A 45,926-nucleotide genomic window follows, 5' to 3' on the forward strand; every position below is an offset into this window, starting at 1 on the left:
GCGCAGCATCTACGCCGCCTTCGGAAACAAGGAGGAGCTGTTCCGCAAGGCCGTCGACCGGTACCTGCAGGGCCCGGGAGCCTTCGTGGGCCCTGCTCTTGAGCTGCCCACCGCCCGGCAGGTGGCCGAGGCGATGCTGCACGGAGGCGTCAACGCCCACACCCTCCCCGGCTGCCCGCGCGGCTGCCTGCTGGTGCAGTCCGCGCTGGCCGCCGGCCCGGAAAGCGAACCGGTCCGGCGCGACCTGGCCGAACGCCGGGAGGCCGGAGTGGCCGCCCTGCGGAAACGGTTCGAACAGGCCCAGGCCGAGGGCGACCTGCCCCCCACCGCCGACCCGGAAACCCTCGCCCGCTACGTGAACACCGTCGGGCAGGGCCTCGCAGTGCAGGCCTCCGGCGGCGCCAGTCCAGAAGACATGCACCGCGTCGTCGACCAGGCCCTCAGCACCTGGCCGAGCGCCTGAACTTCGGTTCCGGCTGCCGGCGATGATGCGGCTGGAGGCCGACTCCGACGGGCTCCCGGCACGGATCGAGGAGCACTTCGGCTCGCGCGTGCTCGACAGCCTCGCCGAGGCCTCATGACGGCCCCGACGTACAGCGAGAACGAGAGCATGTTCCCCGCGTTCCTGTCATCTCCGGCTTCGACGCTGAAGCGGGTCCACGACTTCCAGAACGCGCACGGTAAGGAGGCAGGGCAGACGACAGCCCGTCTTCCGAGGCAACCACCCCTCGATGCGAACAGAGAGGCATCGCCCGTGAGCCGGCCGACGACCACAACCCCCTTGCCGAGCGACACGAAGGTACTGTCCATCGGCCTGCATCCCAGTGCGCCCGACTACAGCAGGATGCTCGACGGTTTCGACAACGAGGCGATACTCATCGCCCGGATAGAAGCCGGGATCGCGGCGCTGCGCGAGGCGGGGTTCGATGCTGTCCCCTGCCTGATCGACACCTCTCCGGACCGCGCCGAGGCAGCCGTCCGGGAGCTGCTCCAGGAGCATGCGTTCGCCCGGGATCCGGCTGTGCTTCAACACTTCGCCGGAGAACACCGTCGAGGCGTTGAGACGGTGGATCCAGACGTAGGCGTCCCTGCACTCGCCTCTGTACTTGATGGATCAACACCTCCTACTGGTGAGTCATCTGTTGAATGGGCCCATAGGGCACGCATCCTTCCGAATCGACGGACACGGACCACAGTTGACGAATCCGGCGCCCGCGCCACCGTCACCCTGGCCGCCCGCCGACATTCGCACTGGCTTCGGGCCAGGCCGCAGACAGCCCGCCGTTCATCCCTGTACTGCGGCGGAAGATACGGGTCCGCGTGCCCGTAGGCCGCCCTCCTGCCCGGCATGGCGCGGTCGTCGGGGACAAGACATCCCACGCAGACGAGCGTCAAGCCACCTGGACGATTACGGCGCCGCTGCCACGGAACCGCCGCCGTCCCGGAAGCGACCAGCTCACGCACATCGTCGGTGTATTGAGCCTGAGCACCCAGAATTACCGGTGGTCACCATCCGTTGGTGAGCACGTCGTCGAGGGCTGCCACGAACACGTCCGCGCTCGTGGTGGTCAGGCACAGCGGTGGTTTGATCTTCAGGACGCACATTCGGTCCGAGGTCGGTTGCGCGATCACGCCGAGTTCCCGCAGGCGGTCACAGATGGCGGCGGTCTCCTCCGTGGCGGGTTCCAGTGTGTGAGGGTCTCTGACCAGTTCCACGCCCAGGTACAGTCCAGTTCCATGGACAGCACCGATCAGCGGGTGTCTGTCCGCGAGTTCCTGCAGTCTTGACCGCAGGTAGGCACCCACGGCGCTGGCGTTTTCCTGCAGCCTTTCGTCGCGAAGCACGTCGAGCACGGTCAGGCCGACCACAGAGCTGACGGGGCTGCCACCGGCCGAGGAGAAGAAGTATCCCTGGGGACGGTATGCCTCGGCGATGTCGCGGCGTGTGATCACCGCACCGAGCGGATGTCCGTTCCCCATCGCCTTGGCGATCGTGACGATGTCCGGCACGACCCTCTGCTGCTCGAATCCCCAGAACCACGACCCGAGCCGTCCGAGGCCGACCTGGACCTCGTCCGCGATGCACAGACCGCCCGCGGCGCGGGTTGCGGCATAGACCTGCGCCAGGTAGCCGTCAGGAAGCTCGATGCCGCCGGCATTGCCGTAGTACGGCTCGCAGAGGAACGCCGCAGGCGGACGGCCGGACCGGGCCAGGTCGGTGATCACGGCAGCGGCCTCGGGGCCGTAGCGGTCGGCTTCCGGGCCCCGGTGCGTTCCGCGGTAGGAGTTCGGTGCCGAGACCGTGTGGACCCAGGCGGGGCGGGATTCGGCAGCTGCGGGGTTGTCCACGGTCGAGGTGGAGACGGCGTCGCTGGCGTAGGTCCACCCGTGGTATGCCTCGTCCATCGCGACGACGTCCTGTCGTCCGGTCGCGGCCCAGGCCAGCCGCAGTGCCAGGTCGACGGCTTCGGAGCCGCTGTTCACGAGGAATACGGTGTTCAGCTGGTCGGGCAGCGTCGCAGTCAGCTGTTCGGACAGCCGCACCACCGACTCGTAGTGGAACCGTGAGTTGGTGTTCAGGAGCTGCCACTGCTGGTGCACGGCCGAAGCGAGCCGGGGATGGCCATGTCCCAGGACGGTCACGTTGTTGACCATGTCGAGGTAGCCGCGGCCCTCCATGTCCACCAGGTAGTGCCGCCAGCCGCGCTCGATCCGTGGCGGTGCGGTGAAGTAGTGCTCCTGGACGGTGGCGTAGGACCGTTCGCGGCGCTCCAGCAGGGCCGGTGCGGGGTCATCTGCCGCCGGTCTGGCGGGAGCCGGTGTGATCAGCTCGGTGGGATCCGGAGAGAGTGCCAGCCAGCTGGCCGCCAGCTCAGGTGTCACGAAGCGCGGCGGCAGTCCCTCGGCCAGTCGTGACAGCTGGACGTGGATTCTGTGGCCGCTGTCGCCCGCAGCGACGGTTCCCATTGGCTGTCCGGCCCGGACCACTCCGGTGCAGTCCACGTCGATGCCGTCCAGGACGAGGCGCAGACCGTCGGATGTCAGGGTCAGGCCGTTTTCGGCGTGCCGGGTGACTGTGCCCGGCCATGGGGCCCGGACCTGTGTGGGTCCGGTGAGGTGAGCCTCGATTCCAAGCGCCAGCGTGGCCGCGACTCGGGTGGAGTCGACGGTTGTTCGGGTGAGGCGGTGCTCGCCGTGCCGTGTGAGTACCGCACCGTTGGCGACCAGAGCCTCGGCGGCCAGGGTGGACTCGGCGTCAGCGCCGAGCCACCGTCCTGAGTGCAGGGTGTCGGAGGTGACCGACAGGTCGAGCGTGCTCACCTTGCCCGCCAGTTCCGGGAAGAGGTGCCGTGCGCCGACCGGCAGACCGGTGGTCGGCTCCCGGCGGTCCCCGATGCCTTCGAGGGAGTGCTGGAAGTGAGCTGTCATCACCTCCGTCGGGACCGCCGTACTGGCTTCGAACATCGCCCATTCACCGTCCAGGGCTGCCGCCGTATAGGCGTTGCCGGGATCCATCAGAGCGTCGTACTGGCCGCATGCGACAAGAACGCAGCCACGTAGGACGATCAACGGCCACAGCACCTGTACTTCGGCGCCACTCAGCGGCCGGACGCCGTGGAAGGCCCGTACGGCGGGGAGGACCGAGGCGGGCGTGGCTCCGTGGTGGTGCAGGACCGAGGTACAGGTGACAGCCAGCTCGGCGACGGCCCAGCTGTGCATGAGGTCCCCGAAGTCGATCACACCCACCGGCATGGGGCGGCCGTCGGGTTCCGTCTCACACACCACGTTGTTGTCGGTGACGTCGCCGTGGATCACCTGAACGGGCAGTTCGGCCGCATACCGGTCGAGGAGTTCATGGGCCGCGTGAGCGGCCCGCAGCACCTGGTCGGCGCGTTTCCTGTCGGCCATGTGCGGCGCCAACGACGTCACGACCGCGCGGGCGTTGCGCAGGTCCCACAGCAGTGGCCGGCCCTCGGCGGGTGCCTCGAAGTTCTCCAGGCCGACGGTGATGCGTCCGGCGAGTTCACCCAGGCGCGCGACGACCCGTGGCGCCAGGTATCGGCTGTCCATGATCGGTTCGCCCGGGACGTAGTCGAGCAGTTGGCAGTCGAGTTCCTGGCCGTTCACGCTGATGCGTTGGATGAACTCTCCGTCGGCCCCACGGTGGGCACGGGGCAGGCGCAGATCCGGCACAACGCCGGCCAGCCGCTCGACGGCCTCGCACTGGGCTCGCAGGGTGGCGTTTTCGGACACCGGATTGAAGATCTTGAGTACGTATCCGTCCTGGCCGGGGCCTGTGTGCACCCGGAAGTTGCAGTCCTGGGCGCTGCCCAGTTCCTCCAGCGCGCCACTGACCCCGAATCGTTCCGCGAGGCAGAGGGCGGCCTGCTCCTTTCCGACCGGGATCATGGGCGTCACCTGCCAGTGCTCCGGACCAGTGCCGTCTGGGCTGGTACTCATTGCATGCTCCATTCGTCTTCGTCCGTCATCCGGCGTCGGGCCGGTCAGGCAGGCTCGGCGAGTGTGGTCAGGGAGAGGTGGCTCGCCCGCTCGCCGCCCGTGGTGAGGGTCTGGGTGCTGGGGCGGCCCGCTGCGGCAAGCCATGGGTTCTCGTCCGTACCGGGGTGCCACACGTAGTGGGGGAAGTCGCTGCAGCAGAGCTGCAGGCGCAGCCGGTGTCCCGGGCGCAGTCGGTAGCCGAGGTGTCCGAGGTCGATGGTCACCTGGTCGGGGAGTTCGCGGTCCTGTGAAGCGATCACGCTCTGGCCCCGTAGAAGCAGGCGCGCCTCGTTTGCGGGCGAGACGTCGTAGAGCTTGGCGAACAGGTGCATGCAGGGGGCTGTGGAGCGGGCCGTGAGCGTGACTCGGGCCGGGCCGGCCAGGTCGCACGGTGCCGTCGCGCGTTCACTGGTGAAGGTGAGAACGTCGGGGCGGGAGTGCACTCGGCTCTGGTCGGGCCATTCGCGCAGCGCGGAGAAGGGGTCGGCGATGACGCTCGGTACCAGATCGTCAGGGTCGTGGACCCAGCTCATGGTTTCGGGGAGTCTCTTCTGCTGCTCGCGGAGCGTGCCGCCGTCCGTGTCCAGGACCGCCCTGGTGGGCGAGGCCAGGTGGAGACGGAGTTCGCGGGTGCCGGGGGGCGGCCAGCTCTCGGCCGTCTGAGGGCCGATGTGCCCGAGGTTCCAGCGGACGCGCGGCAGTTGTTCAGCACTGTCCTCTTCCTTGAGGAAGATACGGAAGAACTCCAGCACGGGCTCGACATAGCGGGCGACGAGTCGGCTCAGCGCGGCGTCGTCGACACTGTGGTCGTTCTCGGGCGTGACCGGGGCCTGGGACAGGTGGTAATTCTCGTGGTCCACCGAATCGGCGAAGAGGTAGGTCAGCGGCCCCCAGGAGGAGTGGGCCGCCATGGCGCTGTAGTCGCGCATGGATTCAGTCTGGAGGTTGTCGAACCAGCCGACTCCGTGCAGCGTCGGCACCGGTCGCGCCTGCAGGGGGTGGCCCTGGGGGTAGAGATCGAGAGCCAACGGGTGCGGCACACAGGAGTCGAAGGCGGATGACCGCATTCCGGTGACGGCGAACTTCTCCTCCAAGGCGTCGATCAGCGGCCGGCGATCGTAGTCGATGGAGTGGGACACGATGTCGGGGCCGGCCCAGTAGTCGGCCAGGTATTCGGCCCCGTACAGCGTGACGATGCTCCGCGGTTCCCAGCGGGGCACGACAGCGGCGAGTTCCATCGAGGTGGCCCGGGGCACGATGGCGCGCAGTGCCGGGTGGCCGGTGGTGACTGCTGCCCACTGGGTGAAGCCGAAGTACGAGTCCCCGCACATGCCGACGCGACCATCGGACCACGGCTGGCGGGTGATCCAGTCGATCGTGTCGTAGCCGTCCTCCGCTTCGTGCTCGAAGGGGCGCGTCTCGCCCTGCGAGCGGAACTTGCCTCGGACGTCCTGGACGACGAGGGCGTAGCCGTGGCTGGTGAAGTGGGGGGCGAGTTGCGCCATGAGCATGTACCGGCTGTTCTTGTCGTACGGGAGTCGGAACAGCACGGCGGGGCAGGGCTCGGGAGAGGAGGGAATGTAGAGGTCCGTCGCGAGTTCGGCACCGTCCCGCATGGGAACCATGCGCTGTTCGGCCGATTCGTTCAGAGGGGCGGGGCCTATGTGTTCGTAGGCGGTGGGCATGGGGCCGGGTCCTTTCGACGGTAGGGGCCGAGGGGCGGTGTGCGTACGCGGTTCAGGCCGTCTTGCTGCCTGCGACAAGTTCGGTGCCGACACCGATTGGCCGCGGCGACACCGGAGTGAGCGCGTCCGAGTCGCGCCGGACTCGTCAGCGGCCGGCGAATGTGTCGGCCAGGCGTGCCCATCGGCTCGTGGTGCGCTGCTCAGGGCGGCTCTCCCGGCGGTCCGCCGCGCGGTAGAGCGCGTACATGGTCTGCACGCCGAGCCAGCGCAGCGGTTCCGGTTCCCAGCGCCGGATCCGCCTGTTCACCCAGGGAAGGCAGGTCAGTTCCGACTTCTCCCCGAGCACCAGATCCGCGAGTGTCCGGCCCGCCAGATTGGTGGTGGTCAGACCGCTGCCGACGTAGCCGCCGGCCATCGCGACACCGGTGTCGCGATCGTGATTGACGGTGGTGCACCAGTCGCGCGGCACAGCGAGTACTCCGCACCATGCGTGGTCGATCCGCACGCCGGCGGTGGCGGGGAACAGGGTGTGCAGGGTGGCGATCAGCGACTTCACGGTGGCGTCCGGGGTGCGCCCGCGGTCGTCCGTCCGTGAGCCGAAGCGGTAGGGGTTTCCACGCCCGCCGAGCGCGATGCGGCCGTCGGCGGTCCGCTGTGCGTACAGATATGCGTGGGCGCTGTCGCCGAGGACCTCGGCTCCGTGCCAGCCCACCTGGTCCATGACCGCGTCGGGCAGCGGCTCCGTCACGATCATGGAGGAGTTCATCGGAAGCCAGGTGCGGCGCTGCCCGGGCAGGCCCGCGCTGAAGCCTTCCAGGCACTGCACCACGTGCTCGGCGGTTACCGTGCCCCGGTCGGTGGTGACCTGATGGGGCGAGACCGCCGTCGCCGCGGTCTGCTCGTAGATGACGGTCCCCTGTGCCTCCACCACCCGGGCGAGCCCTCGTACGAGCTTGGCCGGCTGGACCCTGGCGCAGTGCGGGCTGTAGGCAGCCGAGAGGGCCGACGGCACGTTCATGCGGCGGCCGAGTTCGGCGGTCGTCAGCTCGTGGAAGTCTGACTCGCCGGCGCCCCACGACCGTTCGTACTCGACCTGCTGGCGCAGGCGGGCACGCTGTGCCTGCGAGCGGGCGATGAGCACCATTCCGTCCTTGACGATGTCGGCCTCGATGCGCTCCCTGGCCGCCACCGCGATCACCTCGTCCACGGCGCCGCGCAGGGCGGCGAGCAACTGGGTCACGCCTTCGCGGCCATGGGCGGCGGCGTAGCGTTCGCGGGGGCCGGCCAGCTCGGCCGACAGCCACCCGCCGTTGCGGCCCGAGGCACCGAACCCGGCGAACTCTCGCTCGATGACGACGATCCGCAGATCGGGCCGGGCCCGCGCCAGGTAGTAGGCGGTCCACAGTCCGGACAATCCGGCCCCGATGACGGCGACATCCGCCGTCACGTCCTTCGTCAGGGCGGCACGGTGTGCCGTCACGGGCTCGTCCTGGTACCAGAAGGAGACGTCCCCGTTGGGGATGTGTGATGCAGGAGGCACGGTGGCTGTTGTCCTCTTCGATCTCATGCTTTCCTCCAGGCAGGGCGGCGGACTGTGGCATGTCGGAGCGCAGGGCAGCGAGTTCGAGACGTGAGGGACGGTCGGAACACGGTGGGCTCCCAGCAGAGGATTTCGGTGCCGAAATCACTGCGGGCGGCCCGTCATCGGCTCCGCCCGTCTCCCCCGCGGCGCGGCCGGTTCGTGCGCAAGCGGCCCGTCGTAGGTGGGGTTCGGACGGTGGCAGCGTCCGAACCCGCGGCCTTGACGGACTTCACGAACCCGAGGAGCGCCAGGCGCGGAACGTCCGGGCTCGCTTTCGTTCAGGCCCCCATTATGTATGACTCAATATATATCCTACGTTATTTTTAACAAGGGGTCGTCCGAGGCCGGCTGCAGTACTACCGGGGATTCACCGGCGAGAAGATGAGCCGGCCCCGAGCAACCTCTCAGCCGGCGACGACGTAGAGCTTTCGCAGTGCGGTGCGAACCTCCCACTCGGCCCGCTCCCCCGCATGCAGGCGTACGACGACACCGGGGGTGAGCTCGACACTCTCCCCGGTGTCGAATCGCACGGTCGCCTCCCCGTCCAGCACGACGAAGATCTCGTCGGCCTCGACATCGCGGACCGTGCCGCCCGTCAGTGCCCACAGCCCGACCTCGATCCCCCTGAACTCGCCCAAGGTTCTCCCCCATGCCACCGGACATCCCGCGAGAACGACGGCCTCCTCCAGTGGCAACGAAGTGAGATCGGCCTCGTATGCGTCGACGCAACGGTCCATCAGGACAACATCCTTGGATTCAAGATCTGTCAGCTCTCGTCGATCACGAGATCTGTCGTCGGAACCGAACTGCAGAGCAGCACCGTTCCGTCACGGGGTTCCACAAGCGGGTCGACGAGATACGCCGTACGGCCATGGACGGTTGACGCACAGGTCCCGCACACTCCGGCACGGCAGTCGGCGCGCAGCGTCAGCCCCTGGGACTCCGCCAGGTCGAGGAGCGTTCCCGACGCGGGACTCCACTCGGCCATCGCCCCTGACGGCCGATAGGTCACCTGGAACGGACCCGCGTGCGGGGCCGGCCGCGGTGTGACGTCCACCGGCCTGGGTGAATAGAACGCGTCGTACCGGATCGAGGTCGCAGGCACACCCGCCGCCTGCACGATCTCCCTCATCTCGCGGACGAATGAAGCGGGTCCGCACAGGTGGACTTCCGTGGAGACTGCTTCCGCCAGGATGCTGGTGATGAACGCGCCGTCAGGACGTCCGCGGCGATGTTCCACCGCACCGTTCTCGGGCTGGGGCCGTGTCACGTGCAGGTGCAGGCGGGCGCGGCTCAACTGTGCGATGGCTGACTGGAGTTCGTCCCGGTGCGGAAGACTTTCGTAATCGCGGACGACGTGTACGAAGTCCACCGGGCGGTCGCTGCTCCCGGCCACCAGGGCGTGGGCCATGGCGAGCGCCGGAGTGATGCCGATGCCGGCCGTCAGGACCAGGAGCGGGCGGTCCTCGTCCGCGTCGATGACAGCATCCCCGAACGGGCCGGTGACCAGGACATGTTCACCCTGCTGCAGACGGGAGAGCCACGGTGACACCACGCCGCCGTCGCGATACTCCGCGGTGATGCGTGCGGGTCCGTCACCGGCGCGGCTGATCGTGTAGTTGCGCCATCCTGGAGCGTCCACCCCGAGGCGGTGTACTCGCAGATACTGACCGGGCCGCGCCGTCGCGAAAGCGGGGCTCGGATCCTCGAACTCGATGCTGGTGGCGGTAGCGGCAGCCCGGCTCACCGAGGTCACCCTGGCCATCCGTGGCGCTGAAGCGATCTCCGTCCGACTCATCTTCTGGCCCGCGTACGTGAGCGGGCGGCGTACACCGACGTGCACATGCTCGCCGACCTGGAGCAAGCCCGGCGTCGCGACCTGGGCATAGACCCCGCAGTAGCGGTGTCCGAAGTGGCCGGCGAGGATCCCGGGGACATTGACCTCGGTGCCTCCGGTGGCGGGGTCGACGGCCGTCGCCCTGCACCGCTCTATGGGCCGCAGCACATCGAGGTCGACCTCACCGATGCGCAGGCCCGCGCCCAGGAGACCGAACTCGGCCCACGGGGGCAGGCCGTCGACGTACAGGTTGGCTCTGAACCGCCGCGGATCGAGCGGGGTCTTCGCGACGCGCGCGATGTCGCGGACGGTGGCCAGGTTGATGATCGATATCGGGGCGTCGGCGAAGTCCCACAGATGGCTGCCGGAGGAGGCAAGGCGCGCGGTCCGGCCCGGGGTACCGAACCAGTGCTGGATGCGGGACACGACGAACTCGTCGTCGTCCAGGCGGCCGTCCTCCCGGAGTCGGAGCCGCAGTTCTTCGCCGTCCCGGGCCGTGAGAACGACCTCGGCGCCCTCCGTTCCGGTGTCCGCGACGATGCGGGCCGAGTAGCCTCCGAGATCCGGTCGGGTGTCCAGGGCGTGGAAGGCCTCGTAGCTCGTCCAGTTGCCGAAACTCTCCAGTGGGATCACATCGTTGGCCAGGCCGAGCAGACGGTCGAAGCGCAGGCCGTCCAAACCGAGAAACGCTTCGTCGAGTGCCTCGCCTCCCAGCCCCTTGACCGGATAGCGCCCGATGCCCGCCAGCCTTGCAATGGGTGCGGGGCCGCGCCCGGTCTCCTGGGATGAGCGAGGTTGTCCTTGAAACTGCACAGCCCTCATTCCTCGGATCCCAACACTGCAGACCGCGCATGGCCGGTGAGGTGGCCGTCGGCGTACAGCGCCTGAGTGCCGGAATGCCACAGGCAGTGCGGGAAGTCACCGTCGGCAATCTGCTCCATGAAGCGGTAGCGGCCGTGCTGGTCATACGGCGGGCGGAACAACACCGTGCGCCGGCGGTCCGAGGAGGTGGGGAGACAGACGTCGGCAGCCTGTGCGACGCCGTCCCGCATGGGCACCCGGTACTGCTCGGCCGCCCCGACAAGGGGGGCGGGGCCTATGCGTTCAGTGGCGATGGGCATCGGCGAAGGTCCTTGTCAGGCTGTGGCGTTGGAGGCGGCGCGGCGGCGCGGGATCCATCCGGGCCGGGGGACGGCGGACAGCAGGCGCTGCGTGTAGGGGTCCTCAGGGTGGTCGAGGATGCGGGCGGTCGGGCCCGCTTCGACGACGCTGCCGTGGTGCATGACGACGCACTCGTCGCTCACCTGGCGAACGACGCCCAGGTCGTGGGAGATGAACAGGTACGCCACCTGGGTCTCGGCGCGCAGGTCCGCGAGCAGGTTGATGATCTGGGCCTGGACGCTGACGTCGAGCGCGGCCACCGCCTCGTCGAGGATCAGCAGCCGGGGACGTAGCGCCAACGCGCGGGCGATGGCGGCGCGTTGGCGCTGGCCGCCGGAGAGCGCGCGGGGGCGGGCGGCGCCCTGACGCTCGTCCAGGCCGACCTGCCGCAGGAGTTCCCGGACGCGGTCGCCGTGGTGTGCGGTGTCGTCGGGGAAGTGGACGCGCAGGATCTCCTCGATGGCCGCGGCCACGGTCTGGTGCGGGTCGAGAGAGGTGTAGGGGTCTTGGAAGACCATCTGGACCTCGCGGGCCCGTGCCCTGCGGTCCCGTTGCCGGATGCGGCCTCCTGCCCGGGCCGTACCGTCGTACTCGACGAGGCCGGAGGTGGGTGTCTCCATGCCGGCGATCATCCGTGCGACGGTCGTCTTGCCGGACCCTGACTCCCCCACCACGGCCAGGGAGCCGCCTGCGGGCAGGGCGAACGACACGTCGTCCACGGCGACGAAGCCCTCTCCGCTCCCGGACCGGGGCGGAGGGAAGACCTTGCGCAGCTTTTCCACGCGCAGCAGCGGGGTCATACCGTCTCCGATCGTTGCGGGGCGTCGAACGTGATCCGGCCGCGCAGTTCCTCGGCCCGGTGGCAGGCCACCTGGTGGTCGTCCAGTACGCGCAGCTGCGGGCGTTCGGTGCGGCACCGGTCCTGGGCGAAGGGGCAGCGGTCGGCGAAGACGCACCCCGGGCCCGCTTCGAAGGCCGAGACCGGGCGCCCCGGGATCGCCCACAGGCGCTGGACGTCCACGGTGCTGGGGCGGGAGGCGAGCAGGCCCACGGTGTAGGGGTGGCGGGCCGTGTCGTGGAGGTCCTTCGCGCTCGCGCTCTCCACGACGGTTCCCGCGTACATGACGGCGATCCGGTCGGTGACCGCGGCGGCCAGGTCGAGGTCGTGGGTGATGAAGACCATGGCGAGGCCGCGCTCCACGCGCTGTTCGTGGAGGATGGCCATGACCTCTTCCTGGGTGGTGACGTCCAGGGCGGTGGTCGGCTCGTCGGCGATGATCAGACGGGGGCGGGCCAGCAGCGCGGAAGCGATCATGACGCGTTGTAGCAGGCCGCCGGAGAGCTGGTGGGGGTACTGGCCCATGCGGCGCGGTGCGTCGGCGATGCCCACCTCCCGCAGCAGGGCGACGGCCCGCTCGGCGGCCTCGGTACGGGGTACGGAGGCGGTGCTGCGCAGGCCTTCGGTGAGGAAGTCGCCGATGGTGCGCACCGGGTTGATGTGGGCGCGCGGATCCTGGTGGATCATCGCCACCTCGCGGGCGCGGTAGCGGCGCAGAGCGCGGCGGTCCATCCCGGTCACGGGCACCGCGTCGAAACGTACGTCGCCGTCCACCATGGACCCGGTGGGCAGCAGGCGCATCAGGGCGCGGGCCGTCATCGACTTGCCGGACCCGGACTCACCGACGAGTCCGAGTGCCTCGCCCGGCATCAGGGTCAGGTTGACGTCGTGCAGGACGCGGCGCAGGTGTCCGCGGACGGGGATGTCGAGGCGGAGGTGCGCGACTTCGACCAGGGGGTTGTTCATGCGTTGGCCTCCGCGCGGTCGGCGAGCCGTTCTCCGAGCAGGTTGAAGGCGACGACGGTGACGACGATGGCGAGGCCGGCGGCGAGCGCGGCCTGGGGCTGGCCGTTGAGCAGGGCCGTCTGGCCGTCGGCGATCATCAATCCCCAGTCCGTGGTGGGCGGTTGGACGCCCAGGCCGATGTACGAGATCGCGCCGAGTTCTACCAGTGCGGTCCCGAAGCTGATGACGGCCTGGGCACGGATGACCGGCAGCAGGTTCGGCAGGATGTGCCGGGTACAGATCCGCCAGGCGGACAGACCGGCCAGCTCGCAGGCCTCGACGTAGGGCAGATGGCGTTCCCGGTGCGCGACCGAGCGGACGATGCGGGTCAGGTACGGGGTGTACGCGATGGCCAGCGCGGTGACCGGCGCGGTCAGCCCGGAGCCGAACAGGGCCACGGCCAGGACAGCGAACAGCAGGCCGGGGAAGGCGAACAGCACGTCGGACAGCCGGGTCACCACCTGGTCGAACCAGCCGCCGTACCAGACGGACGCGATGGCCAGCGCGGTACCGGCGACCGTGGCGACGGTGACCACGAGGGCGGGCCCGAGCAGGCTCAGCCGTGCCCCGTACAGCAGGCGGGAGAGGATGTCGCGGCCGAGGGAGTCGGTGCCGAGCCAGTGCTGCGCCGAGGCGCCCTGACCCGCCGCGAGGACGTCGGTCTGGGCCGGGTCGTACGGCGCGAGCAGGGGTGCCGCCACCGCGACGCAGACCAGCAGGACGCAGATGGTCGTGGCCACGACAAGTACGAGGTCGGTCGAGCGCAGGCGGCGGGTGGCCCGGACCAGGGGTGCGGGGGCGGGCAGCCCGGTGAGCGCGGTCATGCCGTACCGCCTTTCGTGCGCAGGCGCGGGTCGAGGAGGAGGTGGAGGGCGTCGACGAGACCGGTGACGACGACGAAGACGGCGACCAGCAGCACGCTGATCGCGAGCACCACGTTGTAGTCCTTGGCGGACACGCTGCTGATGAGCAGGGAACCGAGTCCGTCCAGGCCGAAGGCCTGCTCGACGACGACCGCCCCGGCCAGCAGCCCGGCCACGGTGAGGCCCAGCACGGTCGTGATGGGGATCGACGCGTTGCGCAGGACGTGCCGGCGGAAGACCAGGCCCGGAGCGACGCCCCTGCCGCGTGCGGTCTCGACGTGTTCGCGCGACCCTTCGGTGCGGATGGAGGTGCGGGTGATCTGGGCGACCCAGGCGCTCCAGCCCAGGGCCAGCGCGACGGCGGGGAGGGTCAGGTGCCACACCCGGTCGCCGAGTCCGCCGGAGCCCGCTCCCGTCGCCGGGAACCAGCCCAGCTTCAGGGCGAAGACGCTCACCAGCAGGGAGGCGGCGACGAAGCCGGGGATGGCGACGCCGACCGCGGTCAGGGTGACCACATACGGGCTGAGCCGTCGGAAGGCTCCGCCGATGATGCCGAGGGTCACGCCCAGCACGGCGATGAGGAGAGCGGCGTACGCGATCAGCAGGAGTGTGGTGCCCAGGCGCGGTCCGATCAGGTCGGCGACGTCCGTGCGGTACGTGATGGAGGTGCCCAGCCGTCCTTGGGGCAGACCCGTCAGCCAGTGCCAGTAGCGGACCACGAGAGGGTCGTCCAGGCCGAGTTCGTGGCGTGCGGTGGCGAGCTGCGCGGGGGTGGCGTGGGTGCCCGCGAGCTGGACCGCCGGGTCGCCGGGGGCCGCGCCGAGGGCCGCGTACACCGCGAAGGAGGAGATCAGAAGGGTGGCGAGCGGGCCGACGAGCCGCTTCGCCGCGGCAGTGAGTCGGTATGCCGGGAACCTGCGGCGAACCGGTGGGGTGGCGGGGGGAGCAAGGGTCATGATGTCGTGCGATACGGCCGGGTGCCGGCTGCATCTCCTCCGTCCGTACCTGGCGGTGGATGGCGGGGTTCGTGGCGGCACGGTGGTCCGGGCCGCCACGCGGTGATCGGCTACTTCGCGGGCCCGATGAGGGCGAGAGACGGCTGGAACATGTAGGCGAACGAGGTCGTGGCGCCCGAGAATTTGTTGTTCAGGTAGGACACCTCGTTCAGCCCGACCAGGGAGGTGGTCAGGTTCTCCGCCTCGTACACCTTCTGCGCCTTCACGATCAGGTTCGCCCGTTCCTTGGCGTCGTCGCTCTGCTGGGCCTGGGCGAGAGCATCGGTGACGGTCGGGTCGTCGTAGCCGGTGTAGTTGTAGGCGGCGTCCGGCAGGAGGGTGAGGCCGAGCTGTTCCAGCGGGTCGGCGACCTGGTTGTAGCTGACGCTGAGCAGCAGGTCCACGTCCTTGCGCGCCGAGGGGTCGACGAAGATGGTGCCGTACTGGAGCGGCTGCAGGGCCTGGATCTGCACGGTCAGCCCGATGGCCTTGGCCTGCTGTTGGATGAGCTGGGCGAGCTGGGACTGGGTGGCGTCTCCCGCGAGGGTGACGAGCTTGACCGGCTTGCCGGGGGCGTCGGCCGAGTCGATGAGCTTCTTGGCCGCGTCGACGTCGTAGGCGTTGGACTTCTCGTACGCCCCGTAGGCGTCCTGGTAGACGCTGCGGGCGTCCGGGTCCCAGGTGCTCTTGGGAAGGTAGGTGTAGTTGGCCTCGCCGGCACCGTTGAAGACGACTTTGGCCAGGGCAGCGCGGTCGATGGAGGTGAACAGGGCCTTTCGGACCGCCTTGTCGGCCAGCGGGCCTCCCGAGCGGGCGGCGGCCAGGTTGACGTACTGGATCGACGGGCCGAAGTGCACCGTGCCCTTCGAGCTGGACTTCAGGCGGGGGATCGCGGCCGGGGGGACCTCGTAGGCGCCGTCGAGCTCGCCCGACACCAGGGCCTGTGTCAGAGCGGTGGAGTCCGTCAGGAACTTGAGCGTCGCCGTCTTGGCATGGGCCTTGTAGGCGGGGTTCCAATAGGCGTCGTTGCGCTCGAGCTCGATGCCGGAGCCCGCGTTCCACTGCTTCAGTTCGAAGGGGCCGCTGCACATCAGGCCGCCCTTGGCGGTGCCCAGGTTCTTGCCCGCCTTGACGGCGTACGCCTTCTCGACGATGCCGCCGACGGGGCTGGCGAGCTCCTTGGTGAACAGCTCGTCATAGGTCTTGAAGCGGACGGTGACCTGGTGGGTGCCAGTCGCCTTGATGGACTTCACCTTGGCGAACAGGAAGTGGGAGGGCGCCTGCGGGTCGAGGTTGCGGCCCAGGCTGTAGGCGACGTCCTCGGCGGTGAGCGGGTGGCCGTTCCAGAACTTCACGCCCTCGCGGATCGTGTAGACCACGGTCAGCTTGTCGGGCCGGGAGGTGGAGGTGGCGAGGTTCGGGCTGGTGGTGAAGTTCGGGTTGGTGCGGAAGAGCGGGTCGCACAGGTTGGACAGCACCAGGTCGACGCTGAAGTCGTACGCGTTCAGCGGGTCGAGCGATCCCGGTTCGCCGTGCGGCAGGCCCCAGGTGAGGTGGTCGATGTCGCCCGCGGCGGCCTTGGGCAGGGACGCGGTCAGAGACGGACTCGCGGCCGACCCGGTGGGCGACTCCGATGTGCCGGACGAACAGGCGGTGCCGACGGCGAGGACGAGCGCGGTCAGCGCGGCGGCGCTGCCGGCCCGTCGGTGTGCCGCCGCTCTGCGGGCCGCCGGAGCGGCGGTCGGGTGAGTGGTCATCTCGTGCTCCTGGGACGGGTCGTGACGAGCGGAGGGCGGCGGGTGGACCACTCGGTGGCCGCCTCGTAGCAGGCGGCGGCGCGCAGGATGTCCGCGTCACCGTGGTAGGGGCCGATGATCTGCAGCCCGACCGGCAGACCGTGCGAGTCGAATCCGCAGGGCACGGTGACGGCGGGCAGACCGGCGTGGCTCGGCGGTTCGGTCAGGCGGTGGAAGGCGAGACCCGGCTCGGCCACCGCCTGCCCGTCGACATGGGTCGGGCCGGCGGCGGGACCCGGGTGCGGGAACACGACGGACGGCATCGTCGGGGTGAGCAGGAGGTCGTAGCGCGAGAAGACGGCGGCGAAGCCCTCCGCGATCCGGGCGCGCGCGGAGGCCGAGTGCCGCAGGTGGTCGGCCGCCGTGAGGGTGCGTCCCTTCTCCGCGAGGCGGCTGATGATCGGGGGCGAGCCGGCCGGGTCCCAGCCCTGCTCGATCAGCTCGTCAAGAGCCACGGTGAACGCGGGTGTCCAGAAGTCCTGGAAGTACTGGACGGCGTCGGGCAGGTCGATGTCCACCGGCTCGACGTGGGCGCCCAGGTCCTCGGCGAACACCCGCAGTGCCTGTTCGAACCGGTCGCGTACGTCGGGGTCGACCGGGCCCTGCCCAAAGTCGGGGCTGTAGGCGACGCGCAGCCCGCGCACGCTCGCGTCGCGGAGAGCGTCGGTGAAGGGAACCAGCGGCGCCGGGAGGGCCATCGGCTCATGGGGATCGGGGCCGGCCGTGGCCTGGAGCATCAGTGCAGCATCCGCGACCGTACGGGTCAGCGGGCCACAGGCGGCGACCAGACCGTAGACGTCGGCCTCGCCGTGGATGGGGATCCGCCCGGTGGAGGCTTTGAGGCCTACCACCCCGCAGCACGAGGCGGGGACGCGGATGGAGCCGCCCCCGTCGCTCCCCCAGGCGAGCGGGGCGAGGCCGGACGCCACCGCGGCGGCCGCACCTCCACTGGAGCCGCCCGCGGTCCTGGTGGTGTCCCAGGGGTTGTTGGTGATGCCGGTCAGGGGGCTCTCGGTGACCCCGAGCATCCCGAACTCAGGAGTGCAGGTCTTGCCGACCAGGATCGCTCCGGCCGCCTTGAGACGGGACCACGCCAAGGTGTCGCGCTCGGGCACATGGTCCTTGAAGGCCACCGATCCATAGGTGGTGCGTACCCCGGCGGTGTCCGTGAGGTCCTTGACCGTGATCGGCACGCCGTGCAGCGGAGCGAGCTGTCCGGCCGGCGTGGCCGTCACTTGTCGTTCGGCCTCCCGTGCTGCGGCGAGAGCCTGCTCGGCGGTCACCGTCACGAAGGCGTTGACGAGGGGGTCGACCCGCTCGATCCGGGCCAGCACGGCTTCGACCGCTTCGACCGGTGACACTGCGCGTTCTCTGATGGCGCGGGCCAGCTCGGTGGCCGGCATGTCGCACAGCTGGTCGTCACTCATCGCGACACTCCTCGTCTTCGTTGTCTCCGTCGTCGCCAGGCACCCAGAGCACCCGCCACTGGGCGGTGAACCCGGGCCGTTTCCTGTTCTCGACCTCGATCACGCAGTCGAACAGGAGCAGGTAGTTGTCGCCGCGAGGCTCGGCCTCAAGGACCTCGAACGTCAGCCGCATGCGCTCACCGGCGCGCACCGGGGAGACGAAGCGCACACGGTCAAGCCCGTAGTTCCAGCCGGCGATCTCCCCGGGAGCGGGCCGCAGGACCCTGCTCATCAGATGGTCGAGGAGGCTGAGCAGATGGAAGCCCTCGACCAGTTGCTCGGGGTAGACGGACAGGTCGTATCCGTCCGGGTTCTCGTCGACGTAACTCGCCTCGTCGAACAGCGGCAGCTTGTTGGCGTCGACGGCGAACCAGTCGCCGGTGAACGAGCGGCCGGCGAGGGACGGGATCTCCGCGAACGTGACCGTCACGCCGTCCTGGGCCAGGGCGGTGTTGGGAGCGTTGATGTCAGGCATGGTGAGCCACCAGGAGGGAGTCGACGATCAGGACGCGGCCGGTGCCGTGCTCGACAAAGACGGGGTTGAGATCGCCCTCGGCGAGCAGGTCCGCGAAGTCGGCGGCCAGCAGGGAGAGCCGGTGCACCGCGTCTGCGAGGGGGCCCGTGTCGGTCTTGGGCTGGAGGTTGCGGTAGCCGTCCAGGACAGTGCCGAGGCGGGTGCGGGCGATGACCTGTCGGGCTTCGACCGGGTCGATGGGGGCCAGTGCGGACGCCGTGTCCCTGTGAAGTTCCACGAGCGTACCGCCGGTGCCGACGGTCGTGACGGCGCCGAAGACCGGGTCCGACACGAAGCCGATCATGGCCTCCGTGCTGTCGCCGACCTGCCGCTGTATCTCGAAGCCGTCGATGACAGCGTCGGGGCGGGCCGCACTCACTCGGTCCCGGATGCCGTCGACAGCGAGCCGCAGTGCGGCCTCGTCCTTGACGTCGAGGACTACCCCGCCGAGGTCGGAACGGTGCGCGACATCAACTGACGCGACCTTCACGACTACCGGATATCCGTGAGCCGAGGCCCATCGCACCGCGCCTTCGGCGTCGGGCACGACCGCCGATTCGACGCATGGGAGCCCGTACCGGGAGAGCAGGTTTCGCGAGAGGGCTGCGGTCAGGGGACCGCTGTGTCCCGCGATCTGCGCCCGCAGCTCGCGGATCGCCTCTCGGTGGGGACCGCCGGTTCTGTCGTCCTTCCGGTCGGTGGGCACGGGCCGCTGGTTGACGGCGAGCGAGCGCAGCGCGACGAGTCCGTTCCCGATGCCCCGCAAGAGGGGGACCGAGGGGCCGAGAAGGGCTTCGCAGGCCGGGTGGACGCTCACCGAGCTGCTGGAGGCGACGACCAGGGGCTTGGCCGGGCGCTGGTCCGCGACGGCGCGGACCGAGCGGTACTCGTCGGACTCGTACTCCACCTCGTCGTCGGTGAGCGTGGCCTGGCCGTCCAGGACGACCAGGACGGAGTCGACCTCCGGGTCGTCGAGCACCAGCCGGATCGACTGCTCGTAGCCCTCTTCGGTGAAGTGGATGCTTGCCCCGGAGTCGTAGGGGTTGTTCACGGTCGCGCCCGGCATGGCCTCCTCCAGCGCGCGGACGGTCGGCTCGGTGAAGGCGGGCGTGGTGACCGAGCGCGCCTCGGCGAGATCGGCGGCCAGGGCGGCCTGCCCGCCGGAGATGGTGATCACGCCGACCCTCGTGCCTGCCGCTGGCGGCAGGTCCGGCACTGTGAGGCACTGCAGTACGGACGCGAGCTCGTCGTAGTCCGCGACCAGGGGCACGTCGAGCCGCTCGAACAGCGCCTGGTAGGCCGCGTCACTGCCCACCAGGGCCCCGGTGTGGGCGGTCGTGGCGGCGGAGCCGACCGCGCTGCGGCCCACCTTGAGGACCACCACGGGCTTTCCGGCCTGGCGCATCCGCGTCACCCCGGCGACGAAGGAGGGCAGGTCCCTGATCGATTCGAGAACCACCCCGGCCGCGGCCGTCGCCGGATCGTCGGCCAGCCAGGACAGATAATCGGCGGTCGTGAGGCCGTACTCGCCCCCCGACGAGACGACCTTGGAGAACCGCACCCGTCCGCTGGACCGGGCCACGAAGATCGCGGCGGACCCGGACTGGGCGATGAGGGCCACGTTGCCGGGCTCGGCACCGGTGACATTGGCGGTGTCGATCCACAGCGGGATGCCGTCCGTGTGGTTGATGAATCCCATGCAGTTCGGCCCGTGCACGGCCATCTTGCTGGTGCGGGCGAAGTCGATGAACGCGCGGGTGGTGGAGGCGTCCAGGCCCACGGTCGGCACGAGTGCCGACCGGCATCCGGCCGCCTCCAGCTGACGCAGGGCGTCCATGACGGCCGGGGCGGGCAGGGAGACGACGGCGGCGTCGATACCGCCGGGCAGCCGGGCCACCCCCGGGACGGCTGCGAGGCCGTCGATACTCGCGGCCGTCGGGTGAACCACGTGGACATCGCCCGCGTAGTCCTGCCGCCGAAGATTTCGCAGCACGTGGTTGCCCGCGCTCAGCTTCCTGGCCGAGGCCCCGAGGACCGCGACGGAGGCCGGCCTCAGCAAAGCGCTCAGGCCGGGAGTGTGACGTGGTGGCTCTGTCATCCGGTGACTCCAGATTCGGATTCATGGGGTGCTTCGACAGCTCGCGAGGAGGCTTGGGGCGAGCGGCGAGGATGAGATGTGGGCCGGCTCGGCGGTGAGTGACCGTGGAGGACGCCGGTGGGTCGGCCGGTCGGCGGGTTGGCTCAGGACCGGGTGCTCTTGCGGGAGGCTGATGTACCGCTTCGCGTATCGGTGAATGTATATCCATAGATACACTTCGACAATAGGTCGGCCTTGATCACCTGTGCCGTAACCAGACGTTTACTTGATGGGCGATCCGCCATACCGGCCCGCCGACGCGGCACGCGCCGGAGAATGGCAGGCTGAAGCCCCAGGAGGAGAGCCGTGCCCCGTCATGTGGACCATGAGCAGCGCCGTCGCGACATCATCGACGCCTCACGCCGGATCCTCGTCTCCGGCGGCCCCTCCGCCCTCACCATCCGTGCCGTGGCCAAGGAGCTGGGCGGCTCCATCACCCTCGTCACCCACTTCTTTCCGACCCGCCCGGAACTGATGCGGGCCGTCGTGACCGAGATGATCGACAGCTACGACACCGAACTCGCGACCCTGGAAGAGGGCGCGGACGCGCCGACGCGCCTGCGGATCCTGATGCGCTGGATGCTTCCACTGGCCGAGGACGAGTGGGCGGCGGAGAAGGGCCGCATCGTCCTCATCGCCCAACGCGACCAGGAGCCGAGCATCGGAGAGTTCTTCACGACCATGGACGCGCGCATACGGGAACTGCTGCGCCGACATGTCGAACCCCTGGTGCCCGCCGAACAGGTCGACGCGACCGTTGACCTGTTGCGGGTGCTGGCCAATGGGCTGGTCCTGTCGGCCGTGGAGCACCACCACGCGTGGCCGCGAGAGCGGCAGTTGGCGGTGCTGGACGCGGCACTCGCGGCGTACGGCCTGTGAAGGCACCCACCGGTAAGTCCGCCCTGTCGCAGGCGGTGCGGATCTTCGAGGCCTTCACGCCCGGAGATCCGGCACTCACAGTCTCCGTGATCTCCCTGCGGAGAAGTACCTGTTCATCGCCAGCGGCATCGGCATCACTCCGCTCCTGCCGATGGTCCACCCTTCCAGGCCGGGCTCACTCACCCCCGACGGCAAGGCGGTCGACACCGACCGGCGCGCTGACCCCTGCTACTGATCTCTTCGGGTTGTTGTCGGGTGCTGATCCCTGCGGTAGGCCGGTCGTATGCGGTACGCGCAGGGCGGCGGGTTTGACCGCCGAGCGGCAAGAGCTTCGTGAGCGGATCCGGTACCAGGCGGGCGAACGGTTCACGCGCGACGAGAAGACCGCGGCGATCGCGAAGGATCTGCGGGAGAGCGAGCAGTCGGTGGAACGCTGGCGGCGTGCCTGGCGGGAGGGCGGGATGGATGCGCTGGCTTCCACCGGACCGTCGAAACTGCCCAGGCTGTCTGACGGCCGGTTCGCGGAATTGGAGAAGGAGTTGACCCGCGGACTCGCCGAGCACGGCTGGAGGACCAGCGGTGGACCCTGGCACAGATGAGAGTCCTGATCGCCTGGAAGTTCCGGATCGGCTGTTTGAGCTGCCGCGGGCGTCGAGCGGACCGACTGCGCGTATCCGGATACGGCCACCGCTGCCAGCTCCAACGCGCGCCCGGCCAGACACGAACCAGTGCCCCTGCCGGCCTCGCCGCCGCCTCGCTCACCGCCAAGGGCCGCCGCTGGCTCATGGGGAACGGGGTCACGCCCATCCCGGGCGTGACCCCGTTCCCATGATGTTCCGGGCGTTCCTTCGGCGTACGGCGCACACTGCTCAGCTCACAGTGGTGGCCTCCTCCGACGCGAGGTCGAGGGCGATGTCGACGATCATGTCCTCCTGACCGCCGACCAGGCCCCGGCGGCCGACCTCCAGCAGGAGCGCGCGGGCGTCGACGCTGTAGCGTTCGGCGGCGAGTTCGGCGTGGCGCAGGAAGGAGGAGTAGACGCCTGCGTAGCCGAGGGTGAGGGTCTCGCGGTCCACCTGGACCGGGCGGTCTCGCAGTGGTCGTACCAGATCGTCGGCGGCGTCCTGGAGGGCGAGGAGATCGCAACCGTGCTTCCAGTCCTGCAGGTCGGCCACGGCGACGAAGGCCTCGATGGGGCAGTTGCCGGCGCCTGCGTCCTGCCCGGCGAGGGACGCGTCGACCCGGGTGACGCCCTCCTCCACCGCGACGACGCTGTTGGCGACCGACAGCGAGAGGTTCTCGTGCGCGTGCACGCCGATCTGAGTGGCCGGGTCGAGGACGTCCCGGTAGGCACGGACATGCTCACGCATGCCGTCCATGGTGAGCCGGCCGCCGGAGTCGGTGACGTACACGCAGTGGGCGCCGTAGGACTCCATGAGCTGGGCCTGGGCGGCGAGTTCGGCGGGCGGGGCCATGTGGCTCATCATGAGGAAACCGGCCACGTCCATGCCGAGGTCGCGGGCCTTGGCGATGTGCTGGGCGGAGATGTCGGCCTCGGTGCAGTGGGTGGCGATGCGCACCGAGCGGACGCCGAGGGCGTGGGCGCGCTCCAATTCGGCGATCGTGCCGATGCCGGGCAGGAGGAGGGTGGTGAGCACCGCGTCGTCGATCGCGTCCGCTGCCGCTTCGATCCATTCCCAGTCGGTGTGGCTGCCGGGGCCGTAGTTGAGCGACCCGCCGGCCAGGCCGTCGCCGTGCGCGACCTCGATCGCGTCGACGCCCGCCGCGTCGAGGGCGGCGGCGATGCGGCCCACGTCGGCGGGGTCGATGCGGTGCCGGATGGCGTGCATACCGTCGCGCAGGGTGACGTCCTGGATGTACAGGCTGGGGCTCATCGGTGGGCCTCCGCGGGAAGGGTGCTGCGCCGGGCGATCGACTCGGCGACCCGCAGCGCGGCCGACGTCATGATGTCGAGGTTTCCGGCGTAGGCCGGCAGGTAGTGGGCGGCGCCCTCGACTTCGAGGAACACCGAGATCCGGGTGGTCACCGGACCCGCGCCGTCGGGCACCAGGGTGTGCACCGGTTCGTCTTCGGCGACGGGGGCGAACTGTACCTCCTGCTTGAGCCGGTAACCGGGCACGTACTGGGCCACCCGGTCGGCCATCTCCTTGACGGAGGCGCGCACGGCGTCCTGGTCGACGTCACCGGTCAGGCAGAACACGGTGTCCCGCATGATCAGCGGCGGCTCGGCGGGGTTGAGGACGATGATCGCCTTGCCGCGCGCGGCGCCGCCCACCGTCTCGATGGCGTGGGAGGTGGTCTCGGTGAACTCGTCGATGTTGGCGCGGGTGCCGGGTCCGGCCGACTTGGAGGCGATGGAGGCGACGATCTCTGCGTAGTGGACGTCGGTCACCGCGGAGACGGCCGCGACCATGGGGATGGTCGCCTGGCCGCCGCAGGTGACCATGTTGAGGTTGTCGGCCCCCGCGTCGAGGTGCTCCTCGAGGTTGACCGGTGGCACGACGAACGGGCCGATGGCTGCGGGCGTGAGGTCGATGAGTTTTTTGCCGTAGGACCCGAGCTTGTGGGCGTTGGCCAGGTGGGCCTTGGCCGAGGTGGCGTCGAAGACGATCTCGATCGTGTCGAAATGCGGCAGAGCGATGAGGCCGTCGACGCCCTCGTGGGTCGTGGGGACCTTGAGGCGGGCGGCGCGCGCGAGGCCGTCGGACGCCGGGTCGATGCCGACCATGGCACCGACTTCCAGGGTGTCCGACAGACGCAGGATCTTGATCATCAGGTCGGTGCCGATGTTGCCGGACCCGATGATGGCAACCTTGGTCTTCGTCATGCGCTGCTCTTTTCGGAGAATACGGCGGTGACCTCGCCGAGCGAGCTGATCTCGGCGCGGATCCGGGTTCCGGGCGGAGTGGGGACCATGGGGCCGAGCGCGCCGGACAGGACGACCTGGCCCGCGCGCAGCGGATCGCCGAACTCCCGTGCCGTGCGGGCCAGCCAGGCCAACGCGTTCAGCGGGTCACCGAGGCATGCGGCGCCGTTGCCCTCGGAGACGAGGACGTCGTCGGCGTACAGCCGCATGGAGGTCTCGCGGGGCTCGAAGTCGTCGAGGGTGAGCCGGTGTTCGGCGAGCACGAAGAGTCCGCTGGAGGCGTTGTCCGCGACCGTGTCGGTGAGGGTGATGTCCCAGTCGGCGATGCGGCTGTCGACGATCTCGAGCGCGGCGACTGCGTACTCGACCGCGGCGCGCACCCGCGGCGGGGTCAGGTCGCCGTCGGTCAGGTCCTCCTTGAGCACGAAGGCGATCTCCGCCTCGGCCTTGGGCTGGAGCAGCCGCCCGGACGGTACCTCGGGCAGGCCCGAGACGTCCATGTCGGCGAAGAGCACACCGAAGTCGGGCTGATCGACGCCGAGTTGGCGCTGTACAGCGGGTGAGGTCAGGCCGATCTTGCGGCCCACGACGACCGCGCCGTCCACCAGCCTGCGACGGGCCAGCTCCTGTTGTACGGCGTAGGCGGCGGCGAGGTCGTGTTCGCCGAGGAGATCACGTACGGGCGGGACGGGCCGGCCCTCGTCCAGGGCGGTGGCGAGCCGTGCGGCGGCGCGGACCACGGCCTGTGCGTCAACTGGTGTGTACGTCATGGCGGTTACCGCCCCTCTGCCGTGGCCACGGCAAACCCGGCGATCCACGCGGGGATGGCCTCGTAGAAGCGGGAGCTCATCTCGTACGGCCCGGTGGCGGCCAGGGAGGCGAACGCGGCGATCCACGTGCGGACTTCGTGGGCGGACCCGCCGGCATCCTTGGCCATCCCGTCCACGGTCCAGGAGTCGAACTCCGCCAGCTCTCCGCGTTCGAGGTGGTCGAGGAGACGGTTGTCCCAGGCGGGGTTGATCGGGATCATCGTGCTCGCCCCGGCGAGGTAGTCGCGACCCGCCTGGACGACCCGCTGCTCGCCCTTCGCGCGCTGCTCGGGGGTCGGCGGGTGGCCCTCGATGAGCGCGTCGGCGACTCGGGGCGGAGCTCCGTCCAGCACCGGTACGGGAGGATCGTGCGAGAGGCCGCCGGAGGCGAGGAACAGCACGCGCCGGTCGAGGTCGGCGCAGGCCTGGCCCAGGGCGGTCCCCAGTGCGCTGATCCGGCTCACCGGACCCAGCGGTGTGGCCACGCCGTTGACGAAGACGGGCACGACCGGCACTTGGCCGATGCCACCGAAGAGGACTTCGAGCGGCTGCGCGAAACCGTGGTCGACGGTCATCCTGGCGGAGACGGTGAGATCGATGCCGCGGTCGAGCGCGCCCTGGGCCAGGGCCTTCGCGGCGGCGGTGTCGACCGACAGCGGTCCGGCGGCCGTACCGAAGTCACCCACCGCGTGCGCCTCGGTGGCCAGGCAGAACGGCGGCATCTCCTTGTAGAAGAAACCGTTGTAGTGGTCGGGCGCGTAGAGCACGACCAGGTCCGGATCGAAGGCGCGAATGAAAGTCCGCGCCGTCTCAACGGCCTCGTCGACACGAGCCAGGACGTCCGGAGCGGGGTCGTTCTTGCCGATGAGGGGCGAGTGGGACAGCCCGACGGCTGCAGCGGGCATGGACGTTCCTTACTGCTGGGGCTGGGGGCGGGAATCCGAGGGGTGGATGACGAGCTTCCCCGTCAGCCCGCCGTCGATCATGAGCTGGAATCCTTTGTGGATGTCCGTAAGCGGGAGGGTCCGGTCGATCACCGGGCGGACGCCGGTCGCGTCGAGCATGCGGAGCATCGCCACCAGCTCGGCGCGGGTGCCGCCGGTGGAGCCGAGGATGCGCTGCTGGAGGTAGAAGACGCGGCCCAGATCGGCGCGCGGGTTGGTGCCGCTGGTGGCCCCGGCGATGACGACCGTTCCGCCGGGCCTCAGTGACTTCAGTGAGTGCGACCAAGTGGCCTCGCCGACCGTCTCGATGACGACGTCGACCTTCTCGGGCACCCGCTCGCCGGTGGGTACGGCGGCACGGGCGCCCCAGTTCAGGGCCTCGGCACGCTTGTCCTCGCTGCGGCTGGTGGCGTAGACGACGGCGCCCGCGGCCACCGCGAGCAGAATCGCGGCGGAGGCGACCCCACCGCCGGCGCCCTGGACCAGGACCCGGTCGCCGGCGGTGATCCGCGCCTGGGTGAACAGCATGCGGTAGGCGGTGGTCCAGGCGACGGGCAGACAGGCGGCCTCGTCGAACGACAGCCACGCAGGCTTGGGAACCAGGTTGCGGGCGGGCACGGTGACGTACTCCGCGAACGCACCGTCGTGCCGCTCGGACAGCAGCGCCCGGTTCGGGTCCAGCGTCTCGTCGCCGCGCCCGGCGTCCGGGTCGCCGAGCACCGGGTGGACGATCACCTCGTTGCCGTCCTCGTCGTATCCGGCCGCATCACAGCCGAGGACGATCGGGAGCCGCTCGGGCGGGTGGCCGACACCCCGCAGGGTCCACAGGTCGTGCATATTGAGCGAGGAGGCCACGACACGGACCCGGGACCAGCCGGGCTTCGAGGCAGGCTCCGGTACGTCGCGCAGGACGAGCCCGGACAGCGGGTCGGCGGCGCTCTGGGAGATGGCGATAGCAGCAAGCACGAGATCACGGTGGCCCCGACCGGGCATCGGGCCATAGCGCGCGTGCCACGGTGCAGCACATCGGCGACGTCGGTGACATCACGTCACCGCTCAGTGCCCGGCCCGGTGGTGGGAGGGCACCTGAGATCGCCGATGGCCGACGGCCCAGGTACCCGACTTGGGCCGTCGGCCATCGTGAGGCGGGAGCGGGGTCAGTGGGGCATGTCGTCCAATGCGGTGGGAACGTCGGCGATCCAGGCCGGCTCCGCCGTGAACAGGACGACGCTGCCGTTCGGCAGGTCCGCTTCGGCGACCCGACGGAAGCCGCCCGCCTCGAAGGCGCTCTGCGTGGCGGTGTCGTCCTCGGCCGGTGCGGCGACGACACGGCGACAGTGCGGGTCGGCGGCGAACAGGGCGGGGACGAGGTCGCTCAGCAGTCGAACAGCCATGGTCTCAGCGTCCTCGACCAGGACCAGTCCAACAGCAATGTCGTGGGCGCCGTACGGATAGCACGCGCGCACCGGATGGTGCTGAACGCGGTGCAGGCGCAGCTCGACCGGCGTACCCCCATCTCGCGGGACGGCAGCGTACGCACGGACGCCGTGCCCGGCGTCGGCGAGTGGGCGCAACGTCCAGTCGGCTCCTGGGGCAGGCTCGGGCAGCGGCGGCACGTCGAGTGATGTGGTCACGGTGGGCTCATCTGGTGTCGGGGGCGGGTTCGGCCTCGACCAGTCGGCGCAGTTCGCCCTTGGCGAGCTTGCCGCTGGCGTTGCGCGGCAGTTGGCCGACGAGCAGGAGCCGGGTGGGGAGCTTGTAGCGGGCGAGGTGCCGGCCGGCGAACTCCCGTACCCCCTCCAGCGTGAGCGATGTGCCGGGTGCACAGGTGAGAACGGCCTCGACGGCCTCGCCCCAATTCGGGTCGGGGACGCCGATGACGGCCGCCTCCAGGACGCCGGGGCAGGCGGCGAGGACACGCTCCACCTCGGCCGGGTAGATGTTCTCGCCACCGCTGATGATCATGTCCTTCAGCCGGTCGACGATGTAGTAGAAGCCGCCCTTGTCGCGGTGGGCGATGTCTCCGGTGTGGAACCAGCCGGCGTCGTCGACGGCGGCGCGGGTCGCCTCCGGGTTGTTCCAGTACCCGGGGGTGACGTTGGGGCCGCGGACGCAGATCTCGCCGCGGGTGTCGGCCTCGGCGATTCTGGCGCCGGTGGCGGGATCGGCGAGACTGATCTCGGTATACGGCATGGGCGCGCCGGCCGAGCCCGCCTTCTCCAGCGTCAGCCCGGCGGGCAGGTATGTGGCGAAGGGTGCCGTCTCGGTGAGCCCCCAGGCCTGCTGGAGCAGGATGCCGTGTTCGGCGTAGTCCTTGATCAGCTGGGGTGGGACGGGTGCGCCCGCGACCACCGCGGAGCGCAGGGCTCCCAGGTCGGCCTCGGCGAAGCCGGGCACGCGGGCGAGGGCGGCGAACATGGCGGGGACGGCGAAGCAGGTGCTCACACGGTGCCTGACCAGGTCGTCCAGGCACTTCGCGGGGTCGAAACCGCGGCGCAGGACGACCGTGCCGCCGCGCAGCAGGGTGCGCAGGGTGAGGGCGTTGAGGCCGCCAATGTGGAAGAGCGGGGCGACGGCCAGGTTCACGTCGTCGGAGCGGGTGTCCACCGTGCTGTCGACGTTGACGCTGTTCCACCACAGGTTGCCGTGGGTGAGCATGACTCCCTTGGGGCGCCCGGTGGTGCCGGAGGTGTACATCAGGGCGCCGAGGTCGTCGTCGTGCAACGGCACCGGCTCCCGTTCGGGCCGTCCGGAGCCGAGCAGCTCCGACAGCGGCGTCCACAGGGCCTCGGGCGCAACCGCGGCGGGGCAGGCGGGGTCGGTGTCGACCAAGAGGTGGCGGCGGGCTGGAATGCCGCCGAGGACCGACTCCACCAGTTCGCGGTGCCCCTCCTCGACGACCACGGTGTGGGCTCCGCTGTCGATGAGGATGTGGCGTACCTCGTCGGCGGCGAGGCGGAAGTTGACGGGGACGAAGACGGCCCCGAGGTGGGCGGCGGCGAACAGCGTGTGGAAGAAGGTGACGCTGTTGAAGCCCAGGTAGGCGATCCGGTCGCCGCGGCGCAGCCCCTGCTCGGCGAGCCCGGACGCCAATTCGGCCGCCGTGCGGCTGATTTGGGCGGCAGAGAACTCCTGGCCCTCGTAGACGAGAGCGGTGGACGTGGGGTATTTGGCTCTGCGGTACAGCGCGGCTGCGGGGCTGATGTCGACGGCGGCCATGGCTGCGGCTCCTTCGATGGCTGTCGTACGGGAGGCGGAGGGTTCTACAGGCCGGCGCCGCCGGCGGCGGTGCGGAAGCCGCGTACAGCGATGCCACCGTCGGCGGGGATGACCGCGCCGGTCACGGTGGAGCTGTTGGCGCGGGAGGCGAGCAGGACGTACGGGCCGGTGAAGTCCTCGGGCTCGACGCTGGAGTCGTACAGGGGGATGAGAGGCGGCTGCTTGTCGCCGGACGCCTCGTTCTTGGCGAAGGAGGCCTCCAGCGTGCGGTCCTGCAGGCCCAGGCTCTCCGGACCGCGCAGCTTGGTGCGCATGCCGCCGACGGCGACGCCGTTGACGCGGACCTTCGGTGCCAGCTCGTAGGCGAACTGGCGGAGCAGGCCGAGGCAGGCGTGTTTGCTGGCGGTGTAGAGGGAGCCGCCGCCGTCGGTGTGGAGAGAGGCGTTGGAGAGGGTCATGACGATGCTCCCGCGGCTGCGGACCAGTTCCCGCCAGGCGGCCTCCACGGCCAGGACGTATCCCTTGACGTTGATGCCGAAGACCTCGTCGAAGGCCTCGGAGAGCTGCTTGCCGTCGAGCCGGGTGACGCTGCGGTGGTAGTCCCAGATTCCGGCGTTCGGAACGAGGATGTCCAGCTTGCCGAAGCGCTCCGTGGTGGCCGCGACGGCGCGGTGCAGATCGTCCGGGGAGCGCACGTCACCGGCCACGGTGAGCATCCTCTCCCCCAGGTCCCCTGCGGCCGCGACCACTTCCTGGAGCTGGTCGGTGTTCCGGCCGAGGACGACGACGCTCGCGCCCTCGGCGAGATAGCGCAGAGCGACCGCGCGGCCGATGCCGGAGCCGCCGCCGGTGATCAGGGCGACGTCGCCCTCCAGCCAGCCGCCCATCACCGGGCTCCGAGGAAGTCGGTGACCAGCCGCTCGAACTCCTGCTGCCGCTCCAGCTGCACCCAGTGGCCACAGCCGCCGAAGACGTGCAGTTGGACGTCACGGATCTGCTTGAGCATCAGTTGGGCGCCGTCGAGGGTGATGGTGCGGTCATCGCGACCCCACAGCAGCAGGGTCGACGCCTTGATCCTGTGGACACGCTGCCAGAGCGGGTCCATGCCGTGCCGCTTGGCGAAGGCCGCGTTGTAGGCGTGGTAGAAGGCGATGTGGGACTCGTCGAGGGAGGCCTCGTAGCGGGCCTGGACGGTGTCCTCCCAGCGCATCGGCTCAGCGGTCATGACACGGATGAAGTCCCGCATCTTCTTCACCGACGGGCCCTCGCCGTTGTAGTAGCGGAACATCGCCTTCTGACCCTCGGTAGGGGTCGGCCCGAACGGCAGCCAGCCGCCGCCCGGTGCCATCAGCACCAACTTCTCGACCCGCTCGGGGACTTCGAGCGCGGTGGCGATAGCGGCGGCGCCGCCGAGGCTGTTGCCGAGCAGGTGGAAGCGGTCGACGCCGAGGGCGTCCAGGGTCTGCAGCAGGGCGTCGACGGTGATCTCGGTGATGCTGTGGACGTCGAGGTCCGCCTCGGTGGGCCGGTAGCTGTCGCCGAAGCCGGGCTGGTCGGGCAGCACGACCCGGAAGTGCGGGGTGAGAGCTGCCAGGTTCTGGCGGTAGTTGGCCACCCCGCTCGCACCAGGGCCGCCGCCGTGCAACATCACCAGCACCGGGCCCTCGCCGGCCTCGCTGACCGCGACAGTCCCGAGCGTCGTCCGAACGGTGTGCTCGACGAGCGTCGGCTCTTCAGTCTGTGCAGTGCTCACGTGGGTCTCCGGTCGGTCGTCACAGGAAGGTGCTGATGTTCTTGGCGAGCAGGACGTTCTGGTCGAGCAGGATCGTGCGGCGGGCGATCAGCAGGCCTCCGTCGTCGGTGCGACGCAGGTGGTCGGTGCGGCCGCCGGCGTAGATGTCGACCTCGCGCTCCAGCCGGTTGCGGTAACAGAGGAACGCAGACTCGGCGACGTACTCGCCGTTCTTCTCGCCCGGCCGTACCGTCACGTTGGTGATCAGGTGCCGGGTCCGCGAGGGCGGGTCCTCGGCCCAGGCCATGCCCGAGTCGAAACGGCGGATCCGCCAGGCCAGACTCGCCTTGGTCTCGTCGAAGATCGCCACCTCACCGGGCGCGCCGTCGGCCAGGGCCTGCTGGCGGCGCAGCCGGTTGGTGCGCACCGGTGCCCAGTAGTGCAGGTCGTCGGCGAACAGCTCCAGCCAGTCGGCGTACCGGTGCTGGTCGAGCAGCTGCGCCTCAACTGTGTACAGGCGCTGCACCTCGAAGTGGAGCCGGACGTCGTCGTAGGTGACCGTCGGGGGCTCGTTGACCGCCGGCTCCGGGTGAATACTCATCGGTGGGTCCTCCAGCGGTCCGCGCTCGGTGCTGTCATTCCAGCGCGGAGAGGGTGGTTCAGGGAGCGCGTGTGCCGGTCTGCGGCACGGCGGGGTCAGCGCGTGAGCAGCGTGCGCAGGTCGGTGGTCTCGTCGGCCAGGCGTACGGGGTCGACGACGACGCGGCGATCGACGACACGGCGAGCAGCCTTGATGTCCCGGGCGCGGTCGATGGAGGCCGCAGCCACCACCCGGTCACCGCGCAACCCGAAGGCGGTGAAGGCACCCCTGTCAGGCGCGCCGCGCAACACGGTCCGCTCGGCGTCAGCCATGGTGCCGACCACCTCCAGGCGCGAGCCGTGCCGGTCGGACCAGAACCACGGCGCGCCGGGCTCCGGTACCGGGCGGCCGAGGATGCCGTGGGCGGCTGCCTCGCCGCCCTGCTGGGCGGCTTCCCAGTGCTCGTGTCGTACGCGATGGCCTTCCCGGCGGGCCACATCACCGACGGCGAAGACGTTGGGGTGGGAGGTTCGCTGACCTGCGTCGACCACGATACCGTTGTCCACGGTGAGTCCGGCGGCCTCGGCCAGTTGGGTGGCCGGCCGGATGCCGATGCCGACCACTACCGTGTCGGCGGACAGGAGGCCGCCGTATCCGTCGAGATGCAGGAGAACACCGGGATCGCCCGGGGGGCGTTCGACGCGCTCGACACCGGCGGTGACCACATCGATGTCCTCGGCGGAGTGCCTGCGGTGCAGGGCACCCGCGATGTCGTCCCCGACCACCGAGGCCAGCGGTACCGGCACCGGGTCAACCAGGGTGACGCGGCATCCCAGGGCTCGGGCGACGGCCGCGGTCTCGGCGCCGATCAGTCCGGCCCCGACCACGGCCACCCTGGCGCCGGGGAGCAGGCGGTCCCGCAGCCGCTCGGCGTCCTCCCAGGTACGCAGCAGGTGTACGGCCGGGTCGTCACCGCCGGGCACGGGCAACGCGCGGGGAGTACCACCGGTGGCGAGCACGATCCGGTCGGCGCCCACGACCGACCCGTCGATCAGCTCCAGGCCGCCCTCCTGCGGGCGGATCGCCCGGACCCAGGTGCTCGCCCGCAGGTCGACGCGCTGCTCCTCGTACCACTGCTCCGGCCGCAGCAGGATGTCGTCGCGCCGGGCCTTGCCCAGCAGGACGTCCTTGCTGAGCGGCGGACGGTCGTACGGCAGCCCGCTCTCCTCGGAGTACACCATCAGCTCCCCGTCGTAGCCCTGGGCGCGTAGAGCGTCGCAGGCCGAGACGGCGGCCAGGCCCGCGCCGACGACGGCGATGCGCCGCAGGTCGCTCATGCGGTGGCCCCCTGGCCGGGATAGAGCCAGATACCGTCCTCGCGGATCTCGACCCGGTGGGGACGTGCGGCGACGGTGGCGGGCATGCACTGGGGCTCGCCGGACTTCAGGCAGAACCGCGCGCTGTGCAGCGGGCACTCCACCTCGCCGTTCTCGATCCAGCCCTCGGACAGGGATGCCTGGCCGTGGGAGCAGGTGTCGTCGAGGGCGTAGTAGGCGCCGTCGTCGTGGAAGACGGCGATGGCGTCGCCGTGACCGGTGGTCTCGGCGGGCACCTTCAGCGCCTCGCCCTCCTCGATGTCGCCCACCTCGGCGACGCGAATACCGGTGCTGGTCGTGCTCATGGAGTGTCCTTCTCCGTGACTTTCTCGGTGTCTTTCTCGTGCCAGGCGGGCGTGTTCATCAGGTCGCGCCAGCGGGTGTAGAAGCCGCGGGCGGCGCCGTCGCTGTAGAGGTGGCCGGTGGTGCCGGGATGGATGCCGTCCTCGGTCTGAAGCCCTAGGCCCATCTGGTAGTTGAGGGTCATGGAACCAGACACGAAACCGTGGGCCGTGGCCTGGACCTCGCTCCAGTTCTCGCCGTCGTCCTGCTCGAAGATCCCGGTCGGCCCGAACGTCCGCAGGTTGTAGATCCGCTGGGCGTCCTTGACCTCGTCCGACATGGACCTGTCGACGATCGTCCACGCCCAGACCTCCATCTTGTCCGGGCCTTTGGGGTGCCAGACGCGGATGGAGCCGTTGACCGGCAGGTAGGAGAAGTTGGGGAAGACGGTGCCGTGACCGGTGGTCATCGGGCCCTCGACGCGGGCGTCACCGAGCCGTTGCCGCAGCGCGGGGTAGTCGTAGTGGTCGTGCACGACCCGGTCGTCGAAGCGGCTCTTCGGGTGGGTGGGGAAGCCGTGTCCGTGGCCGAGCGGGTCGGTGTACTGCCGTCCCGGCGTCTGCACGATCTCGGCCTTCGGGCCCTTGCCGGTGGGCGACATGACCATCAGTGCCGAGGCGTGCGAGATGTTGACGTGGTACCAGTCGGAGGCGAACTGCTCGGCCGCCAGCTTCCAGTTGCCTTCCAGAACCCACTTGTGCACCCCGCCGACGACCTCGGTGCCCTCCGGGTCCCGGTCGAGCATCGCGTCGAGGTACCAGGCGAGGCCGCCGAGCGCTTCGCGCAGGGGCGGGGCCTCAGGGTTCCAGGTCGCGAAGACGAGTCCCTTGTACGTGTCGAGCCGGGCGACCTCGATCAGTCCCCACTGGCTCTGATCGAAGTGGGCGGGATAGTCCTCGCCGTTGGGCACGTTGACCAGCTTGCCCGAGGTGTCGTAGGCCCAGCCGTGGTAGCTGCATGTGAACGCCTTCGTGGCGCCCTCGTCGGCACGGCATACCCGCATGCCCCGGTGCCGGCAGGCGTTGAGGAAGGCTCGCAGCTTCCGGTCGCGGCCCATCGTGACGATGACCGGGTCCTCGCCCATGTACGTGGTGAAGAAGTCGCCGGGCTTGCTGAACTGGCTCTCGTGCGCGAGGAAGAGCCAGCTGGGCGCGAAGACGCGGCGCAGCTCCTGCCGGTAGAGGCCGGTGTCGCTGAAGATCGTCCGGTCGATGAGGCCCCGGTCCAGGTCGAAGTACGCACCGACGTCGACGGACGGCTCGCGGACGCCGGACGGACGGTCCGCCGGACGGACAGGGGTGGATGTCATCGCGGGGCCTCCTCGCACGTACGGATCTGCGGCGCTGAGGCGGTCGGGGCCGCGGTGCCATGTCGCTGCATGGGCACAGGAGACATCGCCCGGCGACGCCATGCCCAGCCGTCGTGCCGAGATGTGGAACAGCACCGACGCTTCGCGCCGTTTACAACGCCGAAATGGTCACCTACATTGGACATGCGTCCATTTTAATGTGCCGCCTGATCGTCATCGGAGCCCGCTATGCCAGTCCACTCCCCTCCTTCGCCCCACGCCGAGCCCGCACCCAGCTGCGAGCCGGACACCGCACCGGAACAGCAGACCGCCGTCGACAAGGCACTCACCCTTCTGAAGTCCCTTGCCGAGCTGGACGGGGAGATCGGCGTGAGCGAGCTCGCCCGCCGCACCCGCATGAGCAAGTCGACGACCTTCAGACTGCTGGGCATCCTCCAGCGCAACGACCTCGTCGACCGGGTCGGCAGCGACTACCGGCTGGGCGCCCAGCTCTTCGACATCGGCAGCCGGGCCTACGGCCCCACTCCCCCGCTGCTCCAGGAAAAGCTGCTGCCGCACCTGGCGGACCTGTACGAGCTGACCCACGAGACCGTGCACCTCGCCGTGCTCCACGGCACGCACATCGTCTACGTCAACAAACTCCACGGACACCGATCGGCCCGCTCACCCTCCCGCATCGGCGCCCGCCTGCCCGCCTACTGCACGGGCGTCGGCAAGGCCCTTCTCGCGTTCGACCACGACGCCGCCGAGGCGGCGATCGCGGCGGGACTGCCCGCCCACACCGAGTACACCCTCGCCGACCCCGGCCGCTTCCGGGCCGACCTTCGCCGCATCCGCCAGGACGGCATCGCCTACGACCGCCAGGAAGCCGCCCTCGGCCTCACCTGCGTCGCCGTACCGATCATGGGGCCCGCCGGCCGCCCCGTGGCGGCCCTGTCCATCGCCGGCGCGGACCGGCTCTTCGACCCCGCCCGCTTCGCCCCGGCCCTGCGCCGCGCGGCCTTCGAAGCGGGCCGGACGATCACCGCGGCCAAGGCACGGCAGGCGGTACCCGCCGGGCTCGGCCGGCTTTCCGGGGCCTGACCTGCACGAAGTCGGCCGCCAGCGGCCGCGGGTCGCCCTGGTGGTGACGGCACCGACGCATGTGGCACCGATGCCCCCTTCGGAGCAAGGTCCAACCGACAACCGGCCCGACCTGCCCGTCAGCGGCCATGCTCCGGTCCGGTCCGTACGAACCCAAGCAGACATGCGGACCGACGGCACACCGCATCGGCGCTCAGTGCCGGCCGCCGCCATGGGTACGCGCGACGGCGGTGCCGCCCGTACCGGGCTGCACCCGCGGCACGCTCACCACGATGTGCACCAGGCTCTCGCCGTCCAGCGACTCGTACACGTGCGGTCGGTCGCCCGGATAGCGCACGAAGTCGCCCGCCGACAGTTCAACCGGGCTGTCGACAGGACCCACACGCACCCTGCCACTGATGACGTACAAGTGCTCCAGGGTTCCCACCGGGTGCGCCTCGGAAGGCTTCCCCGCGCCCTCCGTCTCCCGGCCGATGCGCACCAGATAGTTCTCGATGACACCGGATCCGTAGACGTGGTCCAGCGCACGGGACTCATAGGCCCCGTGCCCCTGCCAGACGACCTCGTCACCGCGCTGCACGGTCATGACCTGTTCGCGCTCCGCCACCAGCCTGGTGACAGGCACGCCGAGCGCGGTCGCGATGGAGAACAAGGTGTCCACCGTGGGATTGCCGGCCCCCTGCTCCAGGTTCGACAGGGTCTGCTTCGCCAGCCCCGCCTGCCGGGCCAGTTCGGCCAGGGACAGACCCCGCTGCTCTCGGAGAAGGCGCACATTGCGCGCCACCACGGCGTTTCCTTCGGACACGCCACCACTCTAAGCGCAGGCCGCAGAGCAGCCGACGCCGGTCAGGGCGGCCTGCTCTCGGCGCCCTCCCTGCCTGGCCCGTCATCTCTCCGATGTCCCCGCGCAGCAGCAACGCCATCCGTTCGAACTCACCCGGTTCCACCGTCCGCCCGCACGCCGACAACGACGACGCCTCCTTCCCGAGCACCTTGCCGGAGGCCGGCCCGTACGTCCCGCCTGTCTCTGGTGTACTCGGCATTGACCGGTGCGTTCGTCCTTTCCGCGGCCAGCCTCCCGGCCCGCGCGCTGCTGCCGCTTCGGCCCTCCGACCGCCTGCATCACCGACCCTCCAGCCGTGTACGACACCGTGGTCCCGACTCGGTCCCACCGGTGCGGATATCCCCCTGATTCACTGGGCCAGGGTCGGGAGCGGACCGCCAGTTGCGGCAAAGGACCAGGAAGCACCCCGCTGCGGCCAGCGCGAGGCCGAGAACCGATGCGGCCAAGGGCAGGGCGGTGGCCTGGCCGCCGAGACCGGTCAGGGCCGGCGCGAGGGCGCCCATGAGGAACTGGGTGGTGCCGAGCAGTGCGGAGGCGCTGCCCGCCGCGTGCGGGGTGGCGAGCGCCGGTGCCGTGACTGTGCTCATGACGGCCAGTGAGGCCATACCGGATGCCGCGAGAGCGTCGGCTGCCGCGCGAGACGGTGGAGCACCGGCCACGTAGCCCACCTGCCGCACCCCTGGATTGCCTCTGCCGATCGACAGGTCGGCCTCGGCCAGGAACCAGTGGTTCCCAGCAGGAGCAGTCACCGAGACGCCCCCGCCAGTGATCATTCCCATCGTCCGCTGCACGGCGCGGGGGTTCAGTCGGGCGCGTCCCGCGACACCGGCGAAGGCGCCATTGGCGCCTCTCGACACGCCGCACGAGCAACGTCACCCATGCCGGCCCGGACACAGCTCACCGGAGGACGGGCCATCGGTGCTCAAGTTCCGCCAGAGCAGGCCGACAAGGAGACACCTCGTACATGTACTTCCGAGCGCATCAGCATCTGAGATGTCTGCTACAGAGCGGCACTGGACCACACTCGACACCCTGAATGCCCGAATATGCCGCATCGTCAGCAGACAGAAACGACGATACCTACAGCCCCGATTCGACCCGGATTCGACCCCAAGAGTTTGTTTAGTCGATAAATAATCCCTCTGACCTGCGGAAAGAAAGAACAGCAGGCGAGTCGGGCCGTACGCCGGGTCCTGTTTGAGTTGGGGCCAATCCGAATCCGACAGTCCCAAACCTCAGGACGCCTACTGCACAACCACGTCGCCCGCCTCAGATTCGACCCCGCACCTTCGTGAGCCTGCGAAGCACCCATCTGAACTGCGCAATTTACGAAGGGAAGCAGCCAGAGGCGGTACTGAGAAGAGCGTGATGCGCCGAGCGGTTCAATGGGGAGCAATGCTGACGAACCCGGCCGGACGAGGATCGGAGGATGCCCTTGCTGAACCGGCGGGGACCGCCGCAGCCGATGCCTGACGGTCCGCAAAGGGGTGCCTGTCATCGCCCCGGCGCCAGCGTCCAGTGCACGTCGCCTGAATCCGGAGAGATCCACCACCCTTCCAGAACGCCGTTCGCCGTCAGAGTGCTGAGCACACCGTAGAACCCTTGATCGCGCAGGCCGCAGTCACGGATGATCCGGTCGCATTCACTCAGTCCCTCTGCCGAGGACGGATCGCTCCGCGCAGCGAGATAGACGCCCGACAGTCGCAGCTGCGGCTCTGTCCCACCGATCCGGCAGGGGACCCGGTGCGCAACGCCCAGTCGGCCGCACGCCGCCGGTCGGGGCGGGCCGGTGACTGGGCGAGCAGCGTGGCGTCGCGAAGCTCCAAAGCCACCCCGGCCGCTCCGGGACCGTTCACCATGCTTGCCCACCGCGCCTGTTTCAACTCACGGCAGGCCTGCACGGGATCGACGCAAAGGCTGCGCAGCAGGCCCGCACGGAGTTCGACGTGCAGATATGCGTTCATGCGCAGGGCACACTGCAGGGCGAGGAGCCTCGCCCCGGCGGACACGTCCGCGGGCAGGGCCGCGGCCAAGTAGCTGAGGATCTCGCCCACGCGGACACGCTCCCCCGGCCCCCGGCTGGGCCGGGGACCGCGCGGGCGCGCGGAAGGCGGGTGGAAGGGCGCGGCCAGCACGGTGTCGGGCACGACGGCGGCCTGGGCGGTTGCCGCGGCGCAGGCGCCGCAGGCGTCGGCGAGGCGCCAGACACGGCCGCCGCGTTCGCAAGCCAGGAGCAGGCGGATGGGCCCCGCGCACCCGCGGTGACGGCGGTGCCAACGGCAGCCACGTTCATGACACTGACAGATCCGCAGGTGAGGAGCCCTCAGGTCACCGCGGGCATGCCTGGCGAGGTGAGCAAGGGCCGCGGCGCGCGCGGACTGCGCGGTGACCCGCCGGCCGTCCTGGGGACAGTGCTGGCAAACGAGAACGAGCCCGTCGGTCTGGCATCGCAGTTCCACCGTCCAGGTCCGCGCCGCCTGAGGAACAGGGTGCGCACCCTCATGGGCGTGTATCCCTCCCTTCCCGGTCCGGCGCCAGCCCCACCGCGCGGTACGGCGGGACGGCCGACACCGCAGTGCAGACCCCTGCCCTCCCGCCGGTGGAGCCATCGGGAGAAACAGGGCAGATGTCTGCACTGACAGGGCAGGGGTCTGCACCGTCGGATGGTCGGGTGACGATCTTGCCACCCGATCCGGACCTCGACGCCCTCCGACTGGAGCTCGGGCGTCTGCGGGCTGAGCGCGGGTGGAGCTACGACGAGCTCGCCTCCCGCAGCGGCCTGAGCAGGCGCACTGTGATCGAGATCGAGCAGGGCCGCACCGTCGGCACCCTCAAGACATGGCACGCCCTCGCACATGCGCTGGACACACCGCTCGACGAGCTCTTCGCCACCCTCTGCCGCAAGCACGACCTGCCCGGAGCCGACGGCAGCCCTGACAGCTGATCCGGGCCCGTACGGCACCGGCGGCAATTCACCCGATCCGGCAATGCCGTATCGAATGTGTGAGCAGTGGTTCGCACTGCTGTTGCCCCGCTCTGCTCTGCCCGGGGGATCATCAGGGCCGGGCGTCGCCGATACGGCGTGTCGGCTGGCAGGTTCGCCCGCATGTGCTCCTCTTCTTCTCCTTCAGCACGGCGCTGGGACGGCAGCCGCGCGAGCGCGCCTCGTGCTCGACGCGACCATCGTGAACATCGCCCTGCCCTCCGCCCAGGCCGACCTGGGCATCTCCGATGGCAACCGGCAGTGGGTCGTCACCGCCTACGCCCTCGCCTTCGGCGGTCTGCTGCTGTTCGGCGGCCGCATCGCCGACCTGTGGGGCCGCAGGCGCGCCTTCCTCGTCGGCCTCATCGGCTTCGGCGCCGCCTCCGCACTCGGCGGCGTGGCCACTACAGGCGCGACGATGTTCGGCGCCCGCGCCCTGCAGGGCGCGTTCGGCGCGGTCCTCGCGCCCGCCGCGCTGTCCCTGCTCGCCGTGATGTTCACCGACGCCAGGGAACGCGCCCGGGCGTTCGGCATCTACGGCGCAATCTCCGGAGGTGGCGGCGCCGTCGGCCTGATCCTCGGCGGCTTCCTCAGCGAATACCTCGACTGGCGTTGGACGTTCTTCGTCAACATCCCGTTCGCCCTCATCGCCGCAGCCGGCACCTGGCTCGTCATCCGTGAGCCTGAGGAAGGCCGCAACCGCTCCCCCCTCGACATCCCCGGCGTGCTCCTGTCCGCCCTCGGCCTGGTCTCGCTGGTCTACGGCTTCACCCGTGCCGAGTCCGACGGCTGGAGCGACGCCGTGACCATCGGCCTGTTCATCGCCTCGGCAGTCCTGCTGCTCGCCTTCGTCGTCACCGAGTCCCGCGTCAAGGCCCCGCTGCTGCCCCTGCGCGTGATCACGGAACGCAACCGCGGCGGCGTCTACCTCTCCCTCGGCCTCGCCATCATCGCCATGTTCGGCATGTTCCTCTTCCTGACCTACTACCTGCAGATCGTCAAGGGATACACCCCGGTCAAGACCGGCTTCGCGTTCCTGCCGCTGATCGCGGGAATGATCGCGGGCTCCACCCAGATCGGCGCCCGCCTCATGACCCGTATCGCGCCGCGCCTGCTGATGGGCCCCGGCTTCCTCACCGCGGCGGCCGGCATGCTCCTGCTCACCCAGTTGGAGATCGGCTCCTCCTACACCGGCCTGCTCCTGCCCGCCCAACTGCTCCTCGGCCTGGGCATCGGAACAGCGTTCATGCCGGCCATGTCCCTGGCCACCTACGGCGTCCAGGCCGGCGACGCGGGCGTCGCCTCCGCCATGGTCAACACCTCCCAGCAGGTCGGCGGCGCCATCGGCACCGCCCTGCTCAACACCATCGCCGCCTCCGCGACCACCGCCTACGTCAAGGACCACATCCAGGCCGCCACCACCAAGCCCCAGCAACAACTCGTCCAACTGGAGGCCATGGTTCACGGTTACGCCAACGCCATCTGGTTCGCCGTCGGCATCCTGATCGCCGCCGCCGCACTGGCCCTGACCCTCGTCAACGTGGGCCGATCGGCAACCGACTCGACCACGGACGACGCGGAGACGCACATGCCAGTGATCACACACTGACAGGCACCTCGGTCCGTACGGTCAGCTTCGGTTTCCATCCCCGCCCGGCCCGTCGCCCGAGCCATGTCCTGGTCGATAACCGGAGCAGTCACTCGCCCGTGCTCCGCGCCCGCGCTGCGCCACCAGCCTCGCGGACGCGGAGCCGTTCCCGTGTGCCGCCGTGAAGTCGTTCACCGGCAAGCCTGCTTCGCCCGATCCAGCGATGGCACCACACATGTTGCATCCGCTACTGTCGGCAACACCGGCGCTGAGCTGCATCAAGCCATCGGGCTTCGCCTCGCGCCACACCTTTACACGCAGAGAACCCGCTGTGCCAGTGGTGCATGGCCCCGGTCCAGGCGGGATGGGGCACGTTCGTGCGCTTCGTCAACACCCGTAGCTGAGCCCGCTCACCACGACACCTCCGGGCCGTCGGCGACTACATGGAGCAGCACGCCGAACTGTCCCAGCAGCCGCACCGCGTGCTCCTGGTCCGCGTCGGCCAGGGCCTGCGGCAGTGTCCGCAGCAGTCCGGGCTTCGGCGAGGACGTGGCGGCGGGCGAACATTCCGCGCACGGTGTAGACGACGGCGACGTCGACGGCGGCGAGCGCGGTGTCCACCAGCGGGCCGACCCGGGCGCGGATCGCCGCACCGGCCGCCCGGCAGCGTTCCAGGAGTCCGTCGACGATCCGGTGCCCGAAGCGCAGCAGCGCTGAGGTACGCCACCACGTCCGCAGTTCCCCGAGCGGTCGGACGGTCTTTTTCTCGGGGCAAGTGTCCTGCGCGGCCTGCCATCCCAGTGCGTGGCGGGCGCGTTCGCCGGGCAGCCGCCCGTGGTCCTTCACGTACCTGTCGGTGATGCCCTCCAGAGCCTGCTCGATCTGCTGGCGGCGGGTGGAGGTCCAGTCGATCAGTTCCTGATCGACTCCGGCTATCTCCATCACCGGGCGCAGGCCCGGCGTCACCTCCCTCGGCACGGTCGCCAGCCCCAGTTCCTCACACACCTCCGTGGTCATCGTGAGGGTGTAGAGCGTCCCGGCCGCCACGATGTGCTGGTAGAGGCGAACGGTGTCGAGAGCGCCCCACACCAGGTGTAGGCCCTCATTCGGAATGTCCTGTTCCGTGGCGGCGACCTGGGCTTTTCCCGCTGTCTCGTTTGGAGGACACGGCACTTCTGTCTCACGATCTTGTCCCTTGCAGGCCGCTGCCAATCCATGCGTCTTGTGGACCACCTCGCGCCGGTCGAAACTCGTCGTCTTCGGCCGACCGGCCCCGGGGATCCGGCTGCCACTGCTCTTACAAAGTCATCGTCGGACAGTACGGCGAAGGGTGAGGGCGTGGGGCCGGAAGAGCGGGAGGAACTTTTCGAGCGGGCGAAGAACCTTGCCGCGAACCCCAAGACCGCGGGGGACGCGGGTCGACTGTGGCCCACGATGATCACGGCGTGCAAACTCGCGATCGAAGCCGCCGATGTGATCGACAGGCGCGATGAGCGGCACTTGGCCCGCGCCCTGCGGGGGTATTCCTCGCTGTTGTCGCGTGTGGGCACAGGCCGCGCCCCAGGTCGGCGAGGTGCCCGTGTAGACGGCGGCCTGGGCGCCGGTCCGGGCCTGCTCGGGGGCGTGGTAGCCAGGCGTGGAGACGATCGCGCCGGGCTCGGTCAGCGCTGTGACGCCCGGCGACTGGGCGATGCCGAAGTCGAGATCGTTTCCCAGAATCGTGCCGCCAGGCGGCAGGTTCGTACGCGTCCGGCGGTCACCTCGATGCTCTACGCCTCGTCAACGACCACGAACCGGGCCGGCCCCACACTCACCTCCGCGAGCTCGACGCGCACCCCATCAATGTCCTGGTGGGCCGGTCGCGCTTGGAGCAATGCGGTCAGGGCCAGGCGCAGGCCGTCCTCGTCGCCCACGGGGTGTGTCCGCATCAGGCTCCATGGTCTGTGGTCCTGGGCGAGGACGAACTGCACGTCCCACCGGCTGCGGACGATCACGATGGGGTCGACGACCGTGCAGCGGAAGGTCACCGTGACGGGGAAGTCCCAGTCGCTGCCGGACGCCGTCACCTCCCAGCGGGCGGACACACGCCTGTCGGGGCGGACATCGACCAGGGTCAGGGCGGTGCACCGCGCGGGATCGGCCGTCTCGGTCGTGTACGCCCCGTCGACGACGTGCACGAGAACCTGACCGGGCCCGGCGATCAGCGGATGGCGCCGCTCGCGCCACGCGCTCAACCGCCACCGGGGCCGCAGCTCGCGGTGGCGGACGATCGGATAACGGCCTGTCATGCGGACCACCTCCTTGCCTTGCTCAGTACTGCAGGGCCGTTGCCACGTCCTGTCCGATGCGTTCGACGGCGGTGAGGTCGAGCCCGTAGTGCACATAGCGGCCGTGGCGCTCCACCTGGACGAGGCCCAGGTCGCGCAGGGTGCGCAGATGCCGCGCGACCTGCGGGCGGGTCATCGACAGCCGGTCCGCCAGGTCAGCGGTGGTCATCGCCTGGCGTGCGATGAGGCGGCACAGGCGTATCCGACGCGGATCGGTGAGTGCCAGCATGCGGCTGCGCGCCAGGGTGACGCCGATCTGAGGGGCGTCGATGGGAAAGTGCACGACGGGGGGCAGTCCGGGCTCGTCCTTCACCAGCAGGTGCGGGGCGCCGTACCAGGTGGGGATCAGCAGCAGCGGTGTACGGGCGGGGCTGACCACCGCGTGGTGCACCTTGTCGAGGACGACCCTGGCGGGGCTGTCCAGGCAGGCGCTGGACGGGCTGAGCGAGAGGAGGGCCGCCTCGGGTCCCTCGTCCGCGAGCCGTCGGCGCATCTGGTGTGCGGCCCGGGACAGGACGGGCTCGGTGTGCGTCCACAGCTCGTCGAAGTAGACGCGGCGGCACAGGTCGAGGAAGCCGAGGAGGTCGGCGCGTAGGGCCTGCGGGTCGCGCAGCAGGTCCGCGGCGAGGGCGGAGTGCGGATCCGGCAGCGCGGACGCGGCCTGGCGCAGCGCACGCGCCTGTGTCCGGTCGTGGAGAACCCTGCCGAAGCGGTAGGCGCGGTAGCCGCTGACGCAGGTGTACGCGATGAGCTCGGCGAACCGGTCCACCGCGAGCTCCGCCGGCGGTGTGGGAAGCCCTGGATAGAATCCGCGCCAGCGCAGCGGCGTCCACAGCGGGGCGAACCGTCCAAGGCCGGTCCGGAAGGCGGCCGGTGCGGCGGTGCTGGTCCGCTCGGCCCAGTCGGCGTGCTCGGTGTGGTGGGCGTGTCCGGTCAGCACGTGCAGGCTGGCGGCCAGCTCGGCGAGTGGGGACACGGTGACCGTGAACCGGTCGCAGGCGGCGCCTTCCAGGACTATGACGACCGACATGAGCGGGAGTGTACGGCGGTCTCCTCACACCGGCACCCCCTCGAATTCGGCCCGCGCGGCGACGAGTACCTCCGGCTTGGTGAGCAGTGCGGCGACCACCTCGGCGAGCCCTGTCGCCGCGGCCTGTGTGCGGTTGTGGGCCAGGGGCGTCGCCGCGGCCTCTCGCATCCGGTCGGAGTGGGCGGGTGTACCGGTGTCGGCGATCTGGACGTAGGGGTGGATGACCGGCATCAGCTGCGAGAGGTTGCCGATGTCGGAGGACCCGGCGGGGCTGTCGGGGTCGTAGGGCCCTATGTCCACGCCGAGCGTCCGTACCGCGTCGGCGAACCGCTCCGCGAGAACGGCGTTGTTGCGCCGCTCCGCGTACAGGGGCCCGGTCTCGGAGACCTCTACCTGGGTCTGCGTGGCGAGCGCGGCCCCCGCCGCGGCGGCCCGCACCCGTTCCACCAGGGCCTCGGCCGACGCGGCCGTACGGTCCCGGACGTACAGATCGACCGCGGCCCGTGCGGGGACCACGTTGGGCGCCTGACCGCCGTCGACGACAATGCCGTGCAGCCGGGCACTCGGCGGCACGAACTGTCGCATCGCATCAAGGGCGTTGAGGAACAGATGGGCGCCGGCCAGCGCGCTGCGCCCCTGCCACGGCGAGACCGATGCGTGCGCGCTCACCCCGGTGAACTCGACCCGCAGGTGCGCCGCCGCGAGCCCGGGCCGGCCGGTCAGCCACCGGTCCCCCGGATGGAACATCACCGCCGCGTCCACCCCGTCGAAGACCCCCGCATCGGCCAGCCGCACCTTGCCCGCGCCGCCCATCTCCTCACCCGGGGTGCCGATCACGGCGACGGTGCCCGGATGCGCGGGCAGCGCCCGTACGACGGCCAGGGCCGCCGCCGCCCCGCCGGCCGCGATGAGGTTGTGACCGCAGCCGTGGCCGACAGCGGGCAGCGCGTCGTACTCCGCGAGCACGGCGACGCAGGGCCCCGGGCGGCTGCCCGCGTGCAGGGCCACGAAGGCGGTTTCGAGGCCGCCCGCGGGAGCGGTCACCGTGAAGCCCGCCTCGGCGAGCCAGCGGGTCAGCGCCTGCCGGGCGTGGAACTCGGCGAACTTCAGCTCGGGACGCGCGTGGATGGACAGGCTGACGGCGTCCATGCGGGGCCGCAGCACGGCCAGTTCCGCGGACAACGCTTTCACCGAGGACGCTTTCAAGGACGACATGGGAACTCCCCTCGTACGACGCACGGAGTGACGTGCTGTCAGGCACACGAGATGAGACTGCGGCCGGGCAAGCACGAGTCGTCGCCGATTACCGCGTCCCAGGCAACCCTCGCCGACCGGGCGAACAGCTGGGTACCTATGGAAACGGTGCAGCCGAGCCGTGCGACACCACGATCGTCGCGATCGGCGGCGGGGGCACGGTTCGCGGTGGTCACAACCGGGAGGGGATCCGATGAGGCGTACGGAAGCGGCCAGGCAGTTGGGGGGGGATTCGTGCGGAAGCACCGCACCGATGGCGCGCGACGCCTGCGACAGGCGGGCAGGTGGCTGGGAGTCGGGGCGGTGGGCACAGCCTTCGGGGTGCCGGTGGCGATCGCCTCAGTGGGCACCACCAAGGGGG

Annotated in this window: 41 protein-coding genes; 7 read left to right on the top strand and 34 right to left on the bottom strand. The window is 70.0% G+C overall.

Features of this window, described 5'->3' with window-relative positions:
* Positions 1-463, top strand: a 463-nt coding sequence (locus tag JHN63_RS08660; protein ID WP_200678518.1) for a TetR/AcrR family transcriptional regulator, incomplete at its 5' end; no start/stop codon positions are given.
* Positions 464-577: 114 nt separating this feature from the next.
* Positions 578-1,330: a hypothetical protein gene (locus JHN63_RS08665; protein ID WP_200678519.1), complete on the top strand. Its 753-nt coding sequence runs from the start codon at positions 578-580 to the stop codon at positions 1,328-1,330.
* 176 nt (positions 1,331-1,506) lie between these two features.
* On the opposite strand, the gene JHN63_RS08670 is transcribed toward JHN63_RS08665, so the two are convergent.
* From JHN63_RS08670 to JHN63_RS08735, 14 genes are all read right to left on the bottom strand, one after another.
* Positions 1,507-4,461, bottom strand: a complete 2,955-nt coding sequence (locus JHN63_RS08670; protein ID WP_200678520.1) for an aminotransferase — start codon at positions 4,459-4,461, stop codon at positions 1,507-1,509.
* Between the two features lie 44 nt (positions 4,462-4,505).
* Complete coding sequence (locus JHN63_RS08675; RefSeq protein ID WP_200678521.1) at positions 4,506-6,185, bottom strand: CocE/NonD family hydrolase; 1,680 nt, start codon at positions 6,183-6,185, stop codon at positions 4,506-4,508.
* A 145-nt stretch (positions 6,186-6,330) separates the two neighbouring features.
* Positions 6,331-7,752, bottom strand: a complete 1,422-nt coding sequence (locus tag JHN63_RS08680) for an FAD-binding oxidoreductase (RefSeq protein ID WP_200678523.1) — start codon at positions 7,750-7,752, stop codon at positions 6,331-6,333.
* A 419-nt stretch (positions 7,753-8,171) separates the two neighbouring features.
* Positions 8,172-8,405, bottom strand: coding sequence for a cupin domain-containing protein (locus JHN63_RS08685; RefSeq protein WP_200678525.1), 234 nt, complete (start codon positions 8,403-8,405; stop codon positions 8,172-8,174).
* A 128-nt stretch (positions 8,406-8,533) separates the two neighbouring features.
* Complete coding sequence (locus JHN63_RS08690; RefSeq protein WP_200678527.1) at positions 8,534-10,282, bottom strand: MOSC domain-containing protein; 1,749 nt, start codon at positions 10,280-10,282, stop codon at positions 8,534-8,536.
* Positions 10,283-10,422: 140 nt separating this feature from the next.
* Entirely contained in the window at positions 10,423-10,725 is a 303-nt protein-coding gene (locus tag JHN63_RS08695) for a hypothetical protein (protein ID WP_200678529.1), read from the bottom strand.
* Positions 10,726-10,740: 15 nt separating this feature from the next.
* Positions 10,741-11,565 (bottom strand): ABC transporter ATP-binding protein, encoded by an 825-nt coding sequence (locus JHN63_RS08700; RefSeq protein WP_200678531.1) that lies wholly within the window; start codon positions 11,563-11,565, stop codon positions 10,741-10,743.
* Positions 11,562-12,569, bottom strand: coding sequence for an ABC transporter ATP-binding protein (locus JHN63_RS08705; RefSeq protein WP_200678533.1), 1,008 nt, complete (start codon positions 12,567-12,569; stop codon positions 11,562-11,564). The genes JHN63_RS08700 and JHN63_RS08705 overlap by 4 nt, the downstream gene beginning before the upstream one ends.
* A complete protein-coding gene (locus JHN63_RS08710; RefSeq protein WP_200678535.1) occupies positions 12,566-13,432 on the bottom strand; it encodes an ABC transporter permease in 867 nt (288 codons plus the stop codon). The genes JHN63_RS08705 and JHN63_RS08710 overlap by 4 nt, the downstream gene beginning before the upstream one ends.
* Positions 13,429-14,427, bottom strand: coding sequence for an ABC transporter permease (locus JHN63_RS08715; protein WP_200678537.1), 999 nt, complete (start codon positions 14,425-14,427; stop codon positions 13,429-13,431). Before JHN63_RS08715 ends, JHN63_RS08710 begins: the two co-directional genes overlap by 4 nt.
* A gap of 110 nt (positions 14,428-14,537) precedes the next feature.
* On the bottom strand, positions 14,538-16,223 hold the full coding sequence (locus JHN63_RS08720) for an ABC transporter substrate-binding protein (RefSeq protein WP_200678539.1): 1,686 nt from the start codon (positions 16,221-16,223) through the stop codon (positions 14,538-14,540).
* Positions 16,220-17,689 carry an amidase gene (locus tag JHN63_RS08725; protein WP_234476322.1) on the bottom strand — a complete coding sequence of 490 codons (1,470 nt, stop codon included), beginning with the start codon at positions 17,687-17,689 and terminating at the stop codon, positions 16,220-16,222. The genes JHN63_RS08720 and JHN63_RS08725 overlap by 4 nt, the downstream gene beginning before the upstream one ends.
* Positions 17,682-18,203 (bottom strand): MaoC/PaaZ C-terminal domain-containing protein, encoded by a 522-nt coding sequence (locus JHN63_RS08730; protein WP_200678540.1) that lies wholly within the window; start codon positions 18,201-18,203, stop codon positions 17,682-17,684. The genes JHN63_RS08725 and JHN63_RS08730 overlap by 8 nt, the downstream gene beginning before the upstream one ends.
* Positions 18,196-20,340 carry an acetate--CoA ligase family protein gene (locus JHN63_RS08735; protein ID WP_200678542.1) on the bottom strand — a complete coding sequence of 715 codons (2,145 nt, stop codon included), beginning with the start codon at positions 20,338-20,340 and terminating at the stop codon, positions 18,196-18,198. The genes JHN63_RS08730 and JHN63_RS08735 overlap by 8 nt, the downstream gene beginning before the upstream one ends.
* A gap of 345 nt (positions 20,341-20,685) precedes the next feature.
* On the opposite strand from JHN63_RS08735, the gene JHN63_RS52500 reads away from it, so the two are divergent.
* Both JHN63_RS52500 and JHN63_RS08745 read left to right on the top strand, forming a co-directional pair.
* Positions 20,686-21,258 carry a TetR/AcrR family transcriptional regulator gene (locus JHN63_RS52500; RefSeq protein WP_200678543.1) on the top strand — a complete coding sequence of 191 codons (573 nt, stop codon included), beginning with the start codon at positions 20,686-20,688 and terminating at the stop codon, positions 21,256-21,258.
* A gap of 308 nt (positions 21,259-21,566) precedes the next feature.
* Positions 21,567-21,857 carry a helix-turn-helix domain-containing protein gene (locus JHN63_RS08745; RefSeq protein WP_200678544.1) on the top strand — a complete coding sequence of 97 codons (291 nt, stop codon included), beginning with the start codon at positions 21,567-21,569 and terminating at the stop codon, positions 21,855-21,857.
* A 270-nt stretch (positions 21,858-22,127) separates the two neighbouring features.
* Here JHN63_RS08745 and dmpG read toward each other — a convergent pair whose 3' ends face one another.
* The 13 genes from dmpG to JHN63_RS08810 form a co-directional block, all read right to left on the bottom strand.
* A complete protein-coding gene (gene dmpG, locus JHN63_RS08750) occupies positions 22,128-23,153 on the bottom strand; it encodes a 4-hydroxy-2-oxovalerate aldolase (protein WP_200678545.1) in 1,026 nt (341 codons plus the stop codon).
* Positions 23,150-24,106 (bottom strand): acetaldehyde dehydrogenase (acetylating), encoded by a 957-nt coding sequence (locus tag JHN63_RS08755; RefSeq protein WP_200678546.1) that lies wholly within the window; start codon positions 24,104-24,106, stop codon positions 23,150-23,152. Before JHN63_RS08755 ends, dmpG begins: the two co-directional genes overlap by 4 nt.
* Entirely contained in the window at positions 24,103-24,915 is an 813-nt protein-coding gene (locus JHN63_RS08760) for a 2-keto-4-pentenoate hydratase (protein WP_200678548.1), read from the bottom strand. Before JHN63_RS08760 ends, JHN63_RS08755 begins: the two co-directional genes overlap by 4 nt.
* 5 nt (positions 24,916-24,920) lie before the next feature.
* Positions 24,921-25,859: a 3-carboxyethylcatechol 2,3-dioxygenase gene (locus JHN63_RS08765; protein WP_200678549.1), complete on the bottom strand. Its 939-nt coding sequence runs from the start codon at positions 25,857-25,859 to the stop codon at positions 24,921-24,923.
* Between the two features lie 9 nt (positions 25,860-25,868).
* Complete coding sequence (locus JHN63_RS08770; protein WP_200678550.1) at positions 25,869-26,864, bottom strand: zinc-binding dehydrogenase; 996 nt, start codon at positions 26,862-26,864, stop codon at positions 25,869-25,871.
* A 191-nt stretch (positions 26,865-27,055) separates the two neighbouring features.
* On the bottom strand, positions 27,056-27,532 hold the full coding sequence (locus tag JHN63_RS08775) for a GNAT family N-acetyltransferase (RefSeq protein WP_200678551.1): 477 nt from the start codon (positions 27,530-27,532) through the stop codon (positions 27,056-27,058).
* 7 nt (positions 27,533-27,539) lie between these two features.
* Complete coding sequence (locus tag JHN63_RS08780) at positions 27,540-29,117, bottom strand: long-chain fatty acid--CoA ligase (RefSeq protein WP_200678552.1); 1,578 nt, start codon at positions 29,115-29,117, stop codon at positions 27,540-27,542.
* 44 nt (positions 29,118-29,161) lie between these two features.
* The gene (locus JHN63_RS08785; RefSeq protein WP_200678554.1) at positions 29,162-30,004 is read right to left on the bottom strand and encodes an SDR family NAD(P)-dependent oxidoreductase; all 843 of its coding nucleotides are present in this window, start codon (positions 30,002-30,004) and stop codon (positions 29,162-29,164) included.
* Positions 30,004-30,870 carry an alpha/beta fold hydrolase gene (locus JHN63_RS08790; protein WP_200678556.1) on the bottom strand — a complete coding sequence of 289 codons (867 nt, stop codon included), beginning with the start codon at positions 30,868-30,870 and terminating at the stop codon, positions 30,004-30,006. The genes JHN63_RS08785 and JHN63_RS08790 overlap by 1 nt, the downstream gene beginning before the upstream one ends.
* A gap of 19 nt (positions 30,871-30,889) precedes the next feature.
* Positions 30,890-31,450: a 3-phenylpropionate/cinnamic acid dioxygenase subunit beta gene (locus JHN63_RS08795; protein ID WP_200678558.1), complete on the bottom strand. Its 561-nt coding sequence runs from the start codon at positions 31,448-31,450 to the stop codon at positions 30,890-30,892.
* Positions 31,451-31,545: 95 nt separating this feature from the next.
* Positions 31,546-32,766: an NAD(P)/FAD-dependent oxidoreductase gene (locus JHN63_RS08800; protein ID WP_200678560.1), complete on the bottom strand. Its 1,221-nt coding sequence runs from the start codon at positions 32,764-32,766 to the stop codon at positions 31,546-31,548.
* Complete coding sequence (locus JHN63_RS08805; RefSeq protein ID WP_200678562.1) at positions 32,763-33,110, bottom strand: bifunctional 3-phenylpropionate/cinnamic acid dioxygenase ferredoxin subunit; 348 nt, start codon at positions 33,108-33,110, stop codon at positions 32,763-32,765. Before JHN63_RS08805 ends, JHN63_RS08800 begins: the two co-directional genes overlap by 4 nt.
* Positions 33,107-34,456 carry an aromatic ring-hydroxylating dioxygenase subunit alpha gene (locus JHN63_RS08810; protein WP_200678564.1) on the bottom strand — a complete coding sequence of 450 codons (1,350 nt, stop codon included), beginning with the start codon at positions 34,454-34,456 and terminating at the stop codon, positions 33,107-33,109. The genes JHN63_RS08805 and JHN63_RS08810 overlap by 4 nt, the downstream gene beginning before the upstream one ends.
* Positions 34,457-34,684: 228 nt before the next feature.
* Here JHN63_RS08810 and JHN63_RS08815 point away from each other — a divergent pair, with 228 nt between their 5' ends.
* Positions 34,685-35,539: an IclR family transcriptional regulator gene (locus JHN63_RS08815; protein WP_200678566.1), complete on the top strand. Its 855-nt coding sequence runs from the start codon at positions 34,685-34,687 to the stop codon at positions 35,537-35,539.
* 193 nt (positions 35,540-35,732) lie between these two features.
* Here the strand turns inward: JHN63_RS08815 and JHN63_RS54215 are convergent, their stop codons facing one another.
* The 3 genes from JHN63_RS54215 to JHN63_RS08830 all read right to left on the bottom strand — a co-directional run bounded on the left by JHN63_RS54215 (position 35,733) and on the right by JHN63_RS08830 (position 38,437).
* Positions 35,733-36,344, bottom strand: a complete 612-nt coding sequence (locus JHN63_RS54215) for an XRE family transcriptional regulator (RefSeq protein ID WP_307781852.1) — start codon at positions 36,342-36,344, stop codon at positions 35,733-35,735.
* A 317-nt stretch (positions 36,345-36,661) separates the two neighbouring features.
* Positions 36,662-36,970 carry a hypothetical protein gene (locus JHN63_RS08825; RefSeq protein ID WP_200678568.1) on the bottom strand — a complete coding sequence of 103 codons (309 nt, stop codon included), beginning with the start codon at positions 36,968-36,970 and terminating at the stop codon, positions 36,662-36,664.
* Positions 36,971-38,029: 1,059 nt separating this feature from the next.
* Complete coding sequence (locus JHN63_RS08830; RefSeq protein ID WP_234476323.1) at positions 38,030-38,437, bottom strand: hypothetical protein; 408 nt, start codon at positions 38,435-38,437, stop codon at positions 38,030-38,032.
* Between the two features lie 617 nt (positions 38,438-39,054).
* Here JHN63_RS08830 and JHN63_RS08835 point away from each other — a divergent pair.
* Both JHN63_RS08835 and JHN63_RS08840 read left to right on the top strand, forming a co-directional pair.
* Positions 39,055-39,327 carry a helix-turn-helix transcriptional regulator gene (locus JHN63_RS08835; protein ID WP_200678570.1) on the top strand — a complete coding sequence of 91 codons (273 nt, stop codon included), beginning with the start codon at positions 39,055-39,057 and terminating at the stop codon, positions 39,325-39,327.
* 55 nt (positions 39,328-39,382) lie between these two features.
* Positions 39,383-40,975, top strand: a complete 1,593-nt coding sequence (locus tag JHN63_RS08840) for an MFS transporter (RefSeq protein WP_200678582.1) — start codon at positions 39,383-39,385, stop codon at positions 40,973-40,975.
* A gap of 366 nt (positions 40,976-41,341) precedes the next feature.
* On the opposite strand, the gene JHN63_RS08845 is transcribed toward JHN63_RS08840, so the two are convergent.
* The 4 genes from JHN63_RS08845 to JHN63_RS08860 all read right to left on the bottom strand — a co-directional run bounded on the left by JHN63_RS08845 (position 41,342) and on the right by JHN63_RS08860 (position 45,526).
* On the bottom strand, positions 41,342-42,043 hold the full coding sequence (locus JHN63_RS08845; RefSeq protein WP_307781853.1) for a relaxase domain-containing protein: 702 nt from the start codon (positions 42,041-42,043) through the stop codon (positions 41,342-41,344).
* Positions 42,044-42,723: 680 nt separating this feature from the next.
* Positions 42,724-43,242, bottom strand: coding sequence for a hypothetical protein (locus JHN63_RS08850; protein ID WP_200678572.1), 519 nt, complete (start codon positions 43,240-43,242; stop codon positions 42,724-42,726).
* A 22-nt stretch (positions 43,243-43,264) separates the two neighbouring features.
* Positions 43,265-44,311, bottom strand: a complete 1,047-nt coding sequence (locus tag JHN63_RS08855; protein WP_200678574.1) for a DUF5937 family protein — start codon at positions 44,309-44,311, stop codon at positions 43,265-43,267.
* Positions 44,312-44,335: 24 nt separating this feature from the next.
* On the bottom strand, positions 44,336-45,526 hold the full coding sequence (locus tag JHN63_RS08860; protein ID WP_200678576.1) for a M20 family metallopeptidase: 1,191 nt from the start codon (positions 45,524-45,526) through the stop codon (positions 44,336-44,338).
* Between the last annotated feature and the right edge of the window lie 400 nt (positions 45,527-45,926).

It is taken from the genome of Streptomyces sp. MBT65 (genome assembly GCF_016612545.1).
Classification (GTDB): domain Bacteria; phylum Actinomycetota; class Actinomycetes; order Streptomycetales; family Streptomycetaceae; genus Streptomyces.

Coding starts and splice junctions, on each gene's coding strand:
- JHN63_RS08665 (WP_200678519.1), top strand. CDS start 578: ATGACGGCCCCGACGTACAGCGAGAACGAGAGCATGTTCCCCGCGTTC.
- JHN63_RS08670 (WP_200678520.1), bottom strand. CDS start 4,461: ATGAGTACCAGCCCAGACGGCACTGGTCCGGAGCACTGGCAGGTGACG.
- JHN63_RS08675 (WP_200678521.1), bottom strand. CDS start 6,185: ATGCCCACCGCCTACGAACACATAGGCCCCGCCCCTCTGAACGAATCG.
- JHN63_RS08680 (WP_200678523.1), bottom strand. CDS start 7,752: ATGAGATCGAAGAGGACAACAGCCACCGTGCCTCCTGCATCACACATC.
- JHN63_RS08695 (WP_200678529.1), bottom strand. CDS start 10,725: ATGCCCATCGCCACTGAACGCATAGGCCCCGCCCCCCTTGTCGGGGCG.
- JHN63_RS08700 (WP_200678531.1), bottom strand. CDS start 11,565: ATGACCCCGCTGCTGCGCGTGGAAAAGCTGCGCAAGGTCTTCCCTCCG.
- JHN63_RS08705 (WP_200678533.1), bottom strand. CDS start 12,569: ATGAACAACCCCCTGGTCGAAGTCGCGCACCTCCGCCTCGACATCCCC.
- JHN63_RS08710 (WP_200678535.1), bottom strand. CDS start 13,432: ATGACCGCGCTCACCGGGCTGCCCGCCCCCGCACCCCTGGTCCGGGCC.
- JHN63_RS08715 (WP_200678537.1), bottom strand. CDS start 14,427: ATGACCCTTGCTCCCCCCGCCACCCCACCGGTTCGCCGCAGGTTCCCG.
- JHN63_RS08720 (WP_200678539.1), bottom strand. CDS start 16,223: ATGACCACTCACCCGACCGCCGCTCCGGCGGCCCGCAGAGCGGCGGCA.
- JHN63_RS08725 (WP_234476322.1), bottom strand. CDS start 17,689: ATGAGTGACGACCAGCTGTGCGACATGCCGGCCACCGAGCTGGCCCGC.
- JHN63_RS08730 (WP_200678540.1), bottom strand. CDS start 18,203: ATGCCTGACATCAACGCTCCCAACACCGCCCTGGCCCAGGACGGCGTG.
- JHN63_RS08735 (WP_200678542.1), bottom strand. CDS start 20,340: ATGACAGAGCCACCACGTCACACTCCCGGCCTGAGCGCTTTGCTGAGG.
- dmpG (WP_200678545.1), bottom strand. CDS start 23,153: ATGAGCCCCAGCCTGTACATCCAGGACGTCACCCTGCGCGACGGTATG.
- JHN63_RS08755 (WP_200678546.1), bottom strand. CDS start 24,106: ATGACGAAGACCAAGGTTGCCATCATCGGGTCCGGCAACATCGGCACC.
- JHN63_RS08760 (WP_200678548.1), bottom strand. CDS start 24,915: ATGACGTACACACCAGTTGACGCACAGGCCGTGGTCCGCGCCGCCGCA.
- JHN63_RS08765 (WP_200678549.1), bottom strand. CDS start 25,859: ATGCCCGCTGCAGCCGTCGGGCTGTCCCACTCGCCCCTCATCGGCAAG.
- JHN63_RS08780 (WP_200678552.1), bottom strand. CDS start 29,117: ATGGCCGCCGTCGACATCAGCCCCGCAGCCGCGCTGTACCGCAGAGCC.
- JHN63_RS08785 (WP_200678554.1), bottom strand. CDS start 30,004: ATGGGCGGCTGGCTGGAGGGCGACGTCGCCCTGATCACCGGCGGCGGC.
- JHN63_RS08795 (WP_200678558.1), bottom strand. CDS start 31,450: ATGAGTATTCACCCGGAGCCGGCGGTCAACGAGCCCCCGACGGTCACC.
- JHN63_RS08800 (WP_200678560.1), bottom strand. CDS start 32,766: ATGAGCGACCTGCGGCGCATCGCCGTCGTCGGCGCGGGCCTGGCCGCC.
- JHN63_RS08805 (WP_200678562.1), bottom strand. CDS start 33,110: ATGAGCACGACCAGCACCGGTATTCGCGTCGCCGAGGTGGGCGACATC.
- JHN63_RS08810 (WP_200678564.1), bottom strand. CDS start 34,456: ATGACATCCACCCCTGTCCGTCCGGCGGACCGTCCGTCCGGCGTCCGC.
- JHN63_RS08815 (WP_200678566.1), top strand. CDS start 34,685: ATGCCAGTCCACTCCCCTCCTTCGCCCCACGCCGAGCCCGCACCCAGC.
- JHN63_RS08825 (WP_200678568.1), bottom strand. CDS start 36,970: ATGAGCACAGTCACGGCACCGGCGCTCGCCACCCCGCACGCGGCGGGC.
- JHN63_RS08840 (WP_200678582.1), top strand. CDS start 39,383: ATGTGTGAGCAGTGGTTCGCACTGCTGTTGCCCCGCTCTGCTCTGCCC.
- JHN63_RS08850 (WP_200678572.1), bottom strand. CDS start 43,242: ATGACAGGCCGTTATCCGATCGTCCGCCACCGCGAGCTGCGGCCCCGG.
- JHN63_RS08855 (WP_200678574.1), bottom strand. CDS start 44,311: ATGTCGGTCGTCATAGTCCTGGAAGGCGCCGCCTGCGACCGGTTCACG.
- JHN63_RS08860 (WP_200678576.1), bottom strand. CDS start 45,526: ATGTCGTCCTTGAAAGCGTCCTCGGTGAAAGCGTTGTCCGCGGAACTG.